The sequence below is a fragment of the Pseudoalteromonas aurantia genome, from assembly GCF_005886875.1.
GTDB classification, from domain to species: Bacteria; Pseudomonadota; Gammaproteobacteria; order Enterobacterales; family Alteromonadaceae; genus Pseudoalteromonas; species Pseudoalteromonas aurantia_A.
Map to the genome: position 1 here is coordinate 1 of NZ_PNBY01000011.1, position 56,431 is coordinate 56,431.

At 41.6% G+C, this 56,431-nt stretch carries 51 protein-coding genes, 2 tRNA genes and 1 pseudogene; 30 read left to right on the forward strand and 24 right to left on the reverse strand.

What is annotated here, in order from left to right:
* Positions 1–266: 266 nt before the first annotated feature.
* On the reverse strand, positions 267–1,022 hold the full coding sequence (locus CWC18_RS02230) for a substrate-binding periplasmic protein (RefSeq protein ID WP_138674623.1): 756 nt from the start codon (positions 1,020–1,022) through the stop codon (positions 267–269).
* A gap of 73 nt (positions 1,023–1,095) precedes the next feature.
* Between CWC18_RS02230 and CWC18_RS02235 the strand changes: the two genes are divergently transcribed.
* The 4 genes from CWC18_RS02235 (at position 1,096) to CWC18_RS02250 (ending at position 6,196) form a co-directional block, all read left to right on the forward strand.
* Entirely contained in the window at positions 1,096–1,791 is a 696-nt protein-coding gene (locus tag CWC18_RS02235; protein ID WP_138590180.1) for a DNA-3-methyladenine glycosylase I, read from the forward strand.
* A gap of 2 nt (positions 1,792–1,793) precedes the next feature.
* Positions 1,794–3,230, forward strand: a complete 1,437-nt coding sequence (locus CWC18_RS02240; RefSeq protein ID WP_138674624.1) for a protein adenylyltransferase SelO — start codon at positions 1,794–1,796, stop codon at positions 3,228–3,230.
* A gap of 15 nt (positions 3,231–3,245) precedes the next feature.
* Positions 3,246–5,027 carry an ABC transporter ATP-binding protein gene (locus CWC18_RS02245; protein ID WP_138674625.1) on the forward strand — a complete coding sequence of 594 codons (1,782 nt, stop codon included), beginning with the start codon at positions 3,246–3,248 and terminating at the stop codon, positions 5,025–5,027.
* Positions 5,028–5,143: 116 nt separating this feature from the next.
* The gene (locus CWC18_RS02250) at positions 5,144–6,196 is read left to right on the forward strand and encodes an OmpA family protein (protein ID WP_138674633.1); all 1,053 of its coding nucleotides are present in this window, start codon (positions 5,144–5,146) and stop codon (positions 6,194–6,196) included.
* Positions 6,197–6,256: 60 nt separating this feature from the next.
* On the opposite strand, the gene CWC18_RS02255 is transcribed toward CWC18_RS02250, so the two are convergent.
* On the reverse strand, positions 6,257–6,949 hold the full coding sequence (locus CWC18_RS02255; protein WP_138590174.1) for a 4'-phosphopantetheinyl transferase family protein: 693 nt from the start codon (positions 6,947–6,949) through the stop codon (positions 6,257–6,259).
* A gap of 111 nt (positions 6,950–7,060) precedes the next feature.
* Here CWC18_RS02255 and CWC18_RS02260 point away from each other — a divergent pair.
* Positions 7,061–7,938: pseudogene (locus CWC18_RS02260) on the forward strand (LysR family transcriptional regulator).
* Here CWC18_RS02260 and CWC18_RS02265 read toward each other — a convergent pair.
* From CWC18_RS02265 to CWC18_RS02275, 3 genes are all read right to left on the reverse strand, one after another.
* A complete protein-coding gene (locus CWC18_RS02265; protein ID WP_138590172.1) occupies positions 7,920–8,318 on the reverse strand; it encodes a hypothetical protein in 399 nt (132 codons plus the stop codon). The pseudogene CWC18_RS02260 and the gene CWC18_RS02265 overlap by 19 nt on opposite strands.
* Complete coding sequence (locus CWC18_RS02270; protein ID WP_138674626.1) at positions 8,318–9,943, reverse strand: S41 family peptidase; 1,626 nt, start codon at positions 9,941–9,943, stop codon at positions 8,318–8,320. The genes CWC18_RS02265 and CWC18_RS02270 overlap by 1 nt, the downstream gene beginning before the upstream one ends.
* 105 nt (positions 9,944–10,048) lie before the next feature.
* Positions 10,049–10,666, reverse strand: coding sequence for an endonuclease (locus tag CWC18_RS02275; protein WP_138590168.1), 618 nt, complete (start codon positions 10,664–10,666; stop codon positions 10,049–10,051).
* A 443-nt stretch (positions 10,667–11,109) separates the two neighbouring features.
* Between CWC18_RS02275 and CWC18_RS02280 the strand changes: the two genes are divergently transcribed.
* Together CWC18_RS02280 and CWC18_RS02285 are read left to right on the forward strand one after the other, a co-directional pair.
* Complete coding sequence (locus CWC18_RS02280; RefSeq protein ID WP_138590166.1) at positions 11,110–11,487, forward strand: hypothetical protein; 378 nt, start codon at positions 11,110–11,112, stop codon at positions 11,485–11,487.
* A 222-nt stretch (positions 11,488–11,709) separates the two neighbouring features.
* Entirely contained in the window at positions 11,710–12,876 is a 1,167-nt protein-coding gene (locus tag CWC18_RS02285) for a DUF3103 family protein (protein ID WP_138674627.1), read from the forward strand.
* Between the two features lie 90 nt (positions 12,877–12,966).
* Here CWC18_RS02285 and CWC18_RS02290 read toward each other — a convergent pair whose 3' ends face one another.
* A complete protein-coding gene (locus tag CWC18_RS02290; RefSeq protein WP_138590162.1) occupies positions 12,967–14,604 on the reverse strand; it encodes an endonuclease in 1,638 nt (545 codons plus the stop codon).
* 292 nt (positions 14,605–14,896) lie between these two features.
* On the opposite strand from CWC18_RS02290, the gene CWC18_RS02295 reads away from it, so the two are divergent.
* The 4 genes from CWC18_RS02295 (at position 14,897) to CWC18_RS02310 (ending at position 19,936) form a co-directional block, all read left to right on the forward strand.
* Entirely contained in the window at positions 14,897–16,711 is a 1,815-nt protein-coding gene (locus CWC18_RS02295) for an assimilatory sulfite reductase (NADPH) flavoprotein subunit (protein WP_138590160.1), read from the forward strand.
* Positions 16,712–16,785: 74 nt separating this feature from the next.
* Positions 16,786–18,498, forward strand: a complete 1,713-nt coding sequence (gene cysI, locus CWC18_RS02300) for an assimilatory sulfite reductase (NADPH) hemoprotein subunit (protein ID WP_138590158.1) — start codon at positions 16,786–16,788, stop codon at positions 18,496–18,498.
* A 46-nt stretch (positions 18,499–18,544) separates the two neighbouring features.
* Entirely contained in the window at positions 18,545–19,285 is a 741-nt protein-coding gene (locus tag CWC18_RS02305) for a phosphoadenylyl-sulfate reductase (protein ID WP_138590156.1), read from the forward strand.
* 120 nt (positions 19,286–19,405) lie between these two features.
* Positions 19,406–19,936 (forward strand): DUF4124 domain-containing protein, encoded by a 531-nt coding sequence (locus CWC18_RS02310; RefSeq protein ID WP_249930071.1) that lies wholly within the window; start codon positions 19,406–19,408, stop codon positions 19,934–19,936.
* On the opposite strand, the gene CWC18_RS02315 is transcribed toward CWC18_RS02310, so the two are convergent.
* Positions 19,931–21,025 (reverse strand): NAD(P)/FAD-dependent oxidoreductase, encoded by a 1,095-nt coding sequence (locus CWC18_RS02315; RefSeq protein ID WP_138590154.1) that lies wholly within the window; start codon positions 21,023–21,025, stop codon positions 19,931–19,933. The genes CWC18_RS02310 and CWC18_RS02315 overlap by 6 nt on opposite strands.
* Before the next feature lie 320 nt (positions 21,026–21,345).
* Here CWC18_RS02315 and CWC18_RS02320 point away from each other — a divergent pair, with 320 nt between their 5' ends.
* Complete coding sequence (locus tag CWC18_RS02320) at positions 21,346–21,918, forward strand: substrate-binding periplasmic protein (RefSeq protein WP_138590152.1); 573 nt, start codon at positions 21,346–21,348, stop codon at positions 21,916–21,918.
* On the opposite strand, the gene CWC18_RS02325 is transcribed toward CWC18_RS02320, so the two are convergent.
* Together CWC18_RS02325 and CWC18_RS02330 are read right to left on the reverse strand one after the other, a co-directional pair.
* Positions 21,893–22,348, reverse strand: a complete 456-nt coding sequence (locus CWC18_RS02325; RefSeq protein WP_138590150.1) for a PaaI family thioesterase — start codon at positions 22,346–22,348, stop codon at positions 21,893–21,895. The genes CWC18_RS02320 and CWC18_RS02325 overlap by 26 nt on opposite strands.
* 134 nt (positions 22,349–22,482) lie before the next feature.
* Positions 22,483–22,848: an RNA-binding S4 domain-containing protein gene (locus CWC18_RS02330; protein ID WP_138590148.1), complete on the reverse strand. Its 366-nt coding sequence runs from the start codon at positions 22,846–22,848 to the stop codon at positions 22,483–22,485.
* 173 nt (positions 22,849–23,021) lie between these two features.
* On the opposite strand from CWC18_RS02330, the gene CWC18_RS02335 reads away from it, so the two are divergent.
* Positions 23,022–23,315, forward strand: a complete 294-nt coding sequence (locus tag CWC18_RS02335) for a hypothetical protein (RefSeq protein ID WP_138590146.1) — start codon at positions 23,022–23,024, stop codon at positions 23,313–23,315.
* A 94-nt stretch (positions 23,316–23,409) separates the two neighbouring features.
* Positions 23,410–24,093: a hypothetical protein gene (locus tag CWC18_RS02340; RefSeq protein WP_138674628.1), complete on the forward strand. Its 684-nt coding sequence runs from the start codon at positions 23,410–23,412 to the stop codon at positions 24,091–24,093.
* Positions 24,094–24,097: 4 nt separating this feature from the next.
* Here the strand turns inward: CWC18_RS02340 and CWC18_RS02345 are convergent, their stop codons facing one another.
* Positions 24,098–24,964 (reverse strand): extracellular solute-binding protein, encoded by an 867-nt coding sequence (locus CWC18_RS02345; protein ID WP_249930072.1) that lies wholly within the window; start codon positions 24,962–24,964, stop codon positions 24,098–24,100.
* A gap of 168 nt (positions 24,965–25,132) precedes the next feature.
* On the opposite strand from CWC18_RS02345, the gene CWC18_RS02350 reads away from it, so the two are divergent.
* The 4 genes from CWC18_RS02350 to CWC18_RS02365 all read left to right on the forward strand — a co-directional run bounded on the left by CWC18_RS02350 (position 25,133) and on the right by CWC18_RS02365 (position 32,106).
* On the forward strand, positions 25,133–27,853 hold the full coding sequence (locus tag CWC18_RS02350; RefSeq protein WP_138590140.1) for a putative bifunctional diguanylate cyclase/phosphodiesterase: 2,721 nt from the start codon (positions 25,133–25,135) through the stop codon (positions 27,851–27,853).
* Between the two features lie 772 nt (positions 27,854–28,625).
* Positions 28,626–29,294, forward strand: a complete 669-nt coding sequence (locus CWC18_RS02355) for an SDR family oxidoreductase (RefSeq protein ID WP_138590138.1) — start codon at positions 28,626–28,628, stop codon at positions 29,292–29,294.
* 95 nt (positions 29,295–29,389) lie between these two features.
* The gene (locus CWC18_RS02360; protein ID WP_138590136.1) at positions 29,390–29,758 is read left to right on the forward strand and encodes a hypothetical protein; all 369 of its coding nucleotides are present in this window, start codon (positions 29,390–29,392) and stop codon (positions 29,756–29,758) included.
* Positions 29,758–32,106 carry a fatty acid cis/trans isomerase gene (locus CWC18_RS02365; RefSeq protein ID WP_138674629.1) on the forward strand — a complete coding sequence of 783 codons (2,349 nt, stop codon included), beginning with the start codon at positions 29,758–29,760 and terminating at the stop codon, positions 32,104–32,106. The genes CWC18_RS02360 and CWC18_RS02365 overlap by 1 nt, the downstream gene beginning before the upstream one ends.
* 29 nt (positions 32,107–32,135) lie before the next feature.
* Here the strand turns inward: CWC18_RS02365 and CWC18_RS02370 are convergent, their stop codons facing one another.
* Entirely contained in the window at positions 32,136–32,774 is a 639-nt protein-coding gene (locus CWC18_RS02370; RefSeq protein WP_138590132.1) for a peroxiredoxin-like family protein, read from the reverse strand.
* A 105-nt stretch (positions 32,775–32,879) separates the two neighbouring features.
* Here CWC18_RS02370 and CWC18_RS02375 point away from each other — a divergent pair, with 105 nt between their 5' ends.
* Positions 32,880–33,500 carry a dUTP diphosphatase gene (locus CWC18_RS02375; RefSeq protein ID WP_138590130.1) on the forward strand — a complete coding sequence of 207 codons (621 nt, stop codon included), beginning with the start codon at positions 32,880–32,882 and terminating at the stop codon, positions 33,498–33,500.
* Between the two features lies 1 nt (position 33,501).
* Here CWC18_RS02375 and yrfG read toward each other — a convergent pair whose 3' ends face one another.
* Positions 33,502–34,164 (reverse strand): GMP/IMP nucleotidase, encoded by a 663-nt coding sequence (gene yrfG, locus CWC18_RS02380; protein ID WP_138590128.1) that lies wholly within the window; start codon positions 34,162–34,164, stop codon positions 33,502–33,504.
* Between the two features lie 60 nt (positions 34,165–34,224).
* On the opposite strand from yrfG, the gene nudE reads away from it, so the two are divergent.
* The 4 genes from nudE to CWC18_RS02400 all read left to right on the forward strand — a co-directional run bounded on the left by nudE (position 34,225) and on the right by CWC18_RS02400 (position 35,999).
* Positions 34,225–34,788: an ADP compounds hydrolase NudE gene (gene nudE, locus CWC18_RS02385; protein ID WP_138590126.1), complete on the forward strand. Its 564-nt coding sequence runs from the start codon at positions 34,225–34,227 to the stop codon at positions 34,786–34,788.
* A 2-nt stretch (positions 34,789–34,790) separates the two neighbouring features.
* On the forward strand, positions 34,791–35,591 hold the full coding sequence (cysQ, locus tag CWC18_RS02390; protein ID WP_138590124.1) for a 3'(2'),5'-bisphosphate nucleotidase CysQ: 801 nt from the start codon (positions 34,791–34,793) through the stop codon (positions 35,589–35,591).
* 185 nt (positions 35,592–35,776) lie between these two features.
* Positions 35,777–35,853 (forward strand) — tRNA-Met (locus CWC18_RS02395).
* A gap of 69 nt (positions 35,854–35,922) precedes the next feature.
* Positions 35,923–35,999 (forward strand) — tRNA-Met (locus tag CWC18_RS02400).
* Positions 36,000–36,170: 171 nt separating this feature from the next.
* Here CWC18_RS02400 and CWC18_RS02405 read toward each other — a convergent pair.
* The 5 genes from CWC18_RS02405 to CWC18_RS02425 form a co-directional block, all read right to left on the reverse strand.
* The gene (locus CWC18_RS02405) at positions 36,171–37,355 is read right to left on the reverse strand and encodes a dipeptidase (protein WP_138592297.1); all 1,185 of its coding nucleotides are present in this window, start codon (positions 37,353–37,355) and stop codon (positions 36,171–36,173) included.
* A gap of 68 nt (positions 37,356–37,423) precedes the next feature.
* Positions 37,424–37,663, reverse strand: a complete 240-nt coding sequence (locus tag CWC18_RS02410) for a YheU family protein (RefSeq protein ID WP_138592296.1) — start codon at positions 37,661–37,663, stop codon at positions 37,424–37,426.
* Positions 37,660–38,643, reverse strand: a complete 984-nt coding sequence (locus tag CWC18_RS02415) for a hydrolase (RefSeq protein WP_138592295.1) — start codon at positions 38,641–38,643, stop codon at positions 37,660–37,662. Before CWC18_RS02415 ends, CWC18_RS02410 begins: the two co-directional genes overlap by 4 nt.
* A 448-nt stretch (positions 38,644–39,091) precedes the next feature.
* A complete protein-coding gene (locus CWC18_RS02420) occupies positions 39,092–39,556 on the reverse strand; it encodes a TIGR02444 family protein (RefSeq protein ID WP_138592294.1) in 465 nt (154 codons plus the stop codon).
* Complete coding sequence (locus CWC18_RS02425; protein WP_138592293.1) at positions 39,553–41,472, reverse strand: ATP-binding cassette domain-containing protein; 1,920 nt, start codon at positions 41,470–41,472, stop codon at positions 39,553–39,555. The genes CWC18_RS02420 and CWC18_RS02425 overlap by 4 nt, the downstream gene beginning before the upstream one ends.
* A 130-nt stretch (positions 41,473–41,602) precedes the next feature.
* Here CWC18_RS02425 and CWC18_RS02430 point away from each other — a divergent pair, with 130 nt between their 5' ends.
* Positions 41,603–41,803: a YheV family putative zinc ribbon protein gene (locus CWC18_RS02430; protein WP_119861550.1), complete on the forward strand. Its 201-nt coding sequence runs from the start codon at positions 41,603–41,605 to the stop codon at positions 41,801–41,803.
* Positions 41,804–41,820: 17 nt separating this feature from the next.
* On the opposite strand, the gene CWC18_RS02435 is transcribed toward CWC18_RS02430, so the two are convergent.
* Positions 41,821–42,033, reverse strand: coding sequence for a SlyX family protein (locus CWC18_RS02435; protein ID WP_010363806.1), 213 nt, complete (start codon positions 42,031–42,033; stop codon positions 41,821–41,823).
* Entirely contained in the window at positions 42,033–43,019 is a 987-nt protein-coding gene (locus tag CWC18_RS02440) for a WD40 repeat domain-containing protein (RefSeq protein ID WP_138674634.1), read from the reverse strand. Before CWC18_RS02440 ends, CWC18_RS02435 begins: the two co-directional genes overlap by 1 nt.
* A gap of 249 nt (positions 43,020–43,268) precedes the next feature.
* On the opposite strand from CWC18_RS02440, the gene fkpA reads away from it, so the two are divergent.
* Positions 43,269–44,021, forward strand: a complete 753-nt coding sequence (fkpA, locus tag CWC18_RS02445; protein ID WP_138592292.1) for an FKBP-type peptidyl-prolyl cis-trans isomerase — start codon at positions 43,269–43,271, stop codon at positions 44,019–44,021.
* Between the two features lie 85 nt (positions 44,022–44,106).
* Here the strand turns inward: fkpA and rsd are convergent, their stop codons facing one another.
* Positions 44,107–44,577, reverse strand: coding sequence for a sigma D regulator (rsd, locus tag CWC18_RS02450; RefSeq protein ID WP_138592291.1), 471 nt, complete (start codon positions 44,575–44,577; stop codon positions 44,107–44,109).
* Positions 44,578–45,035: 458 nt separating this feature from the next.
* Here rsd and hemE point away from each other — a divergent pair, with 458 nt between their 5' ends.
* Positions 45,036–46,100: a uroporphyrinogen decarboxylase gene (gene hemE, locus CWC18_RS02455; protein ID WP_138674630.1), complete on the forward strand. Its 1,065-nt coding sequence runs from the start codon at positions 45,036–45,038 to the stop codon at positions 46,098–46,100.
* 65 nt (positions 46,101–46,165) lie between these two features.
* On the opposite strand, the gene speE is transcribed toward hemE, so the two are convergent.
* Positions 46,166–47,026 carry a polyamine aminopropyltransferase gene (speE, locus tag CWC18_RS02460; RefSeq protein ID WP_138592289.1) on the reverse strand — a complete coding sequence of 287 codons (861 nt, stop codon included), beginning with the start codon at positions 47,024–47,026 and terminating at the stop codon, positions 46,166–46,168.
* Between the two features lie 230 nt (positions 47,027–47,256).
* On the reverse strand, positions 47,257–47,517 hold the full coding sequence (locus CWC18_RS02465) for a hypothetical protein (protein ID WP_138592288.1): 261 nt from the start codon (positions 47,515–47,517) through the stop codon (positions 47,257–47,259).
* A gap of 223 nt (positions 47,518–47,740) precedes the next feature.
* On the opposite strand from CWC18_RS02465, the gene speA reads away from it, so the two are divergent.
* The 3 genes from speA (at position 47,741) to CWC18_RS02480 (ending at position 51,969) form a co-directional block, all read left to right on the forward strand.
* A complete protein-coding gene (speA, locus tag CWC18_RS02470) occupies positions 47,741–49,621 on the forward strand; it encodes a biosynthetic arginine decarboxylase (protein ID WP_138674631.1) in 1,881 nt (626 codons plus the stop codon).
* Positions 49,622–49,742: 121 nt separating this feature from the next.
* Positions 49,743–50,618 carry an acyltransferase gene (locus CWC18_RS02475; protein WP_138592286.1) on the forward strand — a complete coding sequence of 292 codons (876 nt, stop codon included), beginning with the start codon at positions 49,743–49,745 and terminating at the stop codon, positions 50,616–50,618.
* A 103-nt stretch (positions 50,619–50,721) separates the two neighbouring features.
* On the forward strand, positions 50,722–51,969 hold the full coding sequence (locus tag CWC18_RS02480) for a mechanosensitive ion channel family protein (RefSeq protein WP_138592285.1): 1,248 nt from the start codon (positions 50,722–50,724) through the stop codon (positions 51,967–51,969).
* Here CWC18_RS02480 and chrA read toward each other — a convergent pair.
* On the reverse strand, positions 51,907–53,028 hold the full coding sequence (gene chrA / locus CWC18_RS02485; RefSeq protein WP_138592284.1) for a chromate efflux transporter: 1,122 nt from the start codon (positions 53,026–53,028) through the stop codon (positions 51,907–51,909). The two genes, CWC18_RS02480 and chrA, sit on opposite strands and share 63 nt — an antisense overlap.
* Positions 53,029–53,201: 173 nt before the next feature.
* Here chrA and CWC18_RS02490 point away from each other — a divergent pair, with 173 nt between their 5' ends.
* Positions 53,202–54,002 carry a substrate-binding periplasmic protein gene (locus CWC18_RS02490; protein WP_171041015.1) on the forward strand — a complete coding sequence of 267 codons (801 nt, stop codon included), beginning with the start codon at positions 53,202–53,204 and terminating at the stop codon, positions 54,000–54,002.
* A 146-nt stretch (positions 54,003–54,148) separates the two neighbouring features.
* On the opposite strand, the gene CWC18_RS02495 is transcribed toward CWC18_RS02490, so the two are convergent.
* The coding region (locus tag CWC18_RS02495; protein WP_171041016.1) for a serine hydrolase at positions 54,149–56,431 on the reverse strand (2,283 nt) is incomplete at its 5' end.

Below are 56,431 nucleotides of genomic sequence, written 5' to 3' on the forward strand. Positions count from 1 at the left end.
TTTTGCTTTTTGGGGTTTAGAAAAAGGAATTTGGGATGAAAAGGCAGTGAAAAGCCATGGACCCTGAAAAGCGATCGACCCTGAAACCAGTTCAGGGAGACGAGTCTCGTACCAATCTGCATAAAGATTAGGTCAATTTTACCCAATCTCTTGAGCACATCTTTCTAACTTTCTTAAGCAGGTTGGTATCACACATCTGTCCTCCTGACGTAGGTCAGGATCTATAATACTCATACTTTAATTAGCTGACAATTATGATAAGTTATTTAGGGGAGTGCTGTAACTTTAGAGCAGTGCTTTTCGTACTGACTCACATACTCCTCATCTTCCAATAAGGCATATAAACCTTTGTTAAATAGTTTTGCATATTGCTTATGCTGTTTATTGATTAATAAAAAACCTTGTTTTACATAGGCTGGTTTTTTTTGTGAAGCGAGTATTGCTCTTTGAGACGCTGATAATGAGTGCTTGTACACTTTTGCTGTGTTTTCATTCATGATCATCACATCGGCACGTTTGAGTAAAATGAGCGGAAAGTTTTTATTTGTATAGGTTGCTTCAATGGTTTTGATATTGTGATTTTTAATCGAGGTGAGCAAGTCATCAGGGTAAGTGAGCCCTTTATTAAGTAGCAATGTATAGGGTTTTAAATCTGTATATGTATGGTATTTTAATGGTAAACTTTTTAAGTGATAAAAGCGACTAACCTCTTGTGTGATAGCGTGTTTGGTATAAATGTAGTCCTCACTACGTTGTTCACTAAAATACCAGTATGCACTGCCGATAAATTCTGATTTCATACCATCTTGATAAGCACGCTCCCAAGGCATAAATACAAAGCGGGTCTCAATGCCATACAATGCGAAGACATCTTTGATCAAAGAAGCAACGCATCCTTGATGTTCTTTTGATTGATCAATATATGGTGGCCACTGGCCTGTGGTAATATGAACTCGTTTGGCAAGGGGCTTACTCTGTACATTGACACTTAACAGTAAAATCAGACTAAATATAAATTTCATAGAGTGGCTCATCAACGCTTTATTCTAAATATAGATAATCATCATAGATTTCGAAATAGGATCACGTATAAAAATGGAAACATTTTCGGATATTTACGCAAGAGCTTCAGCACGTAAAGGCTCAGAAAAAATATTAATGTCATTAATTGGTAACCCGTTATCGGCCGCTGAGTTAAGCACCATATCGGATGATGTGTGGTTAGAAGAGTTTACACGAAAGGTTTTTCAAAGTGGCTTCTACTGGTCTGTTATTAATGCAAAATGGCCGGGTTTTCGAGAAGTATTTTGGGATTTTAATATTGCTAAACTATTGATGATGTCGCCAGAAGTATTAGAACAAAAAGCGGCGGATGAACGTATTGTACGTAATTATAAGAAAGTACAGACCATCCCTGAGAATTGCTACATGATTTATGACGTGCAGCAGTCCACAGGCTCATTTTCCGAGTTTGTTGCACAGTGGCCTTCAGATAATATTATTGGCTTATGGGCATATTTAAAAAAGAACGGTGCAAGATTGGGCGGAAATACAGGGCCCTTTGCGTTGAGGGCGATGGGAAAAGACACTTTTTTGTTGAGTCGAGACGTAGAGGCATATTTACGTGCTCATGAGATCATCGAAGGGGGGCTGCAAAGTAAAAGGTCATTACAAGCTGCACAGGATTTTTTTAACGAATTGGTTGAGCAAAGTAACTGGTCATTACATGCTTTGAGCCAATTGGTGGCTTATAGTGTTGGCGATAACCTGCTTCCAGAGACAGGGGAATAATCATGACATTCTTAAATAGGTATGATGACATTAGCAAAGAATTTGCACCAGTCAGTAAACCCCGTAAGAGTTCGGCACCCTCTCTGTTGTTGTGGAATGAGGATTTAGCAAAGAAGCTTGCCATACCAGTGAGTCAAAACGATGCGTCGGAATTACTCAGTGGTAATACACTCCCCCTTGGCGTATCGCCTGTTGCCTTGGCTTATTCAGGCCATCAATTCGGACACTTTAATCCTACTTTAGGAGACGGACGAGCACATTTACTGGGGGCGTTTAGCGATCCTCAAGGTCAGCTGGTAGATATTCAGTTAAAAGGTTCTGGCAGAACACCCTTTTCTCGAGGAGGTGATGGGCTATGTGCTCTGGGCCCTGCGGTAAGAGAGTTTGTAATGAGCCAAGCCATTGCTGCTCTAGGTGTACCAACAACACAGAGCTTGGCGGTTGTGACCACGGGAGACTCTGTGTTTAGAGAGCAGACCGTTGCTGGCGCAGTGGTTAGTCGAGTGGCTAATAGTCATATTCGAGTTGGCTCATTTCAGTACTTGGCATTGAAAGATGATAAGCAGGGTATGCAAAACCTAATGGAGCATGCCATTACGTCCCATTACCCCGATATTACAGAAACAGGGGATGCGCGTGTTGTGGCGTTTTTGACTGCGGTATGCGAAAAGCAGATTGAGTTAGTGATTCATTGGTTAAGAGTCGGCTTTATTCACGGCGTGATGAATACCGACAACACTTTAGTGAGTGGTGACACCATTGATTACGGCCCGTGTGCGATGTTAGAGGCTTTTGACTTTAACCAAGTGTATAGCTCAATAGATAGACAGGGGCGCTATGCGTTTGGTAATCAACCAAATATCGCAAATTGGAATTGTGCACGTTTAGCTGAGTCATTATTGACGATTATGGAGTCAGAAGGGGACGCTGCGTTAAATATGCTAACGACTGCCATTGGTATGTTTTCAGATAAGTTTAATCAGGCTTACCAAGCCATGTGGGCAAGCAAACTAGGTATTTTAGAGTGGAATGAGTCAGATAGTGAACTTTTATCTGAGTTATTGGTGTTAATGAATGAACATAAGCTCGACTACACTAATACTTTTGCGGCGCTGACAAATTCTCTTTTAGCTGCATCGAGTGATTTGTTTAGGGTGCCTGAAGCGATAGAGGGATGGTATAAAAAATGGCAATTGCGCATTGTTGACAGTGATCTTACTAAAATTACAAAAGTTATGCGTTTTGCAAACCCTGCTGTTATACCCCGCAATCAGTTGGTTGAGCAGGTGATTGATCAGTTCACAGAGAGTGGAAGCAGTCAATTATTGACACAATGGTTAGGCGTTTTGAACAACCCTTACAACTACGAACAGCCCTCGAGTGAGTTTGTTGAACCGCTTTCTTCGGGCATCAATTACCATACTTTTTGTGGTACCTAATCGAATAGGATGTATATGGCACAGTTTCTGAGTTGGCAAGACATTAAACAACAAGTTCTAGCACATAAAAAATCATTGTTCATTGCACATATTATTGCCTTTTTTGCCGCATTGATCAGTGTGCCGATCCCATTAATGATGCCCTTACTTGTGGATGAGGTATTACTCGGTCATCCAGGCGCAGCGATCGATTTTTTAAATCAATTTTTGCCCGTATATTGGCAAGAACCTAGTGCTTATATCATTGTGGTATTAGTGGGAGTGATGTTTATGCGCCTCGGAGCATTAGTGCTCGGTGTGTTGCAATCCCGTCAATTTACTTTTATTGGTAAAGACATCAGTTTAAAAATTCGAGAGCGACTATTAAACCATCTTCCTGAGGTTCAGTTAAAGGAGTATGAGACACAAGGTGCTGGGGCGATCAGTTCACGATGTATTACCGATGTTGAAACCTTAGACACCTTTATTAGCCAGACTTTGTCACGGTTTTTAATTGGGTTACTGACCATTATTGGTACTGCTATTGTGTTATTTTGGATTGACTTTACTTTGGGTCTCATCATTTTATTATTGAATCCCGCTGTCATTTATTTTTCTCGGCAGTTTGGAAAAAGAATCAAACATTTAAAGAAAGATGAAAATGCAGCTTTTGAGGCGTTTCAAGCATCTTTGGTCGAAACCTTGGATGCGATAGCGCAGCTTAAAGCGGTACGCCGTGAAGGGGCATATTTTTCTCAGGTTAAAGAGGCTGCTGGAGACCTTAAGCATTATGCCATTCAGTCGCAGTGGAAGACGGATGCGGTTAGCCGGTTGAGCTTTACCGTATTTTTACTGGGCTTCGAGGTGTTTAGAGCAATCGCCATGCTCATGGTGGTGTTTGCTGATTTAACGGTTGGTCAGATCTTTGCTGTGTTTGGTTACTTGTGGTTTATGATGGGTCCAGTGCAAGAGTTATTGGGTATTCAGTATGCTTATTATGGGGCCTCTGCGGCGTTACAGAGGCTAAATCAAGTATTTGCTTTTGAAACAGAACGTGCAGCACCAGAAAAAACATCGACGGTATTTGTACAACATAGCATTGATATTCGCTTTGAAAATGTAAACTTTGGCTATCACAAAGACCAATCTGTGTTAAATGATGTTTCTCTCGATATTCCAGCGGGTAAAAAAGTGGCTGTCGTCGCGGTATCAGGTGGAGGAAAGTCTACATTGGTGCAGCTGTTATTAGGGCTTTATGAAAAGCAGTCAGGGCAAATTTATATTGCAGGCACTGCGATAGAAGACGTTGGTTATCATACGGTGCGAGAACACGTCGCAACCGTGCTACAGCAACCTATTTTGTTTAATGCGACAGTTCGAGAAAACCTCACCATGGGTAAAGAACACACTGAGGCGCAAATGTGGCAAGCGCTAAAAGTGGCTGAATTGGCTGATACCATCGATGCATTAGAAGAGCAACTTGAAGCAAAAGTAGGCCGCAATGGTGTACGTTTGTCAGGTGGTCAAAAGCAGCGTTTAGCAATCGCACGAATGGTGTTAGCAGACCCCAAAGTCGTTATTTTAGATGAAGCAACTTCAGCTTTGGATATAGAGACAGAGCGCAAAGTGCATCAAAACTTACAAGCATTTCTATCAAAACGAACGACGCTCATTATTGCTCATAGATTGAGTGCGATACAGCAAGCCGATCTTATATATGTGTTAGATGATGGCACTGTATCACAATCAGGCAATCATCAAGCTTTGTCACGTGAAACTGGATTGTACAGTACGTTATTTGGTCGGCAATTGGGCTAAATAACTAGGATAAAATTATCTTTAAATGTTAAGTACAGATTAAGAAATATTCTATTATTATAAAGCCAAATTCAGGGGCGATCTGCGCTCACAGTAATGATATATGGGAAGAAATGATGAAACTTAAATTGATTAGTTTAGCAATTGCAATAGCTGCCGCATCTACAGCACACGCAGGGGAGCAAAAAGAAGGAATACATTTGGGTGTATTTGGTGATTATTACGACGCTAGTTGGGAAAATACACGTGGCGCTGCCGTGGGTGGTGTTGACGTAGATAACTCTTCAGGCTGGGGGGCCGAGTTAGGCTATCGCTTCAATGATTATTGGAGTGCGCGCTTAGAGTATGCTGATATGGATTTTGATTTATCCGGCGCTGGCTCTGGTTCTCAAGACGGTGAACGCTATGGTATTGACGGACTATATCATTTTGACGGTGGTCCATTTTATGGTTTGTTTGGTTTCAAGTCTATAGAGGCATTTGAAAGTAATACGTTTGCTAATATCGGTGCGGGTTACCGTCATCACTTTAATGATCATTTATTTGTCAATGCTGAAACATCAATCTATCAAGGTCTTGAGCGTAGTTATATTGATGTTGGGGCCAAATTGGGCATAAACTACTTCTTTGGCACTGCGAAGCCGGCTGCAAAGGTAGAGCCAGCACCAGCACCTACTCCAGCGCCCATAGCGCAAGCAAAAGATTCGGATAAAGACGGCGTGTTAGACCCGCGAGATAAATGTGCGGATACGCCAATTGCGGATGCGGTTGATGCATACGGTTGTACTAAATATGTTAAAAAAGATGCAACCGTAAAACTGTTGGTCCGTTTCCCTCATAATAACTCTGCGGTATCGTCAGATTATTTAAGCGATATAGAGGACGTTGTTACTTTCTTACAACAACATAGTGATGCGTCAGTTGTATTAGAAGGCCATGCATCGATGGTTGGTGAAGCAAAATATAATCAGTGGCTATCTAAAAAGCGTGCAGATAAAGTTGCGAAAGAATTGATTCAGAAAGGGATAGATACTCAGCGTATTTCAACGGTTGGGTATGGTGAAGAACGACTGCTTAATACGGCTAATACGTTAGCCGCACATGCTGAAAACCGCCGCGTAGAAGCGACAATCGCTGTTACTGAACGTGTAAAAGTAAAACGTAATTAGTAATCGATTTACCTTTATAAAAATCAGCCTCTTGTAGGCTGGTTTTTTTGTTGTGGTCTTTTATTTATATTCGCACTCAGTAAATACTAAATGCTTGCTCAATTGATATCGCACTGTGATTTGTTTACCCACTGGGAGCTGAGTTGATAGTTGCTCGACAATCACAAAGTTCAGTTTATTGCTTGTAAAATTAATGAGCTTAACCGCATCGAATCCAAAAAATTTACCGACACTTGAATACAGTGCTTTATAAATACTTTCTTTGGCAGAAAAAATCAGTGTTAGCGGGTTTGCGATAGTTAATGAGAGCGAACTAAAAGTGCTATTTTCTTCTGGGTGTAATATTTGCTTTTGTAACTTTTGTTCTTGTTCATCACCCATAAAGCGTTCAACGTCAATACCAAGACCTTTGAGCTCTGTATCGCGAGCGCACATTGCAATGGCAATACCTTGGGTATGAGTAATACTGCCTTTAACACCTTCAGGCCATATTGGCGCGCGATCTTCCCCACTGAGAATTTGGACACCTTCAATATTAATGCGCTGCAAGGCATGTTTGGCGCAGATACGACCCGCTAAAAACTCAGCTTTACGCTTGGTGACTGCGTTATTCAGTTTGGCTGGAAAATCGATTTTATGCGTTGTAAATTGGCTGTCAGTATAATACTCATTAGTAAAGGCACAGCTGTAAAAGGCGTAAGGGAGTTGTGGTGTAAAAGTTAGGTCCTGAGGATAACTACATAGGGTATCCATATCGAATAATGTTCCTAAATTAATGGACACTGATATTTTTCAGTGTGATATCGCAACAAAGTGCATGAGAATGTATCATATTTGGTGATTAAATGAATAGTGGTCGAGAGAATGGATAAAATTGGAGATTGGCAAGATAGTCATATTGCTTACTTCGTAGCAAAGCACTTTGACTGCAGCGGTAAAGATATTGAATATTTACCATAGCATAGTGCTCAGGCGTGTTGAGCAATTGGAGTAACAGTTAAATACACCGTTATTTCACCGCCATGCTCGTGGCTATTAAAGTCACAGAGGCCGGTGATAAATTATTGCAGGTTGGGAAGGGAATTGATGATGTACTGGGGCAACTGCAACATTCAATCATCGCCGCCGATAGCACATTACAGGGACGCTTGTTATTTAAAATGGTGAGCGGGGCAATGGTAATGTTAAGTTGTACGTGTTTGTTATTCCAATAACATCCGTATGTTCAGCTCGAAATCATCTTAAAACAACAGAAGTTGCGATTAGAACATGGGCAAGCTCACTTTGCGATCCGGGCCTGAGTAAAGCCGATAGACTCTGATTATGTGGTGCAGCCACTTTGATCGCGCCGAGCGGGCTTGTATGCATCAGATGAGTATGTGGCTCGGTATGGCCTGTCAAACTCTGTTGCAGAATTGCCAAATCACTATTTTTTAGGAGGTGCAACTGGCTTTAATGAAACGGCGCCGTATTTCTCAGGGATAGATAAATCTATCGACTCAAAACAACTATGTGTGAGGGTCTCAGAGACAGCCGAGACTACAAGCGCAATATACCATGGGTTGGGCATTGGTGGCATGCAGTATGCTTTAGCCAAGTGCACTACTAATATGCAGCCAATACTGGGAAATGAGTTATATTAGCAGCTAGACTTCTGGCTCGTTACCCATGTCTCAGTCCACCGTACAGCTAGGGTAAAAGCGTTATATCTGGTATTCAAACACTACTTTTCAGCGGGATAAGTAGGGCGACACTTAACATGCTCTAATGGCACGTAGTTTTGTGTTTTGGGAAAGTACAAAACACATAAGTCGCCCCGTTTTTGTAGCTCGAATCGAGCGACACTTTCTTTATTTGTAACATAAATGGGGCTTTCTAAGGGACCTGCAAGGTTTGAAGTTTGCTCTATCAATAACGCACTATTAGTTGAAAAAACATTGTCAGCTAGGCGAGGAGCAACGCCGCCTTTTAATTGTACGATGGCACTTTGTAGTTCCGCTTTCATCATTGCCGTTGGATGTTTTATAGTTGCAAGAATCGGTGCGGGTGGCGCTGTTTGCTCACACCCAACACTAAAAAATAGTATGCTTATTAGCCATATTTTGCGTTGTGATTTGCGCATCAGTTTGGCTCTTCAATATCAATAAATAGTGTGCCATTGTTTGCGGAATTTTGCGGAATTTTTAGGGCAACTCCCACGCTGATGTAATCTGATATTTCATAATTTGAGGGGCGACTTTGCACGACCTCGGGGCAGTTTCCGGTCTTAATATGCTCAAGTGCTGCTTTTAATTGTCCTTCTTGAGGATCCCCAAGCGCATGAGCGAAGTCATCATTGACAGCGCAGCCGCTAACATTACTTGTTAGGCCGAGCTCACCCGAATTCCCTGCAGCGTCAACCGGGGTAAATCCGTCGGAATACGCCCCAAAGTTCTTTGCGTTAGCACTGGTGAACTGAATGGTGTAATAGACTTGACCACAGTTTGGGGCAGGTGAAAAACCATAAGGTTTGCCGCAGGTTGGAGTTCCAATTAAAACCACATTTAAATCAATGCCGCGCAATCCATTAATGATGAGCTCACTGGCAGAGCAAGTGTTTTCGGTACTGAGAATGTATACGGTGTTTAAACTGGTACTCGGTAAAATAGTATCGGTATATTGCAGGGTATCCCAATTAATTTCTTGGTTTCTAAACGTGACATTTCGGTTGTTCGCCGACAACTTGTCATTGTATATCGTCTGACTAAATACTTTGGGGCTGCTCGTCTGTGTATCTGTATTACTGGGTCCTGCGATCATATAGCCTAGTTGGGCTGCCATCTCTACCAATCCGCCACCATTATAACGCATATCGAGTACTAAGGCCTCTGCTCCTGCACTTTGAAATTGCTTAAACGCAGTGATAAGGCCGCTTTGCCCAGCACTAATGAATTGATTAAATTGCACATAGCCGACCGTTTTACCGTTTACATTAAATGTTTGTGCGTTTTGCACTGGTGTTAGTACTATATCGCCCGCTGTGACGGTAGCGACTACGGGGTCAGGTTGGCCTTCACGTGCGAGCGTAAATGTATGGGTACTGCCACTTGTTGGATTTAAACCCTGCAAGAGTGCTTCTGTATCACTTGAGTTAATACTCACCCCATTAATGGCAGTGATTGTGTCACCGCGTTTAAATCCTGCAATTTCTGCCGGTGAATTATCTTGTGTATATGCGACTCGATATACTCTTGGTGGTGTACTACTAATTGTCGACCAGCGGACGCCAAACCCTGATGATACACCTGACTGTGATTCTTTTTTATAATCTTCGTAGCTTTGGGTGAAATGAAAGTTGTCTTTTTTATTCCCAGATGGTGTCGTTTGGAAGGTTTTTAAAACATTAAAGTATTGCGCTACACTCTCAGCGTCACTTGGGTTAGTGTCTTCAACTTCGTCATACCATAGATATGTTTCATGGGTTAAAGAACGTAGCCACATTTTTTCATGCGCGACACTGCCTTGTTTGTCTGGGTAAGCCATGTTTTCAAAAGGGTCCAAGCCTGTTCGAGGGTTGGCGCAATAATTTGCAAAAGTCTCTGCTGGCTGAAACTGGGCAGCTTGCCAAGTAGTATCAGGTGGTGTTGCATCATTTGTTGCATTATTGCTTGTGTTTGTACTACTGCCACTACCTCCACCACATCCGGTTAATAATATTATTGAAATACCTAATATTGAGGTGATAGGTGAGGTAGTACGAGTGAACATTGACAATTCCTCTAATGGATATGAACGGCTACATGTATAGAAATTAGCAACTAATATGCGCAATAGCAACTATATTAGCCTGCTGGTAAGCCATTACATTTTAGTTTAAAGAGATAACCAATAATTGAAAAGCTTGGTCTGCTTTGCGGAAATTTTCAGCTGATATGTGTCTCTCATGTGAAAATAGGCTTGAGCTATGTCTTTTCGGGCTGATTTAGGTGGATGAATGATGCGTTTTTTAAAATTGATTCTCACTTGGCATTGTCCGTGTTGCAATGGAGTATGCGGTAAGAGTCCAAAGCGATAGTTTGATCGGTCGCCGTTTATTTCACCTATTGCCGGTGCAAGGTTACGTACGTCCGCTTCCATTTTCCTAAATAATGGGCTGGTTTTTCTGCAGTTTTTTCGGCCGCCATGTTGCCAGCATTGTAGTTGATGACCAAACTCCCAAGCAGAGACAATATGTTCCCACTCAATACGCGTTGTTCTGCTATTTATTTTACCTGCATGGGTTACTGGGCGACGAGGAACATACCCACAAGAGCGAGCATCGGGGCGGAGCTTTTTGCCTGTTTTTATAATTTTACAGCCACAATAAAGTGTTCGTTGGTTTTTCGTTATGGTTTTTGTGAGGTATCTCTTGGCTTGGTAAAAGCTGTTAAACTCTTTTGCATAGCTAGGCAAAGTCAATAAAGCTGCATATAACACAATAATAAAGTGCATTTCTCTCACAGTATGTGGACATCAGAAATGCAATTATATCAATAAAGGTTATAGCAGTTGATTGCTTTTTTTCTTTTACGCTATGGGGGAGATTGTAACAGTATTCCTGAAGGCAAGATAATACACCAAACGAGACAAAACTAATGAGTAGCTGGTTATTGAGGTCATTAGGGGGACTGTGACCACCATTACCCCATCAAGTATTTGAATTTGGTGTTGGTATCCTAACCATTTATGTACTTTGCGTACGGGTTAAAACCAGCGTTTGTTCATGACTATGTGAGTTTAAGTATAAAAGAGGAGCAGTTTCTCCCTATTCTGTAAGCTGTTACTGCGTTAAATTGTCGCAGTGTGAGTTTGTTATAGCCAGCATGGTGTTACTTGGTTACACTTTACTATGAAGCTACGTTCATCATCATATTACATAAGGTAAATCAGAAAACATGTCAGACATTCAGTTCTTAAATGTAGACCTCGAGTTAGAATCTAAACATGACATAAGCGCATTAATTAATGATTTGAAAAAGAATGCCATGATTTTGCATTATGACAAAGACGAATATCGTCAATTAGCAAGAATTGAAGCCAATACTGACGTGACGAGCCCAGATAAAGCAATTAATCATTTATGTGAATTGATAGAATCTTGTTCTAAAGCTGGATTGAAACAATGGTTATCTTGTTCGAAGCGTACCTTTGATATAGGTTTTCATTCAGGTACTTCACCCAAATGCTATTCACAAGCATTACATGCGGATACGCTGTTACGTATTTCTGCTATTGGCGCAGGGATGGAGATCACACTTTACCCAATTGAATAACGACGTGTCATCCGAGTAGGTTTAGCTCCTTGCTAGACCTTTAACTCTATTAACTTTGTATTAAAAGTTCTATTTTAACTATATGATTTAAAATTAATTTAATTTTTTGTTTTTTATTCTTACGTTCTTTATTGTTAATTTTAAATTAAATTTGTTGATCTTTTTTGTTGTAAGTTTTATCTTCTGTATTCAATACACGCGGATAACTTACAGGATAGGAAGATGAAATTACTAAAAAGAATAATACTCCCCACCTTAATCACGGTAGCGGGTGTACATGCTCATGCACAATCAGTGCAGCAAGAGCGAGTAACAGAGACATTTAATGAGTTGGATATATTCTCCTCAGAAGAGTATCAAGTTGTTGATATAAAAAAACAAGTAGCAAAAACCGTCGCGGGTCAGATACAAATACTTTCGCCTCAGCTACAAACAATGATGAGTGCTCAGCGTTTAGCAGTTCCGTTAGAAGCAAGCTTAATGTCAGGCCGTGCAGCAGAACAAGTGAATGTTGCATCAAGCTATACGAGAATGCTGAAGGGTTTAAATGTTAGCAATAATGCAATTTATCAGCTGAGGTTGGCTGACAGCGCCATGTTAGAGCGTTGGGGTAAGGGTGAACAACCTTTGATTGCATTTGCACCCAAAGGTGATGATGCGTCATGGTTTTATATTGAAGCGTACGACCAGGATGGCAATATTCAGTTATTAGATGCACACACAATGCCATCACAGCCGGTGCTCATTGTGGAAGTCGATACACGAAAAAGCGCACGAGAAGGCTTTGCTATCATGCGTAATATATTTGCACAAGGCCGGCAACCAAGTGCTAATCAAGCAATTGAATCATCTGTAAATGAGACTGAGGTGTTATCTACAAGTAACTTACAGCGTATTCGACTGAATGATGATAAAGAACCTTGGATACTAGGTAATGCAGAAGTGTACGCCGTAGTAACCGGTGTTAGCCCAACGAGGGATGAACCAATACTTGATATTGTTGATATGCCGTATCTTGACAGTGACGGACGTGACTATACGCCAAACCAAACCTTGATCCACTGGAACCGTTATCGTTGGCAAGCGGCGGATGTATTACTCATGGAGCAAGATGATAATACCAATTATCAAACCTTAGCGACGACTTTTTTAGATATTGTGACACAAGCCATGCGCGCGATCCCCGATCCGAATGTACAAGGTTATGCGATTATTCCACAATTAACGAATCAATTGATCAAGGCGATGCCTGCCCATTGGTTTAGTAATGATGATGATTATGTTGATGTGTTTTATACGTTATTTGAAGGTCAGAATTATACTAATTACATGGGTGCAAGTGGTAATGCAAAGGTAACGATAAAGCCACTGGATATTAACCCAAGATAATAGAGTTCCCCGTTAAGTCGGTTACGGCCTAATGGACTAGGCCGTTTTTTTTATTAAGGGTGCAGGTTATTAAAGTCTGCACCCTATTTACTACCAAATTTGGGAAACAAATTCGGGGTGATCAACGTAAGGGTTACGATTGCCTTGAAACTCATAGGCAGCTTGGTTTCTTGCTTTTTCTAAAGCGTCAACAGGATCAAGTTGATGCCAACGCAGTAACATGGCGATTACCCAAGGTTCAAAAACACGAGCGCTACTACCATCTAATACTGCGTTACTATAGGTGGTATTATTCTGCCAATTGCCAATGCTACTTTCATAGCGTGTTGCCATATAAAAGTATACACGCGCAAAGTCTCCTTTGAATTCATCGATTGGCTCGAATACCGTACCATTATAATTTAGCGTGCTGACCGGTGATCCTACTCGGCTGCCATTTGTTGACGTAAAGCTGGCTGAGCTGACTTCACCGAATGGAAAGTTACTCCGTTTTGAGTTGACGAATCCGTCACTTGCAAAAATATGATGAATATCAGAGTTCATTGGCTCAACCTTGCCACCAAACCAACTTTTAGGGAAAGAGTGTTCACGGTTGTAGCAGTCGCTTTCTCCACGGTATGCACCACATTGATCTGATACAGCCACAAAATTGTAGTCGTCAGTTGAGCTTGGTTTTTCTGAATACCTATCTAGAACGGAATTATCGTTTTCAAAATAAATATCACGTTCAGAACGGTCGATAAATTGCCAAATGGCACTGTAACCCTGAGAGTTATGTGCTTTGATGATGTTATGCAATTGTGTTTTGAGCGCATACCCGGTTAGCCCCATCGCTGATGCGTAATAATCACCCGGAGTACCACCGCCATTATCGCCACCATCACTGCCTAAGGTAAAGCGATGAGTTTTTTGATTCGTAAATGAAGAACCTTGTGCGATAGTTTGATTATTATGCGTCAATAAATATGATCCGTTGCCAAATTCGCAACAAATACCATCACCATAACTGTCAAAAATAACAAAGCTGTATGTTCCATCGGCAACGCACAGTGTTTCTACGTGCGTTGTGTTGTTCGAAAAGTCAGCGCCGCTGGCTATGGTATTTCCTTGGTCAGTATTAAGCTGCCAACTGGTTTCACTGGCGTATTTATCTGTAGTTAGTTTGAATGTTACGGGGTTTTTAGTACATGAAGTCGGCGGTGGTGTGGTGGGCGGAAGTGGATCTGACGGTTGAAAGTTATCAAGATAAACGACTTCACTACCATCAAAGCCACTCACATCGTAAAAGCGCAACCCGACGTTAATTATTTTATTGGTGCTTGCAGTATATTGGTGACTGATTTGTTGCCATTGCTGTGTGATGTAAGGATCAGAGTAATTTTGGTAGCCATCGACGATCAGTCGTGCTTTAACCTTGCCTTCTGTATGGTACACCCACGTATTAAAATCATAAGTTTGTCCAGCTTGAACCGAGATGGATTGTAATAGGTCTGTATTACTTTGTGCTGCTGTGTTTACTGTTATTTGAGCGGATGACATACCACTTTTAACTGTGGCGGTGTTTTTGGCTACTGTGATGCCACCATCAATGGTACTCCACTGTGTAGGTTTACCTTGTTGCCAAGACTCGAAGTTGCCGTTCGCTACCTGTGCAATAGCGTGACTATGTATTGTTAATCCGAGCGTGGCCACTACGATAGTTCGTGCTGCTTTATTCCCGTGTTTCATTATTTTTCTCTATTTTTTGTTTAAAGAATTATTGTTTTATTAAAGTTAAACAAGATCATTTTTTATACAGAGCTTGTTGGGTATATGTTAACTTTAGAGTTGTTAAATTTAAAACAATTCTTTTAAGCTGTTTTTGTTGGATTTTCTCTCTATCAATAACTAAATGGAATAACAAAGCAGATCTTCGTCTTTTTCTTAGTGCCAGAGATGCGTATGCTTTCAACTTATAAATCCTTACGTCCTGTAAGGGCGTTGTAGAAGAACAATCTTTTAGGGTTACGGGGAATTTTCAATGTTGTTAAGTCAACTTAGTGCTGCGGCAAGCCCGCTTACACAAGAGCAAGTGCAAAAGCTACAAGGTTTAGTTGCGGAACTAAACCCGATTCAACAAGCATGGGTAAGTGGTTATTTGGCTGCCAATGCAAACACCGCGGCATTAAGTGGCACTGTAGGTCAACCGGCTGTACCTGCTGGCGATGCTGCACCGTTAACTATTTTATATGGCTCGCAAACGGGTAACGCAAAGGGTGTTGCTAACCAGTTAAAAGAGCAAGCGGAATCGAGAGGCTTAACAGTTAAGCTTATCAGTATGTCTGATTATAAAACGTCGGCTCTGAAAAAAGAAAAGTTTTTGGTGGTGGCGGTCTCCACTTATGGTGAGGGCGAGCCTCCAGAGGATGCTGAATCATTATATGAATTTATTGCGGGTAAAAAAGCCCCTAAATTAGACGGTACCCAAGTAGCAGTGATTGGCCTAGGTGATTCAAGCTACGAATTCTTTTGCCAGACAGCCATTGATTTTGAAGAACGATTGGTAAAGTTAGGTGCTGAAATAGCGTATCCACGAGCTGATTTAGACGTCGATTATGAAGATGAAGCGCAAGCGTGGATCACTGGCGCGTTGGATGTTTTTGAACCGCAATTAAAAGCACAGCAAAGTGCAGGTGCAAATGTAGTCAGCATGCCATTTGGTGCACCCGTTGCAGCAGCCAGTCAATATACAAAGCAAAACCCATTTGCAGCTGAGTTATCCATCGTGCAAAAAATTACTGGCCGTGACTCTAGTAAAGATGTACGCCATGTAGAAATTTCATTAGAAGGTTCAGATATTACTTATACACCGGGTGATTCATTGGGTGTCTATTTCTTAAATGATGAAGAACAAGTTGAAGCAGTATTGGCTGCGTTAAATATCACAGCCGATGAACAAGTGATACTCGGTAAAGAAACGCTTGATATTCGTACTGCATTAATCGAAAAGCTTGAGCTGACACAGTCATACCCAAGCTTTGTAGAGAAGTATGGCCAAGCTGCGAATAATGCACAATTGTTGGCACTGGTGGAAGATAAAGCGGCAATGCGTGAATATATCGAAGCACGTCAGGTATTTGATATTATTTTACAAAATCCGGCCAATATTACGGCACAAGCCTTAGCTGATAGCTGCCGTAAGCTACAAGCGCGTTTGTATTCAATCGCCTCAAGCCAAGCAGAAGTGGAAGAAGAAGTACACTTAACGGTGGGTTTAGTTGAATTTGAAGCGTTTGGTGAACAGCACTTTGGTGGCTGCTCTGGGTATTTAGCGCAAAGAGCGGAAGAAGGGGTCAGCGTAAAGGTCTTTAGCGAGCATAATGACAACTTCCGTTTGCCGAGCGATGATGCAACGCCTGTTATTATGGTGGGTCCTGGCACGGGTATTGCGCCATTTAGAGCTTTTTTACAAGAGCGAGATGCGCGAGAAGCGCAAGGTGAAAACTGGTTGTTTTTTGGTAACCCTAACTTCACTCAAGATTTCCTGTATCAAGTGGAATTACAAGGCTATGTAAAATCAGGATTGTTAACCCACATCGATTTAGCATTTAGTCGTGACCAAGCTGAGAAGATTTATGTACAAGACCGATTGCGTGAAAAAGGCGCGGCGGTGTTTGCTTGGCTAGAAAAAGGGGCACATTTTTATGTGTGTGGCGATGCGAACCGCATGGCCAAAGATGTTCATCAAGCCCTTGTGGATATTGTTAAAGCACATGGTGGTAAAGATGATGAGCAGGCAGAGTTATATCTAAAAGAGTTGCGTAGTGCAAACCGCTACCAAAAAGACGTCTATTAATCGGTGCGTGTGCTTATATACCCTGCGATGCGCGTAGGGTATACCGTCAAAGTAAAGTATTTAGGAATTCATCAATGAGCAAGCCCAATAGTAAGCATGATCAAAACGTTAAGTTTGCAGATAACGAGCGTTTAAAAACACAAAGTAATCATTTACGCGGCACAATCACTGAAGACTTATCTGATCCACTGACCGGTGGTTTTACAGCAGATAACTTCCAATTGATCCGTTTCCACGGTATGTATCAGCAAGACGACCGTGATATTCGTCCAGAGCGGACTAAGCAAAAGCTAGAGCCGTTGCATAATGTGATGCTTAGAGCGCGTATGCCTGGCGGTATTATCAAGCCAGAGCAGTGGCTCGCAGTAGATAAGTTTGCGGGTGACAAAACCATGTATGGCAGTATTCGTTTAACGACGCGTCAAACGTTTCAGTTTCATGGCGTATTAAAGCCAAATATTAAAGAAATGCACCTCACGCTACATGATGTAGGCATTGACTCAATTGCAACTGCCGGTGACGTTAACCGTAATGTGCTGTGTACCACTAACCCTGTAGAGTCAGCGCTTCACCAAGAAGCTTACGAGTGGGCAGCAAAGATTTCAGAGCACTTACTGCCAAAAACACGTGCTTATTTAGAAATTTGGTTAAATGGTGAGCGTAAAGACACTACGGATATCGAGCCAATTTTAGGATCTACTTATTTACCGCGTAAGTTTAAAACAACAGTGACCATTCCACCGAATAACGAGGTAGATGTGCATGCTAATGATTTGAACTTTGTGGCGATTGAGGAAGGCGGAAAGCTCATTGGTTTTAATGTGTTAGTAGGCGGTGGCCTAGCTATGACGCACGGTGATGTGAATACTTATCCTCGTAAAGCCGATGATTTTGGCTTTATTCCGTTAGAGCATACACTTCAGATTGCTGAGCACGTTGTATCGGTACAACGTGATTGGGGTAACCGTGTTAATCGTAAAAATGCGAAGACGAAATATACCCTAGATACCTTTGGCATTGATGAGTTTAAAGCTGAAGTCGAAAAACGCGCGGGTGTTAAGTTTGCCGATAGCCGACCTTATGAATTCACGCATCGCGGCGACCGCATCGGCTGGGTTGAAGGTATTGATGGTAAACATCATCTCACCCTATTCATTCAAAATGGCCGTATTTTAGATTACCCAGATAAAGCGCTAAAAACGGGGTGCCGCAAGATAGCTGAAATTCACCAAGGTGACTTCCGTATGACGGCGAATCAAAACTTGATTGTTGCGGGTGTACCGACTGAGCAAAAAACGGAAATTGAAAAAATAGCCCGTGAACATGGTTTGATTGACGATGCAGATACGGAGCAACGTAAAAACTCTATGGCGTGTGTGTCATTACCAACATGTCCACTTGCGATGGCTGAAGCTGAACGTTATTTACCTGATTTAGTTACTAAAGTTGAGCAATTGCTGATAAAGCATGAAGTGGCAAATGACAGCATCATATTACGTGTCGTGGGTTGCCCGAATGGCTGTGGCCGCGCGCTATTAGCTGAAGTTGGTTTAGTCGGAAAAGGCCCAGGTAAATACAATGTGTATTTAGGTGGTAACAAACAAGGAACTCGTGTTCCGAAGTTGTATTTAGAAAATGTAGGCGAAGATGTGTATTTACCTGCCCTAGATACCTTAATCGGTCAGTGGGTAAATGAGCGTGAGCAAGATGAATGCTTTGGGGACTTTGTGATCCGCAAAGGCGTTGTGTCTGAAGTAAAAGTCTCAAAAACAGACTTCCACGCTTAAACAAATGGGATATTGGCAGGGCAACCTGCCAACTTTAGGAATAAGCATGAGTGACTATAAAAATATATTACAGTTAAGTGGCGATGAGCAGCGTCATTTATTAGCACAAGCAAATGATTTACTGTTGCCAATGACACCGCAACAGCGGGTGGCTTGGGCTTTAGAAAATTTGCCGACCAATGCATTTTTATCGTCTAGCTTTGGTATTCAAGCCGCGGTAATGCTGCATTTGGTAACGCAAGAAAAAGCAGATATTCCTGTGGTACTCACTGATACTGGCTATCTTTTTCCTGAAACATATCAGTTTGTTGATTACTTAACGGAACGGTTAAGCTTAAATTTGCAGGTGTATCGCTCTAATTTTAGTCCTGCATGGCAAGAAGCCAAATATGGTAAGTTATGGGAACTTGGTGAAGAAGGAATTAAGCAATATAACACGCTTAATAAAGTAGAGCCGATGACCAGAGCGTTAAAAGAGCATCAGGTAGGTACATGGTTTAGTGGCCTGCGTAGAGATCAGTCCTCGACACGTGCTGACAAGAAAATAGTGGAAATTAGCCGTGGTACGGTCAAGGTTTATCCTATTATTGAGTGGAATAACCGCGATGTTTATCAATATTTGACTAAGCATGACTTACCTTATCACCCACTTTGGGAGCAAGGTTATGTATCGATGGGCGATGTGCATACCACTCGCAAACTTGAACCAGGTATGACGGAAGAAGAAACACGTTTTTTTGGATTGAACCGTGAATGTGGCTTACATATTGACGGTGACGGTATTTAACCGTTCTCCAGTGTCAGATACCCTTTACAAGCACAACTTTTGTTGTGCTTTTTTTATGTTCATCCTCTGTGTATGATGCAGTGTTAAGGACTAAAATGACAGAAGTACACGAAGGAGTGAATGATGAAAGCTGCAACCTATATGATGATTATGATCATGCTGATTGGTGTAGGATCTTTGTTTGTGCTGAAACGACCAGACGGCAAGACTTGGCTCAGCGTAGATAATGTTATCAATAAAATTGAGGCCGGTACTGGTGATGTGTTGAGTCAATCTAAGTGGGCAATTGAGAAATCCGTAGCTGAGGCGCGCGCATTAGTGGATGAGCAAGGCTCAGTCCAAGCGCAGCCTGTTATTTATAAATGGCGTGACGCGCAAGGCAATTGGATTTATTCTGACAAGCCCAATGCCAATGGTGATAGCCAGCAACATACATTAGACCCAAGTAAGGTGACGATGATGGCTGCTGAGGATACTGCTATTTTACAGACGCTGGCGACCAACAAAAGTGTTGGCGAGTCTGGGCAAGGCATACCGTCTGCACTTAACCCGAGTGCAGTTAAAAAGCTCATGGAAGATGCTAAAAATGTCCAAAAACTAATGGACGATAGGGCTAAAACGATTGATGAGGCGGTTGGGGGAGGATCATAGGGCAAGAGGATGTATGTACTCAGCGATAGCGAGGCTGGCCGTTAGTCCTGGAGACTCTATGCCAAAGAGGTTTATTAAACCCTGACAACCGTGGGTATCAGATGTCTGAATCGTAAAGTCTTGCGTACCAGAAAGGGAGGTTTTGGCTCTAATTCCCGCATAAGCACTCTGTAGTTTCGCCTCATCAAGTGCTGGCCAATACTGTTTAATGGCGTGTACAAACTTATTTTTCTCGTGGTCATCTATATGATAATTAAGCGAAGATATAAATTGTGTGTCAGGGCCAAATCGAAGCTGTCCAGCAAGGTCTAGAGTGGCGTGAATACCTAACCCATGTTGTTCAGGCACAGGATAGACTAAATGTGTAAATGGATGCTGCCCTTGGTAGCTAAAATATTGCCCTCGACAATAATGAAGTTCAGGAATAAAAGACGCATCTATACCCTCTATCAGCGCGGCATTACGCTGTGCAAATAAGCCCCCAGCATTGATTAAATTACGACATTGTAACTGGAAAGGTTCGCCATCACAGTTTAATTCAACAATGTAGCCGTCTTGCACCCGCTGTGCACCTAAAAACTGGGTGTTGGCGACATAGTGTCCTTGGTTTTGCTCAAGTTTTGTTAGTAATGAGCGCATAAATTGATGGCTATCTATGATCCCTGTGGAAGGGGAGTAGAGGGCTTCAGTAGCCTGTATTTCTGGTGCGTAATGCTGAATATGTGAATGAGAGACGCGCTTTAAGTCTGTCACACCATTTAGTTGGGCTTGGCATTCGATTTGGTACAGTGTTTCGGCCTCACCGGCGGTTTTTGCAGTCAGTATTTTACCTATTTTCAGGTAGGGCACATGGTATTTATCGCAATGCTGATATAGCAAGGCTTTTCCCCTCACACAGAGTTGTGCCTTTAAAGTGTCAGTAGGGTAGTAAAGACCCGCATGGATAACCTCACTGTTTCTACTGCTACTGTGTTCACCAAATTGCGCGTTTTGTTCAATGAGTAATACGTCTTGATTTTCACTGTACTTAGCAGCAATCGCCATACCAACGACCCCAGCCCCCACAACGACGGTGTCTAACTTTTCCATAGCGTCTTCCCATAGCACGGCTTAAGCATTCATTAATCGATATAGTAACAAATGCTCATCTAGTCAGTCACGTTACGTACACCGGTGAATATGAATACTGTCCGTGAATTGAGATTTATAGACTAAAATTACGAGATATAATCAATAATGATGAAGAGGGAGGTGAGGTATTTACTCTACATAGCTTGGTTTATTTTTGGGCTTCAGGAGAGTACTGCTCAGCCAATAAAGACTGTGGTTGGCGGGCATAATCAATGGCCACCTTATATACTTGAAGATGGCTCTGGGCTGGTTAAAGATGTGGTGACAGCCGCTTTGCGGTGCAAGATATCCACTTTGAAAAGCAGGTTGCCCCTGTTAGTCGAATGATGCGTTTGTTAGAGCAAGGCGCGGTTGATGTGGTACCCGCATTGTGGTCGACTGAGCAACGTTCAAACACTTTGTTATTTATTGAACCATATTTTACTAATGAAATGGTGGTGGTTCATTATGGTGATAACACATTGAGTTTTTCAGGTGCCAGAAGTTTGCGCTTTTTAAGCATGAGTGTCATTCGTGGATATGGTTATTATGATTTTTTAAGTTCAATTGAAGGGTTAGAATTGATCCCCTTATCGAGTTTACAAGCATGCCTAGAGCTGGTGGAAAAACGAAGAGCTGATGTTGCAGTTGCGGATCTATGGGCTGCCAAATATCACTTTAAAACATACCCTAACCTAAAAACATTGGCCGTATTAAAGCCCGCTTTAATTTTTTGGCCTTTACATATAGGAACATTAAAAACACATCCTCAAGGTCAGGAGATTATTCAGCAATTCAATTTAGGTTTGGCTAAAATAAAAAGCAATGGTCTCCATGAACGGCTAATTACGACGCATTTTGGCCACTTCTAGCAACCACCGCTGCGGTCATCCTTGATATACAACACAATTGATTTTGAGCATTGACGACTTTTACTTCCCAGACAGAGGAGCGTTTGCCGATGTGTAATGCACGCGCTGTTGCGGTCAACATACCATTTCGGGAAGCTTTGAGGTGGTTGGCATTGATCTCTTGGCCGACACAATAAAATCGTTCGAAATCGATAACAAAGTTGGCCGCATAGCTTGCCACTGTCTCAGCAAGAGCAACATTCGCACCACCATGCACCAAACCAATAGGGTTGTGGTGATGCGGTGTCGCGGGCATCGTTGCAACCAGGTAGTCGTCTCCGATTTCCTTGATTTGAATATTGAGGGTTTTCATTAGAGAGCCTTGGCCATGTAAGCCTTTATCTAACTCATTGCAAAACTCTAATGTCACAGGGCGGAACCAAATAGACATATTACTTCCTTTGTATAAGCTGAGTGGACTTTATATCATTGTCCGCGGCAAATGGGCAATAGTGGAAAGGTAAACACTATTGCTCAACAAAGTATCGAATAGGAGCTCATTAAAATGATGGTCGCGTGTCTTGTTTAGCCAAACGAGATCGGTTTTCTTCCTGTATCTGCATCTTTTCTGTTTTTTCGATTCCGATTACGTTTTTTCTTTTTTTCTGGTTCAGTAGGCTCAGGAGTAGATTCAGTTCTTTGAACTGGTATAGCGTCGGGCGAGAGCGTGAGTAGGTAATCATCGCCATCGAAGTGTAAATTATCGCCAGAGTACATTTTTTTACGCTTAACGGTACAAATTGCATCGTTGACGGCAATGTAGCCTTCGCCAATGAGCATTTTTGCTTGTCCACCAGTCTCAACAAGATCAAGCACTTTGAGTAAATTACATAGCTCAATCGGCTCTTCTTCTAGCTCTACTTCAATATAGTCAATCGGTTCATTAGACATTTACACAGCTCCTATTCAATTTGCGACAGTATACCGCTGGATACGGTGGGTCACGAAACTTTTTATCTGTTTTTGTGGTCTTTAACTTAAATGCCGTAATTGTTGTGTATCTTGCTATACAACTGGATTAGGTGCCAGAGCGTATTGCGTTATGTTATGAGGGTTAAATCATTATGGGTATTCGTTCAACGTTAAAGAAAGAGTTGATGAATTTAGATGCGACAGATCTGATGACCGCAGATGATGTGCGTAATTATTTAAAATTACACTTTGCTCGCGTTAAAAATAAAAGTGTACAAAGCTTTAATTTAATCTCACATTTCAATGAATATCACAGCCAAATTGTGTCTGGGGCACCAACGAAGAAAGTCACACTTAATTATACTCGACATCGTTTATTTAAGGATGTGCTGTACCCAAAAAAATCAGTCCAGCAATGGGCTAAGCAGCATGATCTCGACGGTTAAATCACGCGCACTCACTTGAACTTAGTGACTTTGTTACTGTTTTTGATATCATGGATTACATTTGTAATTTATAGTGTCACAAAACAGGTTAAATATGAAAGTGTTATTAGGAAAAATGGGGCTCGTTATGTGGCTACTTTTTTGCATCGGTTGTCACGCTCCTAAAATGCATGTTTTCTATAGTGGACTCGATAAAGCTCAATGGGTTGAATTGACTAAGAAGCTCGACCGTGAGGGGTTCACTTATCTGCCGAACTCGCATTTAGGAGGCACAGAATATCGTCACCCGACATTGGTATATTTCCCAAGCGATCTCACTACGGAATTTGTAGAGAAGTTAACCGTTGTGGTAAAGTCGTTGGGGTTTGAGAGGTTAGATGTAAACGTCTTTAATCGCCATAAACACTTTTATTCTAAAGGAAACTTAGGGTTATATTTTCCAATCCAGAATAAGCAAACGGCTTTCCCTAATTTATTATATTCGGCTGATTGTGACTACGCAGATAGTCGCCTAACTTTATTAGCAAGTGGTCGATGGCGCGCATTTAGCCGAGATATTTCCCCTTATATTGAAGGAAAGTGGCAGTATCATGCGCCCTATTTGACGCTGATTTATGCAGGCACACATGGTGAGTTTCAGCAGGTTTATGAAGCACAGCAGCATCAGGTGATCACGTTACAAGGGCCTAAAAAGGCAACAACTTATCAAGTCTTAGGGCATAACTCATATCCCCTTGCCCTGTTTAATTGTAACCTTCAAATCATTTTCGCTGAGTAGCTTGTTAAGACTTTGGTAAGCTTTTTGTAGCGAGTTCTAACAGTGGTAAGCTTTGTTTAACCGCGGTAATATTGGGTTTAAACGGTATCGTCGTATTATCTACTTGAGTGATCACTGGGTATTCTGCTAATGAGTTCGCATAGACACTTTGTGTTTCTGGGGTCAGTAAAAATGCAATAAACATTTGCGCATGTTTTTTATTAGGAGCATGTTTTGCAATCGCAGCGGTTGTTGTGGAAATGGGCGTACTGCCATTTGCTGTGAGCATATAATGAATATTAAGTTTATTGGCAAGATCACGATCACGTTTATTATTTGATTGCTTCATCATGGTCCAATAATAATGATTAGCCAGTGCAAACTGACATTGGCCCCGAGCAAGTGCGCGCAGTTGATCTCTATCTCCACCGGTTGGTCGTTTTGCCAGCAAGGTATTTGCAGTCGGTAGCCAAGCAATATCAGATTTCGCATTGGTTGCAAACAAAGAAGCAGCGAGCATTTTATTATAACTATGTTGCCACTCTCGGACACAAAAAGTACCCTTATATTGTTCTTGAGTTAGAGAGCCATAGTGTATTGGTGGGGTGAGTTTTGCACCTTTTCGACTAAATAGAGCACGAGTGCGCATTGAAATACTTACCCACATACCTTCATCATCTTTTAACTCATTTGGGATATGCTCCCACTGTGACAATTCGGGTATGGGCTGTAATAGACTCTTGTGATCATGGAGTTGAATGAGGTCAGAGCTTAGTACGACATCAGCCAAAGAGCTATCACCATCTTGCTTTAACCGTGAAAGCAGATGTTTGGATTTACCATTAACGACGTTCACTTTTATGTTGTGCTGTGCTTCAAATTTTTTGATCACAGGCTCTATCAGTTCATATTTACGAAATGAATAGACATTTAAATGTGCTGACTGGGCAAATATTGGTGTACTTTGTATCAATATAAGGGAATAAAGTAAAAGTTTGCTTTTCTTCATTGTAAATAAGAACTATTATCAGGTGTGTATAGAATACAACGTCAATTACATATGTCTATAGTTACGCCGATTATTTCAGTTTTACGCTCTCCAGTGCAATTTGGTGCTTTTTGCTTTTTGCTTTTTGTCTCAGCTATGCTTTATGTCGGCTTTTTGCTGAATAATTATTATCAACAGCAAGAACGACAAACGTTACAGCAGCAACTATCTCAGTATCATCATCAGCTTGATACTAAACTCGCTTATGTAGGTCATTTACTTTATTCCATTGATGCCTATCTAGATGATGGCTTTAAAATGGACTTATTTAACCAAGTCGCGCAATCCCAATTACCTGGAGGAGATGTCGAATTACGTTTAGAAATGTATCGGATCATCAAACCTGAACAAGTACAAAGTATTGAACTATTACAGCGTCAACTTGGTTTTTTCGATTACACGGTGCGTCTACAAGGGCAAATAAGCACGCATTATCTTACTCTCATGAATGTGGCGCCCTTAGCTGACTATGGGCATACAATGGGAGATAGCTTGGCGTTTAGCGATGCGCAAATTGATATGTTATATGAGCATCAAAGCTTGATGGCGGTGAATTGGTCTGATCAGGATAAATGGACGCTGTTACTACAAAGACCTGATCATCAAGGAGCGTCATCCGTGCTGGGCTTAAGCTTTGAGCTGCCCATTTTACTGGAAGGCTTATTCGGTCACATTTATCAAACCAGCCAGCAGCATGTAAGAGTGTATACGGAGCAACAAGAACTCTTTAATTCTGATTGGCAAAATAATTATGATCTTGCTCACAGGAGTGTTGGTGCAAATCAAACGATCGACTTTTATGGTCAAAAGCTGACTCTTCAACTCTATAGTCACAAGCAGTTATCCCCTAGCTTATTAGAGAACCGACAGCTAATGATTGCGGGGTTTATTACCGTTGCATGTTTGTGTGCTTGGTTAGTCTGGATGCAGCTTCGTTATTTAGTATCGCGCAACAACGTGATTAATAAAATTGTGATTGAGCGCACAACGAGCTTGGCACAAGCAAATGACCGTTTAAGTATTGAATCAGACAAACGTTTAGCGGCACTACAGCAGCAAATTAGTGCGGAAAGAAAGTATAAGAGCTTGTTTTTAAATAGCAGTGAAGGACTGTTTGTTTTAGATACGCATGGACAATTAGTTGATGCCAACCCTGCATTTCGTCGTTTACTTCTGGGCAATGAAAACCAGCAATTAGGTGCATATTTGAGTCAGTATATCGTCGATGATGAGTTTGCCAAACAATGGCAAAAGATCATTGACCATAAATCACGACATGATGAATTGGAGTGGTTGGCGCAAGTAGAAAGTGCTGACAGTATTTGGCTTAGGCAAACTGGAAGCTGGCTGCATGGACCTAGTGGCACACTATATGAAGGGAGGGTAACAGATATTACCCAGCTCAAGTTGTTTAATGAGCAACTTAAATATAAGGCACAGCACGACAGTTTAACGGACTTATTCAATAGGCAAACTTTTTTAGGTTTGGTTGAAGCATGTCGCAGTGCCTCTGTAAAGCAATATGTCCTTTTATATATTGATTTAGATCGCTTTAAATTAATCAATGATACTTTGGGGCATTTGGCTGGGGACAGATTGCTCGTTGAGTTTGCGACACGGATGCGGACATTACTCGGTAGCTTCTCCGACATTGCGCGCTTAGGCGGGGATGAGTTTGCTGTACTGATAGAACTCGATAAATTGCCGATGCCGTTAGAAGGTATACTAGAAGATATTCTCGTTGAAGTGCGTAAGCCTTTTGTATATCAACAACAAAGTCACAGTATCAGTGGCAGTGTGGGGGTGAGACGATTCACCGTACCATGTGTAAATTATGAGGCAGAAAAATTATTACATGATGCTGATATAGCTATGTATGAAGCGAAGAAAAGAGGAAAAAATTGCTACTATATTTATAGCTCAGCCATTGCCTGTGAAGCATCAAGAAAACTACGAATAGAACGTGCCTTGCATGATATTGATTGCGATGGTGAATTAAGTCTGCAATTTCAACCTATATATTGTTGCGAAGGACGACGATTACGCGGATTTGAAGCGTTATTGCGTTGGCATAGCACTGAGCTTGGTTTTGTGAGTCCTGCTGAATTTATTCCCATTGCAGAAGAATGCGCCAAAATAAATATGCTCGGCCAATGGGTATTTAAAAATGCGGTTTCTTTTATGCATGAATGTGGTGAGCATGACTTATTTATGAGTGTCAATGTTTCACCCTTACAAATACAAAGCGGCTCATTTGTACCTTGGCTTATTGAGCTGTTTTCTCACAATCAAGTTGAGCCTGGACAGTTTAAAATCGAGCTGACTGAATCGGCCATGATGATGACAGAAGATAGTTTAGTCGAGCCGTTAGAGCAACTTCATGAGCTTGGGTTTGGTATTTACATTGATGACTTTGGGACGGGCTTTAGTAGCTTGGCGCGCTTGAATGCATTACCTGTAACCGGTTTAAAAATAGACAGAGCATTTATTGAAGGCATAGAGAATATGGGCAGTGCTCGACAGCTCATTGAAGCCATCTGTGCAATTGCAAAAAGCTTTGATTTAGTTGTTACAGCCGAAGGGATAGAAACACCTGAGCAGTTAGCGGTACTGAGTAAATTACATTGCCAGCAAAGCCAAGGTTATCTAATGAGCAAGCCGTTGGTTCGGGGACGTGCTGTTTCCTTAGTTATGCAGGTTAATAGCGCACCTTATCTAGAGTTAGTGACTTAACCTGCTTTTAACGCTTTATTTAATGATAATAAAACCATTAAGGCACGGTATTTTGTGTTTTACTTGTCTGCTTTTAATGGGCGGACATAGACTCTTTTTAATCCAGAAGCGCACAATGCACCAGTGGGGAAAATATTTGTTGCCAACAATGTGTGTGCTCTTGATTTTACTAACGCTTGAAATGCGGATACATCATTTTTACAGCAGTAAAATTTAAGCGCTTGCGCTGATAATAATATTCAGAGATTAAGCTCCCATGGATTAATATAATAGATACATCACGGTTTATTGTGCAGGCTTTTTCTGTAAGGCGGATTCCGCCAATCGGGAGCTTGCGATTGGCGTAGGGACCTTGATGATATTTTATACTTCCCCATTACAATATCGACTCGTTCACCTTCAGCATCTAGCATTCTCATGGCTACATGTTTTAATCCTCGGTGACTGGGCATAAAGATAACATGGGGCGCAATGTTTCAAGGGCGATAAATTTCACGCATTATGGCGACAACTTGTTGTTGGCCAAATTGATATGATAAAGCTCACTTGCATTGATGATATAAGGCTTTGCAGAGCTCAGGGGCAGTACCAAAATGCATTTCATTTAAAAGTGTATTTATTTAAAAAAACTTACTAAAACATAGCAGGTATATGAATAAATAGCGTTACGTTTTGGCTTGAATTTATAGGTGTATAGTTCAAAAATTTAAGTGCTGATGAGAGGCGTTTAAGTATTTTTATATTGGCTTAATTAATCTAAAAAGGAAGTAATATGAGCAAACATGTTCTGATCACGGGTGCTAACAGAGGCATTGGTTTGGAGTTTTGCAAGCAGTACGCTAATGCTGGTTTTATCGTGACAGCCGTCGTTCGTCAGTCATCTTCAGAATTAGACAGTATTAACAATATCCGAGTTATAACAGGTATTGATGTCAGCTGTGATGAAGATGTTGCACGCTTGGTGTCTCAACAAGCGGATACGCCAATCGATATTTTAATCAACAATGCGGGCGTATTCAGTAATGAAACGTTAGCCAATATGGATTTTGCTGCGATTGAGCGGCAATTGCAAATAAATGCAGTTGCGCCGATTAAAGTGACCTATGCCCTTCAAGCACATTTAAAAACAGGGGCTAAAGTGGCTATGATCACCAGTCGTATGGGTTCTATTAGTGATAATAGTTCAGGGGCTTATATTGGGTATCGCATGTCAAAAGCAGCGTTAAATGCAGCCAGTGTGAGTTTAGCGCATGAGCTTAAACCGAAAGGTATCGCTGTTGGTTTGTTACACCCGGGTTTTGTACAAACGGCGATGGTGAACTTTGCCGGGGATATTTCTGCTGAGGTCGCTGCGCAGAGGTTGATCATGCGTATTGAAGAGTTGAACCTAGAGAATACAGGCGGATTTTGGCATTCAAACTCCGACGTGTTGCCTTGGTAGTGTTGTAAATGTGACTGAAAACGTAAATCACGCAAGGTTGAGGTTATTTATGCTAATATGAGTGCAATTGTTTGTGCTCATATTATCGGAAAATTATGGAATTATCACAAGATACCCCACTGTCTTTACCTTTATTTTTGCTCAATGATGAGATTGAATCTCGCGATATTGAATCACCAGATGTCGTTTTAAATGTTGTGTTAGACGAGACGTTACTGGCGAATTTATGTCAAAATCCGAGTACTGAGCAGAGCGTCAGCATTACGTTGGAGCAGTATCAATTAGAGGTGTTAACGTCGGCTTTTTCTGGGCTGCTAGAAAGTAGCCATCAAGCGCAGCTACTATTAAATCATGGCCCTGTGTTAAGTGCGGTTTTGAGTAATGACGCTGAGCAAATGTTCATCTCGCCACCAATGGAAATGATGCCAACGTTTGATTTAGGTGAAGAAGTCGGGGAAGAGTAATGCGACAGCGCCTTTGGACATTATTACTCGCAGTCGTAATTTTATCAGGGTGTGCGGCAATTGGTTTTAGCAAATATGATGATTTATTTGGTAAAGCACAGCCGCAGGCTAGGATAAGCAGTAATAAGCAAGGTTTGGGGGCGCAGTATTTAACGTCGGTAAAGCCTGTTCTAGATACGCGTTGTGTTGTATGCCATGGTTGTTACGATGCACCCTGTCAGCTCAAATTAACGTCTCCCGAAGGGATTGATAGAGGGGTTAGTAAAGAGCGGGTTTATGATGGTACTCGGTTATTGGCACAAACACCTAGCCGCTTATTGTATGATGCAAAAGACACGCAGACGTGGCGTGATAAAGGTTTTACACCTGTTTTAAATGAACGGGTGCAAACAGAACAAGCGAACTTAATGGGCAGTGTGCTTTACAATAGTTTGCTACTCAAAATACGCAACCCTATGCAACAACAAGGGGTACTCGGCAGTGAGTATGATTTCTCGCTAGATCGAACGCAAAGTTGTGCCAATATGGATGAATTTGCGACACTGGCTCAACGGCAACCGCATGGCGGTATGCCCTATGGGTTACCTGCAATATCCCCGAGCGAATTTAACACACTAGCGACTTGGCTGCGCAGTGGTGCGAAAATGGCGCACATTGGACCTGCAAGCGATTTTGAAAAAAAGCAAGTGAGCCAATGGGAAGCATTTCTTAATCAAAGCCCATTCAAGTATCAATTGTCGGCACGCTATATTTATGAACATTGGTATTTGGCCAATATTTATTTTCCGAGTGAAAATACACAGCGTCCCGTTAACTTTTTTAAGCTGGTGCGCTCAAAAACACCACCTGGGCAAGACATTGAATTAATAGCGACGCGGCGTCCGTATGATGAGCCTAATACATCGCGAGTCTATTATCGATTGATGCATGAACGCAGTACCATTTTAGCTAAAACACACATGCCGCTGGCGCTAAATGGTCATAAAATGCGGCGTTTGTACGAGCAGTTTATCGCTGCGGACTATCAGGTCGACTCCTTACCCAGTTATCAGCCCAAGATCGCTTCAAACCCGTTCAAAGCTTTTGCACAGATCCCTGTTAAATCTAAATACCAATTTATGCTGGATGAAGCAGAGTTGATCATCAAAGGCTACATCAAAGGCCCTGTGTGTCGTGGTCAGGTTGCTTTAAATGTGATCAATGACCATTTTTGGGTCGCGTTTGTTGACCCAGATAAAAATAGCTCAGCGCAGGTGAGTGAGCTATTACTGACTCACGATGATTCACTGGCATTGCCTGCATCAGATCAAAGTAATGTACTGCCTATATCGAGTTGGACTAAATATGCGGCGCATCAACATGATTACTTGAAAGCAAAAACAGCATTAGCAAATAAACTGTTGGCGCAGCGTAATAAGTTAACGTTGGACTTATTATGGCAAGGAGAGGGGCACAATAAAAATGCGGCTTTAACGGTATTTCGTCATTTTGATAGTGCCACTGTGGTTAAAGGATTTATTGGGCAGCAGCCTAAGACCATGTGGGTGTTAGATTATGCACTATTTGAACGTATTCATTACTTGCTGGTGGCTGGGTTTGATGTCTATGGCAATATTGGGCATCAATTAAATACTCGTCTGTACATGGACTTTTTACGCTTAGAAGGAGAGCAAAACTTTATTAATTTGCTGCCTAAACAAGCTCGGAAACACGTAAAGCAGCACTGGTATCGTCGTTCGCATATTAGTTTAAGTGAGTTCATTAATCGCAACGCTTTATGGGGAGCACAGACAGATATTGAATATGTTACTGACACGCCCAAAGACGAGTTAATGACAAAGATGGAGCAATACTTAGCCCCGATATTGAGTAAAGAATACGACTACCAAGCTGTGCCTGAGCTGTTTAACGTCCTTAACAATATACCTAGTCAAGCCGTTAATTTACTACCACAGGTGTCATTTATCTTACAGCAAAATAAAGAGGGAAATGGGCATAGCGCGTACACGCTTATCCATCATAATGCGCATTACAATATTTCGAGCTTATTAAATGAAACGGGGCAACGTGCCTACCATGAAGATACAGCAACGTTAGTACCTGGATTTATAGGGGATTACCCTGAGGCTATTTGGTATTTACCTAATGAAGCGCATGCTGAGCAATTTGTGTCACGGATTCAGCAAATATTAAATGAAGCGCAGTATGCCGATTTAAAAGCGGACTTTGCGATTCGTCGTACACACCCTCAATTCTGGCAATACAGCGATCTTTTGCATAAAGTGGCAAAAGAATATCGTGGAATTGAGCATGGTGTATTTGACTACAATCGTTTAGAAAACCGCTAGTTCAATGTACTAGCGGTTTTAAATATAGCTTATAGCGCGCTGGCTGCTTTCACTGCTGCTAGTAAAACTGACTCATCTAAGCGCACTTTGTAATTTGGATTAGCATATTGGAATTGCACCAGCCCTTTTTTATCAATCACAAATACTGCTGGCACAGGTAATGCGACTTTGCTCTGACCGTCTAAATCAACAAAGTTGACTCCCATACGATCGCGATATGCTTTGGCTGTTTTATCATCTAAAAAGTAGGCCAATCCCAATGCTTGCGTAAATGCCAGTTTGTCATCTGATAGTAACTGGTAGTTGGGGGAGCCTATTTTGCTTTTTGCCAGCTCTGCAGGGCTGTCTGGTGCCACTGCAATAATTTGCGCACCATATTGTGCAATTTGGCTTTCAATTTTTTTTATGCCAGCAAGTTGGCGAGAGCAATATGGGCACCAGCCTCCGCGATAGACCACCACAACGGTGGCTTTATTTGCATAAAGGTGCTCTAAATTTACCGCTTTATTACTTTGGTTCATAAGGGTAAGCTTTGGCGCGCTTAGTCCAGGTAATAGGGGGCTTACTAGTTCAGGAGATGAAGCAATGTTGGTGATTTGAGCGGCATTTGCTGAGTGAATATTCACTAGGGCCATGACTATCATAGATATTACAGTAAAAAAACGCATAGAACTCTCATTCTTAAATTAGTGAACAGTATTAGAACGGACAAGTGGCGAATTTCTTTCAGTGGGGTATCATATTGCCTTTGAAATGATCATAGAGAGAGCACAATGTCTGCCAATGTCACTAAACTGGTTGTAATGCTAGAAATGCAAAATGCCATGAACACTAAAGTTCATGAGCAATGGTTTAATCAAGGGTTTGATTGGTATCGTGCTATCTGGGTTGAATGTGCCGAAATGCTGGACCATTACGGCTGGAAGTGGTGGAAAAAACAAACGCCTGATACAGAACAAGTGATTCTAGAGCTTGTCGATATTTTCCATTTTGGATTATCACTGCGCATTGATGGAAAAACCTCATACCAAGCGCTTGCAGAGCAGCTTGATACACAATTACAGCAACCTCAGTGTGGTGCTGATTTTAAGCAAACATTAGAGCAACTCGCTGCTTCTGCTGTCGCTGAAAAAACATTCAATGCGCAAGCATTTGCGGGTTGTATGCAGCAAATTGATATGAGTATTGACGATTTATACCGGGGTTATGTGGGTAAAAATACGCTCAATTTTTTCCGTCAAGATCATGGCTACAAAGACGGCACATACATCAAAGTGTGGAACGGCCAAGAAGATAATGAACATTTAGTTGAAGTGGTCAAAAGTCTCGATACAGAGCACCCAGACTTTGCGAAGAACGTCTATGCTGGACTAGTCGCACGCTACCCAAGCTAATTTAGTGATCAGTTAATGGTAATAGAGTACGGTAATCTGTGATTGCATGGTAGCCAGTAATGTTATTTGCTGGCTGCTGACTATCCGGATTTGCCACCGCTAATAAGTGGGCAATACCATATTGCTTTGCTGCATCGAGCACAGCTAAACTATCATCAACAAACAAAGTACGGGTTTTATCAAATTGTAGGTCTGCTTGTACTTGTTGCCATAAGCTTTGGCTTTCCTTACTCACACCATATTCATGCGTTGATATTATTTTGTCTAAATACTGATCGAATTGGGTGCGCTCAATCTTTAAGGATAGGCTATCCGGGTGTGCGTTCGTTAATAGAATAAGTGCTTTCCCTGCCGATTTTAACGCGTTTAAAAAAGCGGGTGTGTCTTCACGTATGGTAATTAAATGTTGTATTTCGCGTTTGAGTGCCATTATTGGTAAATCGAGCTGTGCTTGCCAATAATCTAAGCAATACCATTGAATTTGCCCGCCCACGGCTTCATAACGCTTCATTATGTCAGCGGTTGCTTCAGCCAGCGTGATATTTTGTTTTTTGGCATGCTCACGTGGGATAACGGTTAACCAAAAGTGGCTGTCGAAGTGTAAATCAAGTAGCGTTCCATCCATATCAAGTAAAACGGTATCGATATTTGACCAATTTAGCATAGGCATTTTTCGTTAAAGGCTTTATGATTAAGTTACCGTTATCTTAGCAAAAAAATGCCTATGTCACAGAAAAAGCACCCGTCACCGCCCGAGATCATAACTTGTGAAGTTGTGGCCAAAAGTAAACTATTCACCATTGAGTCTCTTGATTTACAATTTTCTAATGGAGAAAACCGTACTTATGAACGTGTACGCGGCGGTGGGCGCGGTGCTGTGATGGTGATCCCAATCACCGCTGACAATGAGCTCTTATTAGTTAGAGAGTATTGTGCGGGCACGCACAACTATCAATTAGGGTTCCCGAAAGGGCTTATTGACCCTGGTGAAGTACCGGTTGAGGCGGGTAACCGAGAGTTAAAAGAAGAAGTGGGTATGGGGGCAAAGCAGTTTTCTGATCTGAAAACGTTGTCGTTAGCTCCGAGTTATTTTAACGCAAAGATGCATATATTAGTGGCGCAAAATTTGTACCCAGAGTCGTTAGAAGGTGATGAGCCTGAAAAGCTGGTGGTGGTCAAATGGCCGATAGGTGAATGGCAGTCGTTATTAACACAGCCTGACTTTACTGAAGCACGCAGTGTTGCTGCCTTATTACTACTTCAGCAGTTTTTAGCCTCGGAGGCGTGATTTTGCATACATTATTAGAGCCTTGTATAAAATTAGCGGAACAAGCTGGCGCAGCCATTATGGCTATCTATAAAAATGATGACATCGGTGCCCGCGAAAAGTCAGACCACACGCCGGTCACATTAGCGGACATTGCTGCGAATGATGTCCTTATGGCTGGATTAAAGCATTTGACCCCTGATATTCCCATTATGTCGGAAGAAACTCCTATTCCTGCATTATCAGAGCGCCAACATTGGCAGCGGTACTGGTTGTTAGATCCTCTAGATGGGACAGGGGAGTTTATTCTAGAAAGTGGCGATTTTGCGGTGAATATTGCCTTAATTGAGAATAATGAACCTGTGTTAGGGGTGATTTATTGGCCAGTGAAAAATACAACCTATTATGCTTTAAAAGATGCTGGTGCGTTTAAGCGAGCCGATGGCAGTGAGCAACAGATATACGTGTCACAACCCAGTAATTTGACACTGGCGGTGAGCCGCAGACAAAACCTAGCCGTGGTAAGCCAATTTGTAGAGAATCAATTTGACACGGTACCTATGGGCTCTTGTTCACTGAAAGCCTGTATTATTGCTGAAGGTAAAGCAGATTGTTTTTTGCGAGTCGGCCCTACGGGGGAATGGGATACCGGCGCGTCACAAGTGATTGTTGAAGAAGCGGGTGGGTGTATTACTGATGCTGAATTTAACCCGCTAACTTACAATCAACGAGATAGTATTGAAAACCCTGATTTCATAGTGATGGGTCATGCCGATTGGCCGTGGCGCACAATCATCACACCACACACACGCACTAAAGAGTAAAAAATGGTCAATAGAGACCAAAGTTGCGCAGTAACCTTATAAATAAGCGTGTTTAGTGTAAATTAAGTACTTAAATACTTGCATTTAAAATAGAATCCTATACTATAGCGACCTCTTCGAAAGACAAGTTATTTAAACTGGTTTTTTGAGAGTTAAGTTTAAGATTTTATAGCTTAAACTACAGGCGCGGGATGGAGCAGCCTGGTAGCTCGTCGGGCTCATAACCCGAAGGTCGTCGGTTCAAATCCGGCTCCCGCAACCAATTCTTTTTATAAGTTTGGTAGCCAAAGTTGTTATGTAGAGCAACTTAAAACAAGTTCTGCAATACAGGCGCGGGATGGAGCAGCCTGGTAGCTCGTCGGGCTCATAACCCGAAGGTCGTCGGTTCAAATCCGGCTCCCGCAACCAATTCCTGTATTTTAAATCTAAAACTCCTTATCTTAAATATCGCTTTCTTAAAGCGATGTCTTTCCTGATTTTTTCTAAATTACGTTTAAGTTTACAGAAAACCACCTGCATGACTATTTAAAATGAAGTGAGTATAGGCAACAATAACCTCATCATTGCCTTATAAAAACGCTAGAATTGACGAGCGTACTCTTCAGCTTGCCGCCATACACGAAGTGTGTTTCCCCCTAAGATCTTTTTAATTTGACCTTGGCTATATCCTCTATCTAATAATCCTTGCACTAGATTGGGATAGGTAGATACGTCTTTCAAACCAACCGGTAAAGAGTCGCCGACTCCATCATAATCAGACCCAATGCCCACATGATCAATGCCAATGAGTTTAACAACATGATCAATGTGATCTAGCACTTGTTCTAACGTAGCGAATGGGAATGGGTTTTTCGCGCGGTAGGCTTCTGCAAAGTTGGTGCTTACAGTACCCTTTTCTTGCGCCTCTTGACGAGCTTTATTGCGTCCGTCGTACCAGTTTCTTGACGTGGCGGTGACAAAACTAGAGCCAAAGTTAATTTGGATAACGCCGCCATTTTTCTTTAAAGCTTTTAGCATTTTATCATCCATATTTCGCTCAAAGCCGGGTGTATATTTGCGTAAAGAAGAGTGAGAAGCAATAACTGGTACTTTAGATATTTCCATGGTTTGGTAAAAAGCAGCATCAGAAATGTGTGATACATCAATTAACATACCAATCTTATTCATCTCAACCACGAGCTCTTTACCAAATGGGCTCAGCCCTTTCCATTTTCTACGTACATCGTACGACGAATCTGATATATGGTTACTTTGCGAATGTGCGAGGGTAATATAACGTACCCCACGGTTAAAGAAATGCTTAAGGTTACTTAGCTCTCCTTCAATCGGTGAGCCATTTTCCATTCCCATCGCAATAGACATTTTCTTTTGTCTAAAGTGGCTGTGGATATCTTTTGTTGAATAGGCAATTGCGAACTTATCTGGTGCGCGAAATGCTAAAGCTTCCATACCATCAATTAATTGGTTTGCCAGTAAATAGCTTTTCCCTTTGCCCTCAAATTCTAGGTTAGCAGGAATATAAATTGACATAAAGGGCGCATTTAAGCCGCCTTGTACTGCTCTTGGGTAATCAAAGTCACCACCGTCTGTTGCTTTAGTTACATCATCCCATTGCATTTTTAAACGATACGGTACGTCAATGTGTGTATCGATGAGGATATTTTGTTGTGCAAGACGGTGAGCAAGTTCAGATGCTTGATAATCTTTAGCTTGTGCACCTGAAACTACCAATGCCAAAGCGCAAAGAGAATAGCGTAAGGTCATGATTTTGCCTATATAGTTTAGTTTTCATGACTAGACTATAACTGAAAAGTAAAGCGGTAAAAACTTTCTTATGAGTAATCTTCACTTTGCATGGCATTAAATTGGGCTTTAGTCACTATATTGACGGATTCATGCAACTCAGAGAATACAATTAAAGCCTCTCCTGAAACAAGCAAGGCCTTAACGTGCTCCATTTTTTGCTCAGTAGAGAACTCTTGTTCACCATAGTCAGTACCTTCACGCAATACATAATGTTCTAGCAGGTTTGAGAGCGTACTAGGGTCGAGCTGCTGATGGGGAATGATCATTGAGATTTGTCCGTAACTTTAAGAGAAGAGAAATAATGTGGCACGATTTGTTCAAGCCAAAACTGAGGTTTTAATGGGTTTTTTCCGCCAATGAAACCAACATGCCCACCTTGTTCAGATACCGCCAGTTTAACAGAATCGCTAACTTGATCTTGATCAGGAATTGCCTGTGTAGAAAGCATGGGATCATCTTTGGCGTGGATCAACAGAGTCGGGGTCTGAATCGTTTTTAGATAAGATTGGGCACTGGCCTTCTGATAATAATCTTCCGCGCCTTTAAAACCATGTAGAGGGGCGGTAATTAGGTTATCAAACTGCCACAGGTCATTTAGGTTGTTCAGCGTATTTTTATCTATTGGTAATACACTTTGAATAGTTGGTAGCTTTCGAGAGAATGATTTTTTCATTCTATCAAGCAGGTATTTTTGGTATAGACCATAGCAGCTTTGCCTGATCACTTGGCAAGAAGATGACAGGTGGTAAGGGGCTGAAATCACCGCTGCGCCAGATAAACCACTATTTTGCTGCTGTTCACCTAAATACTTTGCTAGCACATTTCCGCCTAAGGAAAAACCGACGGCGTAGAGTGGGCTGTCAACATAGCGTTGCTTTAATGTTTGTACTAGGTAAGCTAAGTCACTTGTCTCGCCACTGTGATAAGCTCTGGCTAATTTATTGGGCGCGCGTGAGCAGTTTCGAAAATGCATTAGGACGGTATTAAAGCCATGATTACTCAGTGCATTCAACATACCTTTGGCATAAAAGCTATTAATATTACCTTCTAAACCATGCAAAATAATGGCAATAGGTGCTTTGTTTTTTTTCTGTGGTGCCCATGCTAGCTCAAGAAAGTCGCCATCTGGCGTATTCAGCTCTTCAAAGCACACCGGGACTTTATAAAAAGGTCTAAAGAAACGCGGCAGTATCGTTTGCACATGTCTATTGTGCATCCACCATGCACTTTTAAATGAGTAGTCCATAAAACATCTTGCTATCAACGGGTCAATTAGTTTAACAAAAAACACTGTGGCTGTTGAGGATTATATAAGCGAAATCGCAGCTAATAAAAAGCACCCGACTAACTAGGTCAGTAAGGTGCTTTGTGCGTCGTGCTTAATTCTTTAATGTTGGGAATTGACGGTTTATTTATGCACTGAATAACACTGCTATTGTTCAGGCACCTTAGCATCGTTTATTTTTTTCATAAAATAATACACATAGAAAAGACACAGGCCGATAACAATCGCTAAAAACCCGAATGATAAAAATAAGACTGGGTCAGTAAAAAAGTCTCTGAAGAATACGCTCATTGCCGTGCCTCCTAATTAGTTGATGTACTCATATTAGTCGAGTAAGGCTGAGCAAATGATGATCAAGATCAAGTTTATTAGGTGCGGTGTAGGGCTTAGTCGGACACTTTGATCTCGATCATGTTTTTGGGCCTAAATAGCACTGTTTAAGTGCATTCAGGTGCTGACTTTCAAGATATAGGCTGAGGTTATCTGCTGTTAAATTCTCAGCCATAACGGCCTTGTTTAATGCGTCAATTAATAGTGATTGTTGAAACTTTTCAAGTGCTAACTCACTATTGAGTAATTGAGCCCGAATATCGTGATAATGAGGGTGCTGATGGTAGGTTGATTTCAAGGTACGGCGAAATAAACGATGCTGCGTTAAAAATTGCGCATCGATATCACCACAAATATTTTCCAGCACATGACACTGAGTAGCTGAAAGCTGTATTTGAAGCGTATCCAAATACAGTAACAGCAAGCATAAATTGACATTCTTATTGTGTTTGTCTTGCAATGACAACAGCTGAGGTTGCATATCTTTCATTGCATAGACTTCACAAGAAAACAGCCAGAAATGTGCCGCTGAAAGCACCTTCATGCATCAACGCCTTCTTCAAATGCGCGCTCTTTTTCTTCTAGCTCCTCTAATGACAACAGTAAGTCTTCTTCAATTTTATTAAGCTTTGGGGTAACGTCGGCTTGTTGGCTAAGCAGTATCGTCAATTTGGCTTTATTATCGTCATGATAAAGGTCGTTGTCAGCCAGCTGTAGTTCAATTGCAGATAGTTCATCCGTATATTTATCCAGTGACTTCTCTAATTTTTCTATTTGCTTTTTAAGCGGTTGGACAGATTTTCTGAATTCGGCTTCTAGGCGTTTTTGTTCTTTACGGTTACTGCTCGAATGACTCTTTGACTCAGCTTCTGGCTTTTTAGTCGCTTCTTTGTTGGCATTGAGTAACCACTGATAATATTCATCCAAATCGTAGCCAAATTGTGTAACAGTACCGTTATCGACTAAATAGTATTCATCAGCAGTATTTTTCAGCATATGGCGATCGTGCGACACCGTCACCATCGCGCCTTCAAACCCTTGGAGTGCCATAACGAGTGCGTGGCGCATTTCGAGATCTAGGTGATTGGTTGGTTCGTCAAGTAGCAGTAAGTTAGGCTTTTGGTACACGAGCATAGCGAGTACTAAACGGGCTTTTTCACCTCCAGAGAAAGGGGCTACTGGCTCTAGGGCTTTATCGCCAATAAATGCAAATCCACCTAAAAAATCTCTTAATGATTGTTCACTGGCTTTAGGATCTAAGCGCTGTAAATGTGTGATGGCATTTGCTTGTAAGTCTAACGATTCTAACTGGTGTTGAGCGAAATAACCGACATTTAGCCCTTGATGCTGAAATACTTCGCCCGCTTGTGGCGTTAATTCGCCGGCCAGTAGCTTAATAAGTGTTGATTTACCCGCGCCATTGCGACCCAGTAAAGCGATGCGACTACCCGGAACAAGGTTTAATTTGATTTTATGTAAGATGGTGACATCGCCATACCCTGCCACGGCGTTATCTAATGTCATTAAGGGGTTAGGCAGTGCGTTGGGCTGTGCAAATTCAAAGTTAAATGGTGAGTCCGCATGGGCGGGCGCCAGTTTTTCCATGCGCTCTAAGGCTTTTACGCGACTTTGGGCTTGCTTAGCTTTGCTCGCTTTGGCCTTAAATCGAGTAATGAATTGTTCTAAATGGGCTATATGTTCTTGCTGCTTTTCAAACATAGCTTGGTGCTGTGCCATTCGTTCTGCTTTTTGACGCTCAAATTGAGAGTAGTGGCCTTTATATACATTGATGAGGTTTTGATCTATGTGCCAGATTTGGTCAACCACTGCGTCCAAAAACTCTCTGTCGTGCGAAATGAGTACCAGCGTGCCAGTGTAAGCGCGTAAAAAGCGCTCAAGCCAATACACTGCGTCTAAGTCTAAGTGGTTGGTGGGCTCATCAAGAAGCAGTAGATCAGCATCGCGAATAAGTGCTTGTGCCAAATTTAAACGCATTCGCCAGCCACCAGAAAAAGCACTCACAGGGTTGTCGATTTGCTCGTTGTTAAACCCCAAACCATGAAGCAGCTCGCCTGCTTTAGATTCAATACTATAGCCTTCAATTAGCTCTAGTTTTTGATGTACTTTGGCTTGCGCTGCACCATCGCCATTGACTTCAGCCTCTTTCAGTGCCATACGGCATTGGTAATACTCGGTATGACCTTGTAATACATACTCAAGGGCGCTTATTTCTAATGCGGGGGTTTCTTGTTTGACTGAGGCGATTGACCAGTCTTTAGGAAATTGAAAATCCCCAGAGTCTAATTGTAATTCACCTTTTAGTAGCGCGAAAAGAGACGATTTACCACACCCATTTGCGCCAACTAAGCCGACTTTATGTTCGGGAAATAAAGTCGCATTGGCATTTTTTAACAGTGTTTTACCACCACGAAGTAATTCAATATCAGACAGCTGGATCATAATTTCAATTCTAAAGACGCATTGTGGCTATCATAACATGATCTGCTTTACCCTTTTCAAGCGTATCATGGTTAGTCGCTTTAGGATAAAATAGCTGGGTTGTAGTATAACCCAGTATTAGGGGAGCAGAGTGAGACAAAAGAAACGATTTATTGCCGGCGCATCTTGCCCAGAATGTAAAAAGATGGATGTGATGATGCTCTTTAAAGAGCATGACGTAGAAAAAGTAGAGTGTGTTGAGTGTGGGCACGTTATGACACAACCAAAAGAAGCGGTACAAGCTTCTACTCGGCAGTTTGAACAAGTGATTGGAGTATTTAAGCCAGAATAAACTCTGGCCTAAACGTATCAATAATGGGGGGGCGGTGGCTCTTGATGCTGAGGTATAAGCCCTGAATCTTGACTTTCTTTCATTTTCTCGCCAATCAATTCAATTTGGCGCTGCATTTTTGCCAAGTGTCTTTGATGCGTGCGCAGTTCATCATTTAAGGTTTCTATCGTATCGTCTTGAAAAGATACTTTAGCCTCAAGTTCCATCACTCTGTTTTCTAAATCGGTCATTAATGGCTCGCTTGCTTAAATCGCTCTAGTAATCCGCTGGAGCTTTCGGTGAGCAGTGCGTTTTCTTGCTCTAAAAATGCGACGTCAAATACGACAGCCGATTTTGGTCTGCTGCCAGCTCTGGGTTCAACCAGCCAAGAATCTAGCTTTTTACCGTTACTTACTTGCCATAAGTCAAGCTGGCGACTGGGAGAGCCGGTTAACAGCAAAGTGCTTTTTTCGCTAAAGCGCACTGCACTGAATATTTTCTGTCGCGCAATATACTGCAATTGTGAAACAAGATCACCTGAAGTCAATTGCCAAATACTGGCTTTTTTTAAACTGTCGGCTGTGAAAGCGTATTGCCCACTGGCATCCAGCGCGACTTTAGTTACTCTACTGGGGTGATTGAAGCGGTGAATGACTTGGCCTGTTCGTGTATCCCAAAAGTAGGCACTGTAATCATTGGCACCGGTGAGTGCAAAGTGGCCATTGGGGGATAACGCAATACTATTAATTTTTTCTTGATGACCAAGGAACTCTATACGTCTACCACTGACTAAGTCTAAGTGAACAACTACGTTGTCACTGCGACCATATAAGACGTGCCGGCCTTGATTGCTAATTGCAATATCACGAATGGTCCCTTGTTTTATTTTAAAGAACCCTTGGTTTTGGCCATTCTGTATATTCCAAATAGCAAAGGTGTTGTTTTCAGCAGTAACAGCAAAGCTATTGTCATAGGCAATAGCGAGCGAATGGACTAAGTTGTTGTGTGTTTGGGATTGGTGCCACTGATATTTTAAACCATGCTCTTGATTATCCCATAGACTAACACCATGTTCTACAGACGAAACTAGGCTATAACGACCGTCATGAGATAAAGCGGCTGCAAAAGCGCCTCGTGCAGCATGCTCAATGGTCAAATCAGATTGATTTGGTGCATCAGAGCAGCCGAGTAAAGTCATAAGTGACAGTAAAGCAGTGGCATGAAAAACATTGGGCATAATATCGGTATTTTCCCTTAACGTCATGTTACTCAAAGGGTAGAATATGTGCTATCTGCCCATTTTAAAGTGATGCATTCTTTGATACTAGCGTATCAACCCGCTAAAGTCGCGTTTACTATACGCTGTTTAGCGTTTGCGTTTGGCATCGACTGCGATGAATGATAATGTGGCTACAATAGATTTAACCATTAATATAATATTAACAGACTACTGTAAGGTAAGTCAGATTAAGAGAGACAAAATAGAATGAAACAGACGATTAAATTGTCTTTAGTTGCTGCGTCAATTTTAGCATTGACTGCATGTAATCAAAAGGCTGAAGAGAAGCCGGTAGAAGTGAAGCTTGAAACAGAACTACAACAACAAGCTTATGGTATTGGCGCTTCAGTAGGTAATTTCTTACAAAAAGATTTAGCGGATAAAAAAGGCTTTGGTGTCGAACTTGATCAAGCGTTATTAATGCGTGGCTTCCAAGATGCGTTAGCGGGTGAAGCGAAACTTGACGAAGAAAAAATTCGTGAAGTATTAACTGCACTTGATACATCAGTACGTGAGTTGCAAGCTGAAAAAACAAAAGCTGATGCTGAAAAGAACAAAGCCGAAGGTGAAAAATTCTTAGCTGACAACGCGCAAAAAGAAGGTGTTACGGTTACTGAATCTGGCCTACAGTATGAAGTGCTAAGTACTGCCGACGGTAAAAAACCATTAGTTACTGATGTGGTTAAAGTGCATTACAAAGGTACTTTGATTGATGGCACTGAGTTTGATAGCTCTTATTCTCGTAACGAGCCTACTACGTTCCCATTGAACCGTGTTATCTCTGGTTGGACTGAAGGTTTACAGTTAATGCCAGTAGGGTCTAAATTCAAGTTCACTATTCCTTCAAACTTAGGCTATGGTGAACGTGACCTTGGTAAGATCCCTGCTAATTCAACGTTGATTTTTGAAGTAGAATTACTTGAAATTCAAGATGAAAAAGCAGAAGCGGCTGCAGAATAATTGCCAAGCAATGATTCATAATAAAAAAGGGCCATCAGGCCCTTTTTTATTAGATGTATTTCAACATCCCGCAATGTAGAACGAGTTAACGACTATAGTTTGCATAAAGGTTGTCAATCAACTCATCTTCGAGCTCAAAACGCAGCTCTAAAGTTTCACCTAACTGAGATAAGTCATTATCAAACTCAACCAGAGCACTGTCTTGATTGGCCTCTGCGTACTTGTCATTAAAATCTAAAGCAATGTCAGTCGTTGAGGCAATTTTAGGATATAAGGCTTGGGCAAGCTGCGCGCTTTGAGGGCCTTTTTCTTTGCAGGCTTCAACAATGTTGTCATAAATTTCAAAATGGCCAGCAGATAGATAGTCCATTAATATTTGGCAAAATGATTGGATCTGCATCTGATCTGGCAGTGCTTGCTCATTCTTTTCATAAGGTGAAAAGCCAGCAATTTTACAATATAGCAATAACAGTTCCTGACGTTCAGCCAACCATGCATCAATAACACTATGGCTACCTCCCCACTTTTGTTGGGCTTGTTCTAATCTAGAAAGCATAGTGGACTCCTTTAGCGGGTTGTTTTCCTCTATGAAAATGAAATCTGCCTCAAAGGTCAACCTATTTTTCTTTTATTTATTAATTAATAATATAAGCCTTTGTTTTATATGCTGTTGTTGTTTTGGGTAATTTAATGTTGAGAGGCAATAAAAAGTATTCAAATTAACAGTTAATATTCTAAATAGCTCATTGATAATAATTGCTATTTTTATCATAAAATTGTTTGTTGTGATTTGGGTAATTAAATCATTTAATGCTAATGTTTATATTTTGTAGCGTTTTTGTGTTTTTATGTGCGACTTTTGCTTTGGGGTTAGTTTGTTTGTGTTTTGCAGTGTTGGGGGGGGGGAATCTAGATCATATTCCGTCATTTTGATGTGGGCTTTTGATAGAGCGTTTGCTTGTATAGTGATACAATCTGCACAATTTTTAAAGCATTGGAATTGAGAGAGTCGCTATGAGCGAATTGAAAAATGATCGTTATTTACGTGCGTTGATGAAACAACCTGTTGATGTCACTCCTGTATGGATGATGCGTCAAGCAGGCCGATATTTACCAGAATATCGTGCTACTCGTGCTCAAGCAGGTGACTTTATGAGCCTGTGTAAAAATGCTGAGTTAGCGTGTGAAGTAACATTGCAACCGTTACGTCGTTATCCACTGGATGCGGCTATTTTATTCAGCGACATTTTGACGATTCCCGATGCGATGGGTTTAGGCTTATACTTTGAAACAGGCGAGGGCCCTAAATTTGAACGTCCAATCAGTTCGCTTGCTGATATTCAGAAGATCCCTAAATTAGATCCAACCGATGAGTTGGGTTACGTTATGAATGCGGTAAGTACTATTCGTCGTGAATTACAAGGTGAAGTACCTTTAATTGGTTTTTCTGGTTCACCTTGGACATTAGCAACTTATATGGTTGAAGGTGGGAGCAGCAAGACCTTTGGTAAAATCAAGAAAATGGCATTTGCTGAGCCAAAAACGCTACATTTACTGTTGGACAAGCTAGCGGACTCGGTGATTGATTATTTAAATGCCCAAGTTAAAGCTGGTGCACAATCATTGATGATATTTGACTCTTGGGGTGGCGTGTTAAGTCCACGAGATTACAAAGAGTTTTCTTTGCAATATATGCATAAAATAGTAGACGGTCTTATTCGAGAGAGTGATGGCCGTAAAGTGCCAGTAACATTATTCACTAAAAATGGTGGTCAGTGGATTGAAGCAATTGCAGCGACAGGGTGTGACGCTGTTGGGCTTGACTGGACTATTGATATTGGTGATGCAAAACGTCGTGTGGGTGATAAAGTTGCACTGCAAGGTAACATGGACCCTTCAATGTTACATGGCACGCCAGAGCGTATACGCGCAGAAGTTCAGCATATTTTAGCTGGGTTTGGTGAGGGGAATGGTCATGTTTTTAATTTAGGACATGGTATTACACCTGAAGTTGACCCTGAAAATGCAGGCGTATTTATTAATGCAGTACATGAGTTCAGTGCGCAATATCATAAGTAACGCATTGTGTTAAATTAATAAAAAACCCAAACATCAGTTTGGGTTTTTTGTAGATACCATTTTATCTATTTTTCAAAAGCACGTTTCATAAAGTTAGGAGTTGCTAAAGCGCCTTTATGAATACCGACGTTGTAATAGTCAGTATGAAATCTGGCATTGTCAGCATCTTGTTCTCTAAATCCTGAGAAAGTCTCTCCTTTTCTTGCCATGGTTGACGACCATAGACCACTCGGATAAATCGGTTGTGGGAAAGGCAATGTTTGTAAGTCGGCAAATCCAACGTCACGCATTGCATTACGCATTTCTATTAATAATGGCATATGCATGAGTGGTGACTCACTTTGCTGGATCATGATCCCACCTGTGCGCAGTGCATTGAGGCAACTGGTATAAAACGCATGGTTAAACAGGCCTTCACCTGGGCCGACAGGGTCGGTCCCATCTACAATAATGACATCAATCGAGTCAGCGGGAGCCTCGCGCATAAATTTAATGCCATCGTCAAACATCACGGTAGCGCGTGGGTCGTTATTAGACTCACATAGCTCAGGAAAGTATTTGAGAGACATGTTCGTGACAACTTCGTCGATGTCTATCTGAGTCACAGACTCAACGTCAGGGTGTTTTAATACTTCACGCAACGTGCCGCAGTCACCACCACCAATAATCACCACATTTTTTGGTGATGGGTGTGAGAATAAAGCTGGGTGACTCATCATTTCATGATAAAAGAAGTTCTCTAGGCTACTGACCATAGTACAACCATCAATTATCATTAACTTACCAAAATCAGTCGTTTCGTACATCTCGACTTTTTGAAATGGGGACTGAATTTCATCAAGCTTTTTGTTTATGCGTAATGAAAATGCACTACCGTCACGGTCACTAACTTCGGTGAACCAACGGTTAGCTTCTAAATTTGCCATCTTTATATTCACACTTACTAATTTTATATCATGTAATTTTGCCAGTGCTAATGGATTAGCTCAATCTAAATTTACGTTTATACAGGCTAATGCTATTTCAGCAGGTTTATAAAAGGTGGAGGTAAGAAGTATAACGCATTATAAGAGATAAATTGCAATTCTTAGTCTAGAAAGCAAGTGCAATTATTAACAATGTGCACTTGTTTTTAATATTGAGTTAAGTGATAAAGCTAACCTTTCTCACCAATTTGCCCGATTCTTTCAGTTCGCCTCATAGCTTCTTGGCTTTCACGTCTTAGCTCGTCTGCGAGTTCTTTCGTGATACATTTTTTGCGGCGTACATTACTGCCTGTACGAGGGCGGTTGTCACAAACAAGGTTGGTTTTCTTTGTGCTGGCGACTTTTGTCGTTGTATCAGTATCGTCAGAGGTAGAGTTACAGCCTGATAGTAGAGCAATTAGCGCTACAGCTGATAGTGATTTAATGAACATAAATATCTTCCTTATCTTAAATTTACATTTAGCTTTCACATGTATTTTTTTTATGCAGCTTTGTTAGTCTATGCCGATTAATACGTTAATGTAAATAAGTTATGGGTATTTTCAGAGTGGATAGATATGATTTACCTGCTTAAGGGACTGATATGAAATTTAGTGCTAATAATTATTTAGCGTATTAAAATATGCGTCTAGATTACGGTCATTTGAGGTTGCCATGAAGTGGGGCTTAGAAACAGCACGAGATATCTATAATATTGCGCATTGGAGCGATGGGTATTTTGATATCAATGAACAAGGTGAGTTGATCGCTTTCCCTGATGGTAAAAAAGACGCGCCGGCAATCTTATTTACTGACTTAGTCGAGCAGTTCAAAGCTCAAGGGTTAACTTTACCTGTGTTAGTGCGATTTACTGATATTCTGCAGCATCGAGTTGATACCATGACAGATGCTTTCTCACTCGCCTGTGAGCAAAAGGCATATCAAGGTGAATATACCTGTGTATATCCAATTAAAGTGAATCAACAGCGTTCAGTTGTGAGTAAGTTATTGGCACACCCGAGTGGCTTAGTTGGGCTTGAAGCGGGTTCTAAACCTGAGCTAATGGCTATTTTAGGTATCGCGACGAGTCCTATTACCATTGTATGTAATGGATACAAAGACAGCGAGTTTCTAAGGTTAGCCTGTATTGCACAGGCGATGGGTCATAAAGTCAATATCGTTGTCGAAAAGCTCTCAGAGCTGGATTCGTTAATCAAAGAAAGTGATGATTTGGGTATTGAACCGTCGATTGGCATTCGCATTCGCTTAAACTCAGTCGGCAAAGGAAAGTGGCAAAATACTGGTGGCGAAAAAGGTAAGTTCGGCTTAACGGCGGGTCAGGTTTTAGAAGCTGTTGAAACATTACAGCAGCATAAAAAATTGCATCTGATGAATTTAGTACACTTTCATATTGGATCGCAAATTGCCAATATCCGAGATATTCAACGTGCACTAATAGAGTGCGCCCGCCACTTTGCTGAATTGACACGCTTAGGTGTCCCGCTCAAGACCGTCGATGTAGGCGGCGGGCTCGGTGTTGATTATGAGGGGTCAGGTTCTCGTAGTGCTTGCTCAATGAATTATACCGTTGAGGAGTATGCTCGCAATGTTGTGAGTGCATTTGCAGATGTTTGTGAACAACATGGCTTGACACACCCTGCGATTATTACTGAATCGGGCCGTGCATTAACAGCGCACCATGCGGTGTTAGTGACAGATGTTATTGATATTGAACAAGCGCCCAAACAAACATGTGGTACTGCGCCAAGCAAAACAGACCATGTTATTTTACATCAGTTATGGCAAGTATTGCATGGTATTACACCGCGTTTAGCGCTTGAGGCCTATCATGATGCCATGCATTTATTCAGTGAGGCTCATGGGCAGTATGTGCATGGGCTAGTGAGTATGACGCAATGGGCACAAATTGAGTTGATGTACTTTACGATTTTGCACCAAGTCCGTGAAACGTTAAACGATAATGCGCGTTCACACAGAGAAGTGTTAGATGATTTAAATGAGAAACTGGCCGATAAATTGTTTGTGAACTTTTCGTTATTTCAATCTTTACCTGATGTGTGGGGGATCCAGCAGCTATTTCCTGTGATGCCTATTGAGTCGTTAGATCAGCCGCTAACACAACGTGCCATTATCCAAGATATTACGTGTGATTCAGATGGACAAATTCGGGAATATGTTGAAGGCTCAGGTATTGAATCAAGTTTACCGATACCGCCGTACAAATTTGGTCAACAGTACCATTTAGCCATGTTTATGGTAGGCGCATACCAAGAGATTTTAGGGGATTTGCATAACCTATTTGGTGATACAGACTCGGTGCATGTCGAGGTGACGGAGCAAGGTTATACGTTAACGAATGCAATAAAAGGAGACAGTGTCGCTGATGTGCTCAAAGTGGTGCACTATGACCATGAAAAACTCTCGGAGAATTTCTCTGAGCAAGTGAGCCAATTAGATACTACTCAGCAAATAAAAGAACAATATTTGGCTGAATTAAATGCAGGACTTGCAGGGTATACTTACTTTGAGGACTGAGGTTTTTAGGTTCTGTGGTTTTTCATAATACAAAAACAAGGTATTATTCTCTGCCATGAATTAGGCGCATATGTATAGCAAGGTGTGTGCCTTTTGAATTAGGTTGTAAAGGAAACATTGAATGTCGTTGTTACGTCGCATTTTCAGTTTACTCTTGTATGTACTGAATACTCTCGTTTGGTTTATTCCCATTTTTCTCCTTGGGCTATTAAAGTTAATTCCTATTCCAGCATGGCAAAAGGCATGCAGTATAGTGGCGAAAGAGTGTGCCAGCTTATGGGTAGCAGGCAATAACTTAAATCAAAATTTAATCTCCCCGTTTAAGTTAACTGTGACAGGGCTAGAAGATGTTAAGCAAAAAGATTGGTATCTGGTGATCGCAAATCATCAAAGCTGGGTTGATATTGTAATTATGCAGCGTGTATTACATAGGAAAATCCCGTTTTTAAACTTCTTTTTGAAGAAAGAGTTATTGTATGTACCTGTATTGGGTTTGGCTTGGTGGGCATTAGATTTTCCTTTCATGACACGGACCAGTAAAAGTCAGTTGCGTAAAAAACCCAAATTGAAAGGTAAAGACATAGAAACGACACGTAAGGCCTGTGAAAAATTTAAAACCATGCCAGTGAGTATTGTAAATTTTGTTGAGGGCACCCGATTTACACCTGATAAGCACCAACGACAAAAAAGCCCGTTTGATAATTTGTTAAAGCCCAAAGCGGGTGGTATTGCTTTTGTTATGCAAGCGATGGGGGAGCAAATCAACAAAGTCGTCAACGTAACCATTCATTACCCTGAAGGGATCCCGAATTTTGTTGATTTTGTTAGTGGTAAAGTGAACCAAGTAGATGTACATATTGAGGTGATGCCAGTGAGTGAAGAACTTATTGGTGATTATAGTAATGATAATGAGTTTAGAGTGCGCTTCCAGTCAGAGCTGAACCGCTTATGGAATGACAAAGATGATCAGCTGCGAGCACTCCACAAGCAGAAATAGTGCACTGACACTATAATCAGGGTATTGGGGTTGATGTGTCAGTTGAGTTTTCAACATGGACGTGGTGAATAATACAAAGTCGTGAATAAGGAGTAAGACAATTATGGGTATCGCTCACATAACAGATTTATTAGCGCCTTGGTTTGACGGGCTACCAAAAGAGACACTGTTAAGTGCTATATCAGCGAACAGTATTGGATTTATGGCCGTTGTACTTGTGTATTTGTTCACACGTAGGTTGGTTTTTCCAACAATTCAAAATACGTTAACGAAGTTTTCCCCATCACGATTAGGCATGCTTAGTGAGCACCTTAATAAGTTGACAGGCCGGTTAGCCGCGATGCTCAGCTGCGTTGCTTTTCTTGCATTTTATCCCAGAGTGTTGGTCGCACCTGAGTGGGTCTTGATCAGCTTAAGGTCAGTGGGTCAAATCGTTCTGATTGTAGTGTCTGGCTTTGTGGTGAGCAGTTTAGTGAATTTGGCCCATGGTATTTATAGCCAGTTAAGATTTGCCAAAGATGTGCCAATACAAGGAATTGTGCAAGTTACAAAGCTCATGACTTTTATTATTTGCAGTATCTTAATTATTAGTTTGCTCCTTGATAAATCACCTACCTATATTTTGTCGGGTTTTGGTGCCATAGCGGCAGTGACCTTGTTAGTGTTTAAAGACACGATCTTAGGATTAGTTGCTTCAATACAAATTGCGGCCAATCGACTTGTTACCATTGGTGATTGGATCCAAGTTGATGCGTTTGGCGCTGATGGTGAGGTTATAGATTTAGGGCTAAATACGGTGCGAGTTCGTAATTGGGACAATACGGTTACAACGATCCCAACTTATATGCTGATCACCGATTCATTTAAGAATTGGCGAGCAATGCAAGAGTCTGCAGGAAGGCGTATTAAACGGGCCTTGTTACTTGATATGCATAGCATTATAACCTTGACTGAGATCCAAGTCGCACAATTACAAAGCACCTTCCCTGAAATTGCGAATATGGGGGAGTTACCCGAACCTTTGACCAATATAGGGTTGTATCGTCGTTACGGTGAGGCGTATTTGCGCAAGCATAAAGACATTAGTCAAGATTGCGTTTTAATGGTGAGAGAGCTCGCCCCACAACATCATGGTTTACCGATTGAGTTTTATTGTTTTAGCGTAAATAAACAGTGGGTTTTTTATGAGCATTTACAAGCCGACATAATGGATCATATGTTGGCGGTGATGTCGGAATTTGAGTTGCGCCCGTACCAAAGTGTATCGGGGCAACTGCAAATCAATACCCTACAAGATGAAGCCCAAAGCCGCAAAGGCAATGAGCATAGTCCAGATGGGCGGCTTAAATAGTTTCATGCAAGTAAAACCGATGAGTACGATGGCAATATGCCAAAGCTCTGAGACCGCAGATAACCAAATAGGTTGATAAAATGCAGCGGCAAGTAACCCAACAACTGCCGCATTGATGGCGGCCGTAATACTGGCAAATTTAGGTAAATTACTTAATGCGTACCAACTATTTTGACATGTATACATGAGTAATAACCCGGGTAGAAAGACCGCCAGCGTCGCAATAATAGCGCCTAAGATGACATTATCAGGGTGAGCAATAGCCCCTAGATAAGTGGCAATAGTAAACATAGGACCTGGCACAGCCTGTGCAGCAGCATAGGCTGTGAGAAAGTTCTCTTGAGAAACATGTTCAACACTGTTCTGCAATAGCGGTAGTACCACATGGCCCCCGCCAAATACCAATGCCCCAGCTTGATAAAATTGGGCAAAAATAGTACTGGGCAAACTCAGTAGAGATAAAGCAAACAATACGATAAATATGACCAAAGTTGGCCATTTCCATTGTGCCGTGGTATTTTTTGATGTGCTGGGTACATGTGAGAAATGATAAATAGAGCCTGCGAAAGCGGCTATTACAAGCAACCAAATCTGACTAAATATACTGGGTGAGGTCAGTATAAATAAGGTGCTTGCGAAAGTCACAACTTTCAGTGCTGTTGTTTTACAAAAGCTTTTAGCCATCGTTAAAATGGCATCAGCGACAACGACCACCGCAAATAGTTTTAAGCCATGGATCACGGCACTCAAAGTGCCTTGTAATTCGGACGCAGTCAATGCCAATACGAACATGATTAAGAATGAGGGAAACGTAAAGCCAATAAATGCCGCCATGCCGCCTAATAAACCCGCTTTTTCAACTCCAATAGCAAAGCCGACTTGGCTCGAGCCAGGCCCAGGCAGTATTTGTGACAAACTGATCATAGAACTGTATCGTTCGTTTGAAAGCCAGTTTAAATTATCAACAAAGTGCTTTTTGAAAAAGCCAAGATGTGCAGCTGGACCACCAAAACTGGTGCAACCTAACAAAAAAAACTGATAGAAAATACTCAATACCATGGGTCACCTTATGTTATGGTTAGCGCGCCAGCGTTACATATTATTATGACATTTTTGTGACTGTGCGATAAGGCACATTTTCGCGGTACAAAACAGAGGGTCATTGAATAGACAATGCTTGGGCACTACACTTAAATAAACGTAATGGGTTGCTACCAAACAGCAGAGGTAAGATGCATTTGAAATGCTCTATTGTCAGTTTATGGCTAATGGTATTGCTACTGGTAAATACCGCCTATGCTGATCATGATAAAGTATATGTGGCTATTGACCATGCACCGCCATACAGTGTTATCACTGATGAGGGGGATGTATCTGGTCTTATTATTGATATTTTAACGCAGTTGCAGCCGTATACAAAAAAAGGGTACAAAATAGAGCCTGTGCCTTGTCCTTTCTCACGCTGTATGCGTATGTTGATCCAAGGTGAAGTTGATGTTTTAGGTGGCCTTATTCGTACGCCCGAACGTGAAAGAATGATGCAGTTTGTTTCACCTCCTTACATGGCGTTGCCGTCTTCTTTCGTTTTTTATGCCAAACAAAGCAGTGACATTGAAGTTAATACGTATGCTGATCTTAAAAATAAACGCATAGCTGTGATGCGCGGGGGGGTGTATTTTACGCAATTCAACGAAGACCGCAGTTTAAATAAAGTTGCAGTTCCTTCTGAGCGCGTGGCTGTTGATTTGCTATTAAAGGGCAGGGTTGACTTAGTCATTGCTATTGAAGAGACTGCCGAAGTTGCGATGAGTGCATTAGAGCAACCAGCGTCGAAATTAAAAAAAGTCGCTTATCGTTATACGAATACTATTTATGGTCATATGGCGTTTAGTAAAGCGTTTGCCAAAAGCGCGCTTGCTATGCAGTTAAATCAAGGCATGATAGATATGGCTAAAGTTGGCGCTTTAGACAGAGTCATCGCGCCTTACCACTTGCCCAAAATTCCAAAAGCATTGTTGCCTCAATCACCTTAGTAAACCGTTATTCAGTTGGGGCTTGTATGATTTGGTTAAAACACAGTAAATAGAGTACATCGCAATCACATACATGTTCCTATTTTGATAAGAGAGTAAGTTGTTAGAAAAAGTAGGGCGAGGTGTATCGCACCTCGCGACTACGTTTATGGTCGGTAAGTGTAAGCCAAGCGCAATGCTAGCGTTTTTATTTCATCCAGAGCTGCTCCATGCATATCTTCGTTGATATCGCCATTACTGAGCAAGATGATGCCATTTTGTGTGCGAGTATCGCCGATTAAATAAGTGAGTACACCAGGGTCTGCCCCATTGTGATGAATGATGTCGCCATCTAGCTGCCAAAAGTACCCTATGTCTCGACTGCGTGTTGGGATCCCAGTTTGTGATGACAGCATTAAGTTGACCATATTGCGCGAAAAGACCTGTTTGCCATCTACTTTACCTTTATTCATTGCCGCCTTGAGAAAGTATGTCAGATCATTGGCGGTGGAGATCACTGAGCCATCGGCATAGGTAATACTTCGGTAATCAGGGTATACGGCAGGTTGCATCGTGATTGGATCTAGATAGAGACGTTTGGCAACATCTGAACTGGGTGTATCTAGGCCCCAATAGGTATTGTGCATATTTAACGGAGTGAAGACATAACGCTTTGACAGTTCGGTAAACGGGGTATCTAATTTTTTCGCGAGTGCATAAGCAGCTAAATCAGTCGCAATATTAGAGTATATGTGTACTTCACCGACAGAATAGCCGTATTGCTGGCTATAATTTTGTGGGGTATTAAAAGTTCCCTTGTCGCTTAGGTATTGACGGAAAAATTTAGGTAAATTGGCATCGACTTGTGATGGACAAAGCTCTTCTTCTGTCATCAAATTATATAAACTCACTTGGCTGTCTAGCACATAGTAAGTACAGTTAAAAATCGACGGGTTATCTATGATGCTACTGGTATGGGTAATAAGATGACGAAAAGAGATTTCGTCGGCTTGTTTATTAGGCACATACAATGGGAAGGAGAGTAACGGGGCAATTTTTTCATCTAATGAAATATGTTTTTTGTCTACAGCTTGAGCAAGAGTTGCGCCGACTAATACTTTACTCACTGAAGCCAAAAAGAAGGGGATATCTGCAGACACTGCAGTGTTACTAAGATCTTGTACCCCAAACCCAGCAGAAAATACCGTAGCGCCTTCATGTATTATGGCAGCTGATAGCCCTGGTAAGTGGTACTTAGTCATAATCTCATTCACTTGTGCTGTAAATTCATGCGGCTCAAGTGGAAGATAACTCTGCTTATCTAAGAGATTGAGTATATAATCGTAACTGGCAAAGCGGTTTGAATCCATTTCGTAGGTGTTGAATGCAGACACATTGATATGGGGTGATATGCCAACTCGCTCAAAATTCTCTCCTTGCGCATTACGAAACACCTCGTTCGATAAGCCCATCCTCCATCCGTTTGGTAACGTAAAAGAAAGGACATCTGAAAACTCGCCAGATGTTTCCTCACCAACTTGTGTTACATGAGAAAATTGGCGCATCGCCATGGTAAAAATTTCAGCTGTACTGGTTGTAATTTGGCTGGTAAGTAAATAAACCGGTTTGTTGTATGGCGCACTATGTTGCTTTATTAGTGCTCGAACGGGGATACCTAAGCCGCTCTTATTGATGGCTTGTTTGTTAAAAGCTAAAATATCTTGCGTGGCAAACCGGCCTGCAATGGCTAAGGCTAGATTGTCACTTCCCCCTGTATTAATACGAATATCTACAATTAATGCATCTGTCTCAGCAAGGTCTTGCATGATCATATCTAATTGACTTTGCAAAGTCTGCAACTGCTCGGCGTTACTAGCATCCTCCAGCGCATCAAAATCAGCCATATTATTAATTGTCAAAATGCCGATATTATCGGTAGTTTTCCCCCAAATAAACGTTTTCGTGTCTTTCGTGTCGGGTAATGCGCGCAAGCTTGCGGGTGTAATATACTTGCTGGTAATACTTTGGTGGCTGGCTATAAGGCTGCTGATCACATCTGACTCATCAAGTTCTTGACCTGTTCGCAGCGAGGCGCGAGCGAGCCCCTGAATTGCATCTAATAACGGGGACCGTTTTGCGCCTGAAAACTCAAATTGTTCTGCACTGAGAAAGACATGACCATCTTGTAAAGGTTCAACCATTGTCGACATGATAGTAAAGAGTGCCTCATCGTCCATCGCATCAGTTATTAATGGTTTAAACCGATCATACTGTGCTTGCCAGTCAACTTCTCTGAGTTCAAAAAATGCGTAATAGTCGTTAAAAGTATGCCAAAAATGATCGAACGTTTGCGTTGCTGAAACTTGGCCCGTTGTGTTTATAGGAGATTTACACGAAGTAGGCAGGGTCGAAGTTTTAGTAAATGGATTGCTACTTAACCTCAGATCTGT

Excerpts from the sequence above, each read along its gene's own strand:
- CWC18_RS02255 (WP_138590174.1), bottom strand. The coding sequence starts at position 6,949 with ATGGATACCCTATGTAGTTATCCTCAGGACCTAACTTTTACACCACAA.
- CWC18_RS02480 (WP_138592285.1), top strand. The coding sequence starts at position 50,722 with ATGGGTATCGCTCACATAACAGATTTATTAGCGCCTTGGTTTGACGGG.
- CWC18_RS02290 (WP_138590162.1), bottom strand. The coding sequence starts at position 14,604 with ATGAAACACGGGAATAAAGCAGCACGAACTATCGTAGTGGCCACGCTC.
- CWC18_RS02250 (WP_138674633.1), top strand. The coding sequence starts at position 5,144 with ATGAAACTTAAATTGATTAGTTTAGCAATTGCAATAGCTGCCGCATCT.
- CWC18_RS02315 (WP_138590154.1), bottom strand. The coding sequence starts at position 21,025 with ATGGAAAAGTTAGACACCGTCGTTGTGGGGGCTGGGGTCGTTGGTATG.
- CWC18_RS02240 (WP_138674624.1), top strand. The coding sequence starts at position 1,794 with ATGACATTCTTAAATAGGTATGATGACATTAGCAAAGAATTTGCACCA.
- yrfG (WP_138590128.1), bottom strand. The coding sequence starts at position 34,164 with ATGCTAAATTGGTCAAATATCGATACCGTTTTACTTGATATGGATGGA.
- rsd (WP_138592291.1), bottom strand. The coding sequence starts at position 44,577 with ATGCTTTCTAGATTAGAACAAGCCCAACAAAAGTGGGGAGGTAGCCAT.
- CWC18_RS02370 (WP_138590132.1), bottom strand. The coding sequence starts at position 32,774 with ATGCGTTTTTTTACTGTAATATCTATGATAGTCATGGCCCTAGTGAAT.
- CWC18_RS02475 (WP_138592286.1), top strand. The coding sequence starts at position 49,743 with ATGTCGTTGTTACGTCGCATTTTCAGTTTACTCTTGTATGTACTGAAT.
- CWC18_RS02340 (WP_138674628.1), top strand. The coding sequence starts at position 23,410 with ATGAAAGTGTTATTAGGAAAAATGGGGCTCGTTATGTGGCTACTTTTT.
- CWC18_RS02245 (WP_138674625.1), top strand. The coding sequence starts at position 3,246 with ATGGCACAGTTTCTGAGTTGGCAAGACATTAAACAACAAGTTCTAGCA.
- CWC18_RS02275 (WP_138590168.1), bottom strand. The coding sequence starts at position 10,666 with ATGCACTTTATTATTGTGTTATATGCAGCTTTATTGACTTTGCCTAGC.
- CWC18_RS02415 (WP_138592295.1), bottom strand. The coding sequence starts at position 38,643 with ATGGACTACTCATTTAAAAGTGCATGGTGGATGCACAATAGACATGTG.
- CWC18_RS02285 (WP_138674627.1), top strand. The coding sequence starts at position 11,710 with ATGAAATTACTAAAAAGAATAATACTCCCCACCTTAATCACGGTAGCG.
- CWC18_RS02305 (WP_138590156.1), top strand. The coding sequence starts at position 18,545 with ATGAGTGACTATAAAAATATATTACAGTTAAGTGGCGATGAGCAGCGT.
- CWC18_RS02375 (WP_138590130.1), top strand. The coding sequence starts at position 32,880 with ATGTCTGCCAATGTCACTAAACTGGTTGTAATGCTAGAAATGCAAAAT.
- CWC18_RS02270 (WP_138674626.1), bottom strand. The coding sequence starts at position 9,943 with ATGTTCACTCGTACTACCTCACCTATCACCTCAATATTAGGTATTTCA.
- CWC18_RS02235 (WP_138590180.1), top strand. The coding sequence starts at position 1,096 with ATGGAAACATTTTCGGATATTTACGCAAGAGCTTCAGCACGTAAAGGC.
- CWC18_RS02405 (WP_138592297.1), bottom strand. The coding sequence starts at position 37,355 with ATGACCTTACGCTATTCTCTTTGCGCTTTGGCATTGGTAGTTTCAGGT.
- CWC18_RS02425 (WP_138592293.1), bottom strand. The coding sequence starts at position 41,472 with ATGATCCAGCTGTCTGATATTGAATTACTTCGTGGTGGTAAAACACTG.
- nudE (WP_138590126.1), top strand. The coding sequence starts at position 34,225 with ATGTCACAGAAAAAGCACCCGTCACCGCCCGAGATCATAACTTGTGAA.
- CWC18_RS02440 (WP_138674634.1), bottom strand. The coding sequence starts at position 43,019 with ATGCCCAATGTTTTTCATGCCACTGCTTTACTGTCACTTATGACTTTA.
- CWC18_RS02435 (WP_010363806.1), bottom strand. The coding sequence starts at position 42,033 with ATGACCGATTTAGAAAACAGAGTGATGGAACTTGAGGCTAAAGTATCT.
- CWC18_RS02330 (WP_138590148.1), bottom strand. The coding sequence starts at position 22,848 with ATGTCTAATGAACCGATTGACTATATTGAAGTAGAGCTAGAAGAAGAG.
- CWC18_RS02265 (WP_138590172.1), bottom strand. The coding sequence starts at position 8,318 with ATGCGCAAATCACAACGCAAAATATGGCTAATAAGCATACTATTTTTT.
- speA (WP_138674631.1), top strand. The coding sequence starts at position 47,741 with ATGAAGTGGGGCTTAGAAACAGCACGAGATATCTATAATATTGCGCAT.
- CWC18_RS02490 (WP_171041015.1), top strand. The coding sequence starts at position 53,202 with ATGCATTTGAAATGCTCTATTGTCAGTTTATGGCTAATGGTATTGCTA.
- chrA (WP_138592284.1), bottom strand. The coding sequence starts at position 53,028 with ATGGTATTGAGTATTTTCTATCAGTTTTTTTTGTTAGGTTGCACCAGT.
- cysI (WP_138590158.1), top strand. The coding sequence starts at position 16,786 with ATGAGCAAGCCCAATAGTAAGCATGATCAAAACGTTAAGTTTGCAGAT.
- hemE (WP_138674630.1), top strand. The coding sequence starts at position 45,036 with ATGAGCGAATTGAAAAATGATCGTTATTTACGTGCGTTGATGAAACAA.
- CWC18_RS02325 (WP_138590150.1), bottom strand. The coding sequence starts at position 22,348 with ATGTCTATTTGGTTCCGCCCTGTGACATTAGAGTTTTGCAATGAGTTA.
- CWC18_RS02295 (WP_138590160.1), top strand. The coding sequence starts at position 14,897 with ATGTTGTTAAGTCAACTTAGTGCTGCGGCAAGCCCGCTTACACAAGAG.
- CWC18_RS02350 (WP_138590140.1), top strand. The coding sequence starts at position 25,133 with ATGTCTATAGTTACGCCGATTATTTCAGTTTTACGCTCTCCAGTGCAA.
- CWC18_RS02410 (WP_138592296.1), bottom strand. The coding sequence starts at position 37,663 with ATGATCATTCCCCATCAGCAGCTCGACCCTAGTACGCTCTCAAACCTG.
- speE (WP_138592289.1), bottom strand. The coding sequence starts at position 47,026 with ATGGCAAATTTAGAAGCTAACCGTTGGTTCACCGAAGTTAGTGACCGT.
- CWC18_RS02420 (WP_138592294.1), bottom strand. The coding sequence starts at position 39,556 with ATGAAGGTGCTTTCAGCGGCACATTTCTGGCTGTTTTCTTGTGAAGTC.
- fkpA (WP_138592292.1), top strand. The coding sequence starts at position 43,269 with ATGAAACAGACGATTAAATTGTCTTTAGTTGCTGCGTCAATTTTAGCA.
- CWC18_RS02310 (WP_249930071.1), top strand. The coding sequence starts at position 19,406 with ATGATGAAAGCTGCAACCTATATGATGATTATGATCATGCTGATTGGT.
- CWC18_RS02360 (WP_138590136.1), top strand. The coding sequence starts at position 29,390 with ATGGAATTATCACAAGATACCCCACTGTCTTTACCTTTATTTTTGCTC.
- CWC18_RS02465 (WP_138592288.1), bottom strand. The coding sequence starts at position 47,517 with ATGTTCATTAAATCACTATCAGCTGTAGCGCTAATTGCTCTACTATCA.
- CWC18_RS02335 (WP_138590146.1), top strand. The coding sequence starts at position 23,022 with ATGGGTATTCGTTCAACGTTAAAGAAAGAGTTGATGAATTTAGATGCG.
- CWC18_RS02365 (WP_138674629.1), top strand. The coding sequence starts at position 29,758 with ATGCGACAGCGCCTTTGGACATTATTACTCGCAGTCGTAATTTTATCA.
- CWC18_RS02355 (WP_138590138.1), top strand. The coding sequence starts at position 28,626 with ATGAGCAAACATGTTCTGATCACGGGTGCTAACAGAGGCATTGGTTTG.
- CWC18_RS02280 (WP_138590166.1), top strand. The coding sequence starts at position 11,110 with ATGTCAGACATTCAGTTCTTAAATGTAGACCTCGAGTTAGAATCTAAA.
- CWC18_RS02230 (WP_138674623.1), bottom strand. The coding sequence starts at position 1,022 with ATGAAATTTATATTTAGTCTGATTTTACTGTTAAGTGTCAATGTACAG.